The sequence below is a fragment of the Mycobacterium sp. 852013-50091_SCH5140682 genome, from assembly GCF_001665685.1.
GTDB lineage: Bacteria > Actinomycetota > Actinomycetes > Mycobacteriales > Mycobacteriaceae > Mycobacterium.
This window is the reverse complement of record NZ_LZTB01000140.1, coordinates 1-55,845: the sequence shown is the minus strand read 5'-3', so window position 1 is coordinate 55,845 and position 55,845 is coordinate 1. Positions and strand designations below refer to the sequence as shown.

60 protein-coding genes, 1 pseudogene and 1 riboswitch are annotated in these 55,845 nt (G+C 66.6%); of the genes and pseudogenes, 34 read left to right on the top strand and 27 right to left on the bottom strand.

Going from position 1 to position 55,845, the window contains the following annotated elements; all coding sequences use genetic code 11:
* Positions 1–48 precede the first annotated feature (48 nt).
* The 6 genes from A5784_RS36695 to A5784_RS36670 all read right to left on the bottom strand — a co-directional run bounded on the left by A5784_RS36695 (position 49) and on the right by A5784_RS36670 (position 6,058).
* On the bottom strand, positions 49–1,149 hold the full coding sequence (locus tag A5784_RS36695; RefSeq protein ID WP_064949764.1) for a M42 family metallopeptidase: 1,101 nt from the start codon (positions 1,147–1,149) through the stop codon (positions 49–51).
* Between the two features lie 8 nt (positions 1,150–1,157).
* Complete coding sequence (locus A5784_RS36690) at positions 1,158–2,708, bottom strand: FAD-dependent oxidoreductase (RefSeq protein WP_064949763.1); 1,551 nt, start codon at positions 2,706–2,708, stop codon at positions 1,158–1,160.
* 56 nt (positions 2,709–2,764) lie between these two features.
* A complete protein-coding gene (locus A5784_RS36685; RefSeq protein WP_064949762.1) occupies positions 2,765–3,181 on the bottom strand; it encodes an STAS domain-containing protein in 417 nt (138 codons plus the stop codon).
* Positions 3,182–3,461: 280 nt separating this feature from the next.
* Complete coding sequence (locus A5784_RS36680) at positions 3,462–4,031, bottom strand: cysteine hydrolase family protein (protein WP_082945299.1); 570 nt, start codon at positions 4,029–4,031, stop codon at positions 3,462–3,464.
* A gap of 213 nt (positions 4,032–4,244) precedes the next feature.
* Complete coding sequence (locus tag A5784_RS36675) at positions 4,245–4,583, bottom strand: hypothetical protein (protein WP_064949760.1); 339 nt, start codon at positions 4,581–4,583, stop codon at positions 4,245–4,247.
* 80 nt (positions 4,584–4,663) lie between these two features.
* The gene (locus A5784_RS36670; protein WP_232006392.1) at positions 4,664–6,058 is read right to left on the bottom strand and encodes a bifunctional lysylphosphatidylglycerol flippase/synthetase MprF; all 1,395 of its coding nucleotides are present in this window, start codon (positions 6,056–6,058) and stop codon (positions 4,664–4,666) included.
* 130 nt (positions 6,059–6,188) lie between these two features.
* Between A5784_RS36670 and A5784_RS36665 the strand changes: the two genes are divergently transcribed.
* The 3 genes from A5784_RS36665 to usfY all read left to right on the top strand — a co-directional run bounded on the left by A5784_RS36665 (position 6,189) and on the right by usfY (position 7,030).
* Positions 6,189–6,398, top strand: coding sequence for a hypothetical protein (locus A5784_RS36665; protein WP_064949759.1), 210 nt, complete (start codon positions 6,189–6,191; stop codon positions 6,396–6,398).
* A 40-nt stretch (positions 6,399–6,438) separates the two neighbouring features.
* The gene (locus A5784_RS38690) at positions 6,439–6,594 is read left to right on the top strand and encodes a DUF6131 family protein (RefSeq protein WP_156750971.1); all 156 of its coding nucleotides are present in this window, start codon (positions 6,439–6,441) and stop codon (positions 6,592–6,594) included.
* Positions 6,595–6,721: 127 nt separating this feature from the next.
* Positions 6,722–7,030, top strand: coding sequence for a protein UsfY (gene usfY, locus A5784_RS36660; protein WP_029370482.1), 309 nt, complete (start codon positions 6,722–6,724; stop codon positions 7,028–7,030).
* 67 nt (positions 7,031–7,097) lie between these two features.
* On the opposite strand, the gene A5784_RS36655 is transcribed toward usfY, so the two are convergent.
* Entirely contained in the window at positions 7,098–7,442 is a 345-nt protein-coding gene (locus A5784_RS36655) for a hypothetical protein (RefSeq protein ID WP_064949758.1), read from the bottom strand.
* Between the two features lie 50 nt (positions 7,443–7,492).
* Here A5784_RS36655 and A5784_RS36650 point away from each other — a divergent pair, with 50 nt between their 5' ends.
* The 4 genes from A5784_RS36650 to A5784_RS36635 all read left to right on the top strand — a co-directional run bounded on the left by A5784_RS36650 (position 7,493) and on the right by A5784_RS36635 (position 10,396).
* Positions 7,493–8,479, top strand: coding sequence for an LLM class F420-dependent oxidoreductase (locus A5784_RS36650; RefSeq protein ID WP_064949757.1), 987 nt, complete (start codon positions 7,493–7,495; stop codon positions 8,477–8,479).
* Positions 8,480–8,716: 237 nt separating this feature from the next.
* A complete protein-coding gene (locus A5784_RS36645; protein ID WP_064949756.1) occupies positions 8,717–9,133 on the top strand; it encodes a ChaB family protein in 417 nt (138 codons plus the stop codon).
* Positions 9,134–9,224: 91 nt separating this feature from the next.
* On the top strand, positions 9,225–9,647 hold the full coding sequence (locus A5784_RS36640) for an ATP-binding protein (protein ID WP_064949772.1): 423 nt from the start codon (positions 9,225–9,227) through the stop codon (positions 9,645–9,647).
* Positions 9,648–9,673: 26 nt separating this feature from the next.
* Complete coding sequence (locus A5784_RS36635; protein WP_232006395.1) at positions 9,674–10,396, top strand: RNA polymerase sigma factor SigF; 723 nt, start codon at positions 9,674–9,676, stop codon at positions 10,394–10,396.
* Here A5784_RS36635 and A5784_RS36630 read toward each other — a convergent pair.
* Entirely contained in the window at positions 10,367–10,696 is a 330-nt protein-coding gene (locus A5784_RS36630) for an STAS domain-containing protein (RefSeq protein WP_232006391.1), read from the bottom strand. The two genes, A5784_RS36635 and A5784_RS36630, sit on opposite strands and share 30 nt — an antisense overlap.
* Before the next feature lie 267 nt (positions 10,697–10,963).
* On the opposite strand from A5784_RS36630, the gene A5784_RS36625 reads away from it, so the two are divergent.
* Positions 10,964–11,512, top strand: coding sequence for a nucleotidyltransferase family protein (locus A5784_RS36625; RefSeq protein WP_064949754.1), 549 nt, complete (start codon positions 10,964–10,966; stop codon positions 11,510–11,512).
* Positions 11,513–11,539: 27 nt separating this feature from the next.
* Here A5784_RS36625 and A5784_RS36620 read toward each other — a convergent pair whose 3' ends face one another.
* The 7 genes from A5784_RS36620 to A5784_RS40015 all read right to left on the bottom strand — a co-directional run bounded on the left by A5784_RS36620 (position 11,540) and on the right by A5784_RS40015 (position 17,649).
* Complete coding sequence (locus tag A5784_RS36620; RefSeq protein WP_064949753.1) at positions 11,540–11,872, bottom strand: hypothetical protein; 333 nt, start codon at positions 11,870–11,872, stop codon at positions 11,540–11,542.
* 86 nt (positions 11,873–11,958) lie between these two features.
* Complete coding sequence (locus A5784_RS36615; RefSeq protein ID WP_064949752.1) at positions 11,959–13,755, bottom strand: acetyl-CoA carboxylase biotin carboxylase subunit; 1,797 nt, start codon at positions 13,753–13,755, stop codon at positions 11,959–11,961.
* A gap of 186 nt (positions 13,756–13,941) precedes the next feature.
* Positions 13,942–15,240, bottom strand: a complete 1,299-nt coding sequence (locus A5784_RS36610) for an alpha/beta hydrolase (RefSeq protein ID WP_082945295.1) — start codon at positions 15,238–15,240, stop codon at positions 13,942–13,944.
* A 169-nt stretch (positions 15,241–15,409) separates the two neighbouring features.
* Positions 15,410–15,814: a SufE family protein gene (locus A5784_RS36605; RefSeq protein ID WP_064949751.1), complete on the bottom strand. Its 405-nt coding sequence runs from the start codon at positions 15,812–15,814 to the stop codon at positions 15,410–15,412.
* 2 nt (positions 15,815–15,816) lie between these two features.
* Positions 15,817–16,716 carry a sulfurtransferase gene (locus A5784_RS36600; protein ID WP_064949770.1) on the bottom strand — a complete coding sequence of 300 codons (900 nt, stop codon included), beginning with the start codon at positions 16,714–16,716 and terminating at the stop codon, positions 15,817–15,819.
* A gap of 226 nt (positions 16,717–16,942) precedes the next feature.
* The gene (locus tag A5784_RS36595; RefSeq protein ID WP_232006390.1) at positions 16,943–17,197 is read right to left on the bottom strand and encodes a hypothetical protein; all 255 of its coding nucleotides are present in this window, start codon (positions 17,195–17,197) and stop codon (positions 16,943–16,945) included.
* 185 nt (positions 17,198–17,382) lie between these two features.
* A complete protein-coding gene (locus A5784_RS40015) occupies positions 17,383–17,649 on the bottom strand; it encodes a hypothetical protein (RefSeq protein ID WP_064949750.1) in 267 nt (88 codons plus the stop codon).
* A gap of 189 nt (positions 17,650–17,838) precedes the next feature.
* Here A5784_RS40015 and A5784_RS36585 point away from each other — a divergent pair, with 189 nt between their 5' ends.
* Positions 17,839–18,948 carry an alpha/beta fold hydrolase gene (locus A5784_RS36585; RefSeq protein WP_064949749.1) on the top strand — a complete coding sequence of 370 codons (1,110 nt, stop codon included), beginning with the start codon at positions 17,839–17,841 and terminating at the stop codon, positions 18,946–18,948.
* 122 nt (positions 18,949–19,070) lie between these two features.
* On the opposite strand, the pseudogene A5784_RS36580 reads toward A5784_RS36585, so the two are convergent.
* From A5784_RS36580 to A5784_RS36570, 3 genes and pseudogenes are all read right to left on the bottom strand, one after another.
* Positions 19,071–19,711: pseudogene (locus tag A5784_RS36580) on the bottom strand (Maf family protein).
* A 42-nt stretch (positions 19,712–19,753) separates the two neighbouring features.
* Complete coding sequence (locus tag A5784_RS36575) at positions 19,754–20,044, bottom strand: acyl-CoA carboxylase subunit epsilon (protein WP_064949748.1); 291 nt, start codon at positions 20,042–20,044, stop codon at positions 19,754–19,756.
* Positions 20,041–21,678 carry an acyl-CoA carboxylase subunit beta gene (locus A5784_RS36570; protein WP_064949747.1) on the bottom strand — a complete coding sequence of 546 codons (1,638 nt, stop codon included), beginning with the start codon at positions 21,676–21,678 and terminating at the stop codon, positions 20,041–20,043. Before A5784_RS36570 ends, A5784_RS36575 begins: the two co-directional genes overlap by 4 nt.
* Before the next feature lie 126 nt (positions 21,679–21,804).
* On the opposite strand from A5784_RS36570, the gene A5784_RS36565 reads away from it, so the two are divergent.
* The 7 genes from A5784_RS36565 (at position 21,805) to A5784_RS36535 (ending at position 29,295) form a co-directional block, all read left to right on the top strand.
* Positions 21,805–22,941, top strand: a complete 1,137-nt coding sequence (locus A5784_RS36565) for a PucR family transcriptional regulator (RefSeq protein WP_064949746.1) — start codon at positions 21,805–21,807, stop codon at positions 22,939–22,941.
* Positions 22,942–23,056: 115 nt separating this feature from the next.
* Positions 23,057–23,611 carry a nuclear transport factor 2 family protein gene (locus tag A5784_RS36560; protein WP_064949745.1) on the top strand — a complete coding sequence of 185 codons (555 nt, stop codon included), beginning with the start codon at positions 23,057–23,059 and terminating at the stop codon, positions 23,609–23,611.
* 11 nt (positions 23,612–23,622) lie between these two features.
* On the top strand, positions 23,623–25,272 hold the full coding sequence (gene casI, locus A5784_RS36555; RefSeq protein ID WP_064949769.1) for a steroid-22-oyl-CoA synthetase: 1,650 nt from the start codon (positions 23,623–23,625) through the stop codon (positions 25,270–25,272).
* Complete coding sequence (locus A5784_RS36550) at positions 25,269–26,819, top strand: FAD-binding protein (RefSeq protein ID WP_064949744.1); 1,551 nt, start codon at positions 25,269–25,271, stop codon at positions 26,817–26,819. The genes casI and A5784_RS36550 overlap by 4 nt, the downstream gene beginning before the upstream one ends.
* Entirely contained in the window at positions 26,812–27,939 is a 1,128-nt protein-coding gene (locus A5784_RS36545; RefSeq protein WP_064949743.1) for a 3-ketosteroid-9-alpha-monooxygenase, oxygenase component, read from the top strand. Before A5784_RS36550 ends, A5784_RS36545 begins: the two co-directional genes overlap by 8 nt.
* A gap of 27 nt (positions 27,940–27,966) precedes the next feature.
* Complete coding sequence (locus tag A5784_RS36540) at positions 27,967–28,767, top strand: biotin--[acetyl-CoA-carboxylase] ligase (protein ID WP_064949742.1); 801 nt, start codon at positions 27,967–27,969, stop codon at positions 28,765–28,767.
* Between the two features lie 9 nt (positions 28,768–28,776).
* Positions 28,777–29,295 (top strand): PH domain-containing protein, encoded by a 519-nt coding sequence (locus tag A5784_RS36535; protein ID WP_064949741.1) that lies wholly within the window; start codon positions 28,777–28,779, stop codon positions 29,293–29,295.
* Here A5784_RS36535 and A5784_RS36530 read toward each other — a convergent pair.
* Entirely contained in the window at positions 29,250–29,912 is a 663-nt protein-coding gene (locus A5784_RS36530; protein ID WP_064949740.1) for a GtrA family protein, read from the bottom strand. The two genes, A5784_RS36535 and A5784_RS36530, sit on opposite strands and share 46 nt — an antisense overlap.
* Positions 29,913–30,026: 114 nt before the next feature.
* Between A5784_RS36530 and A5784_RS36525 the strand changes: the two genes are divergently transcribed.
* Together A5784_RS36525 and purE are read left to right on the top strand one after the other, a co-directional pair.
* Positions 30,027–31,229 carry a 5-(carboxyamino)imidazole ribonucleotide synthase gene (locus A5784_RS36525; protein ID WP_064949739.1) on the top strand — a complete coding sequence of 401 codons (1,203 nt, stop codon included), beginning with the start codon at positions 30,027–30,029 and terminating at the stop codon, positions 31,227–31,229.
* Positions 31,219–31,737: a 5-(carboxyamino)imidazole ribonucleotide mutase gene (purE, locus tag A5784_RS36520; protein WP_064949738.1), complete on the top strand. Its 519-nt coding sequence runs from the start codon at positions 31,219–31,221 to the stop codon at positions 31,735–31,737. Before A5784_RS36525 ends, purE begins: the two co-directional genes overlap by 11 nt.
* A gap of 28 nt (positions 31,738–31,765) precedes the next feature.
* Here purE and A5784_RS36515 read toward each other — a convergent pair whose 3' ends face one another.
* The gene (locus tag A5784_RS36515) at positions 31,766–32,419 is read right to left on the bottom strand and encodes a TetR/AcrR family transcriptional regulator (RefSeq protein ID WP_064949737.1); all 654 of its coding nucleotides are present in this window, start codon (positions 32,417–32,419) and stop codon (positions 31,766–31,768) included.
* A 136-nt stretch (positions 32,420–32,555) separates the two neighbouring features.
* Here A5784_RS36515 and A5784_RS36510 point away from each other — a divergent pair, with 136 nt between their 5' ends.
* Positions 32,556–33,725 carry an acyl-CoA dehydrogenase gene (locus tag A5784_RS36510; protein ID WP_064949736.1) on the top strand — a complete coding sequence of 390 codons (1,170 nt, stop codon included), beginning with the start codon at positions 32,556–32,558 and terminating at the stop codon, positions 33,723–33,725.
* An 89-nt stretch (positions 33,726–33,814) separates the two neighbouring features.
* Here the strand turns inward: A5784_RS36510 and A5784_RS36505 are convergent, their stop codons facing one another.
* Both A5784_RS36505 and A5784_RS36500 read right to left on the bottom strand, forming a co-directional pair.
* Positions 33,815–34,522: a TIGR03089 family protein gene (locus A5784_RS36505; protein ID WP_156750970.1), complete on the bottom strand. Its 708-nt coding sequence runs from the start codon at positions 34,520–34,522 to the stop codon at positions 33,815–33,817.
* A complete protein-coding gene (locus A5784_RS36500; RefSeq protein ID WP_064949735.1) occupies positions 34,519–36,006 on the bottom strand; it encodes an LCP family protein in 1,488 nt (495 codons plus the stop codon). The genes A5784_RS36505 and A5784_RS36500 overlap by 4 nt, the downstream gene beginning before the upstream one ends.
* Before the next feature lie 66 nt (positions 36,007–36,072).
* Here A5784_RS36500 and rfbD point away from each other — a divergent pair, with 66 nt between their 5' ends.
* Genes rfbD through manB form a run of 3 tightly spaced genes read left to right on the top strand, consistent with a single transcriptional unit; the run spans position 36,073 to position 38,943 of the window.
* Positions 36,073–36,969, top strand: coding sequence for a dTDP-4-dehydrorhamnose reductase (gene rfbD, locus A5784_RS36495; protein WP_064949734.1), 897 nt, complete (start codon positions 36,073–36,075; stop codon positions 36,967–36,969).
* Positions 36,966–37,862 (top strand): glycosyltransferase family 2 protein, encoded by an 897-nt coding sequence (locus A5784_RS36490; RefSeq protein ID WP_064949733.1) that lies wholly within the window; start codon positions 36,966–36,968, stop codon positions 37,860–37,862. Before rfbD ends, A5784_RS36490 begins: the two co-directional genes overlap by 4 nt.
* Position 37,863: 1 nt before the next feature.
* Positions 37,864–38,943, top strand: a complete 1,080-nt coding sequence (gene manB, locus A5784_RS36485; RefSeq protein WP_029367820.1) for a mannose-1-phosphate guanylyltransferase — start codon at positions 37,864–37,866, stop codon at positions 38,941–38,943.
* A gap of 20 nt (positions 38,944–38,963) precedes the next feature.
* On the opposite strand, the gene A5784_RS36480 is transcribed toward manB, so the two are convergent.
* Genes A5784_RS36480 through cofD form a run of 3 tightly spaced genes read right to left on the bottom strand, consistent with a single transcriptional unit; the run spans position 38,964 to position 41,874 of the window.
* Positions 38,964–39,530, bottom strand: a complete 567-nt coding sequence (locus A5784_RS36480; RefSeq protein ID WP_064949732.1) for an NUDIX hydrolase — start codon at positions 39,528–39,530, stop codon at positions 38,964–38,966.
* Positions 39,527–40,870: a coenzyme F420-0:L-glutamate ligase gene (locus A5784_RS36475; RefSeq protein WP_064949731.1), complete on the bottom strand. Its 1,344-nt coding sequence runs from the start codon at positions 40,868–40,870 to the stop codon at positions 39,527–39,529. The genes A5784_RS36480 and A5784_RS36475 overlap by 4 nt, the downstream gene beginning before the upstream one ends.
* Positions 40,867–41,874 (bottom strand): 2-phospho-L-lactate transferase, encoded by a 1,008-nt coding sequence (gene cofD / locus A5784_RS36470; RefSeq protein WP_064949767.1) that lies wholly within the window; start codon positions 41,872–41,874, stop codon positions 40,867–40,869. Before cofD ends, A5784_RS36475 begins: the two co-directional genes overlap by 4 nt.
* A gap of 292 nt (positions 41,875–42,166) precedes the next feature.
* Here cofD and A5784_RS36465 point away from each other — a divergent pair, with 292 nt between their 5' ends.
* Positions 42,167–42,556 (top strand): WhiB family transcriptional regulator, encoded by a 390-nt coding sequence (locus A5784_RS36465; protein WP_064949766.1) that lies wholly within the window; start codon positions 42,167–42,169, stop codon positions 42,554–42,556.
* A 118-nt stretch (positions 42,557–42,674) separates the two neighbouring features.
* On the opposite strand, the gene A5784_RS36460 is transcribed toward A5784_RS36465, so the two are convergent.
* The gene (locus A5784_RS36460; protein WP_064949730.1) at positions 42,675–43,139 is read right to left on the bottom strand and encodes a metallopeptidase family protein; all 465 of its coding nucleotides are present in this window, start codon (positions 43,137–43,139) and stop codon (positions 42,675–42,677) included.
* Between the two features lie 89 nt (positions 43,140–43,228).
* Here A5784_RS36460 and A5784_RS36455 point away from each other — a divergent pair, with 89 nt between their 5' ends.
* From A5784_RS36455 to manA, 4 genes are all read left to right on the top strand, one after another.
* Positions 43,229–43,648 carry a DUF3499 domain-containing protein gene (locus A5784_RS36455; RefSeq protein ID WP_064949729.1) on the top strand — a complete coding sequence of 140 codons (420 nt, stop codon included), beginning with the start codon at positions 43,229–43,231 and terminating at the stop codon, positions 43,646–43,648.
* A 100-nt stretch (positions 43,649–43,748) separates the two neighbouring features.
* Positions 43,749–45,137 carry a phosphomannomutase/phosphoglucomutase gene (locus A5784_RS36450; protein ID WP_064949728.1) on the top strand — a complete coding sequence of 463 codons (1,389 nt, stop codon included), beginning with the start codon at positions 43,749–43,751 and terminating at the stop codon, positions 45,135–45,137.
* Entirely contained in the window at positions 45,134–46,204 is a 1,071-nt protein-coding gene (locus A5784_RS36445) for a hypothetical protein (protein ID WP_064949727.1), read from the top strand. Before A5784_RS36450 ends, A5784_RS36445 begins: the two co-directional genes overlap by 4 nt.
* A 5-nt stretch (positions 46,205–46,209) precedes the next feature.
* The gene (gene manA / locus A5784_RS36440) at positions 46,210–47,436 is read left to right on the top strand and encodes a mannose-6-phosphate isomerase, class I (protein ID WP_064949726.1); all 1,227 of its coding nucleotides are present in this window, start codon (positions 46,210–46,212) and stop codon (positions 47,434–47,436) included.
* Positions 47,437–47,451: 15 nt separating this feature from the next.
* Here the strand turns inward: manA and A5784_RS36435 are convergent, their stop codons facing one another.
* Positions 47,452–48,894: an FAD-dependent oxidoreductase gene (locus tag A5784_RS36435; RefSeq protein WP_064949725.1), complete on the bottom strand. Its 1,443-nt coding sequence runs from the start codon at positions 48,892–48,894 to the stop codon at positions 47,452–47,454.
* A 62-nt stretch (positions 48,895–48,956) separates the two neighbouring features.
* Here A5784_RS36435 and A5784_RS36430 point away from each other — a divergent pair, with 62 nt between their 5' ends.
* The 7 genes from A5784_RS36430 to A5784_RS36405 all read left to right on the top strand — a co-directional run.
* On the top strand, positions 48,957–50,429 hold the full coding sequence (locus A5784_RS36430; protein WP_064949724.1) for an amino acid permease: 1,473 nt from the start codon (positions 48,957–48,959) through the stop codon (positions 50,427–50,429).
* A 254-nt stretch (positions 50,430–50,683) separates the two neighbouring features.
* On the top strand, positions 50,684–51,832 hold the full coding sequence (locus tag A5784_RS36425) for an alkane 1-monooxygenase (RefSeq protein WP_232006394.1): 1,149 nt from the start codon (positions 50,684–50,686) through the stop codon (positions 51,830–51,832).
* The gene (locus tag A5784_RS38030) at positions 51,829–52,032 is read left to right on the top strand and encodes a rubredoxin (RefSeq protein ID WP_082945293.1); all 204 of its coding nucleotides are present in this window, start codon (positions 51,829–51,831) and stop codon (positions 52,030–52,032) included. The genes A5784_RS36425 and A5784_RS38030 overlap by 4 nt, the downstream gene beginning before the upstream one ends.
* Positions 52,029–52,214: a rubredoxin gene (locus tag A5784_RS36420; protein WP_064949723.1), complete on the top strand. Its 186-nt coding sequence runs from the start codon at positions 52,029–52,031 to the stop codon at positions 52,212–52,214. The genes A5784_RS38030 and A5784_RS36420 overlap by 4 nt, the downstream gene beginning before the upstream one ends.
* Before the next feature lie 74 nt (positions 52,215–52,288).
* Positions 52,289–52,912, top strand: coding sequence for a TetR family transcriptional regulator AlkX (gene alkX, locus A5784_RS36415; RefSeq protein ID WP_064949722.1), 624 nt, complete (start codon positions 52,289–52,291; stop codon positions 52,910–52,912).
* A 138-nt stretch (positions 52,913–53,050) separates the two neighbouring features.
* Entirely contained in the window at positions 53,051–54,508 is a 1,458-nt protein-coding gene (gene ahcY / locus A5784_RS36410) for an adenosylhomocysteinase (RefSeq protein ID WP_064949721.1), read from the top strand.
* 190 nt (positions 54,509–54,698) lie between these two features.
* Positions 54,699–54,799: riboswitch (glycine riboswitch) on the top strand.
* A 184-nt stretch (positions 54,800–54,983) separates the two neighbouring features.
* A partial coding sequence (locus tag A5784_RS36405) for an amino acid permease (protein ID WP_156750972.1) occupies positions 54,984–55,845 on the top strand: 862 nt, incomplete at its 3' end.

Here is a 55,845-nt window from a genome sequence, read left to right as displayed (position 1 = left end):
TTTGCGATCGTCGGCAGCTTCAGATGTGTATAAGAGACAGCCGGAGCCTCACGCCTGTGCAGCGGCCGGCTGCCGGAGAAACGCCGTGAGCACGTCGGCCAGTTGGGGAATCGATTGCCGTGCGATCACCTCGTATCCGTGCGTGCTCATCGTCGGCAGGCACAACAGCGCAGCCTTGGGGGTGAGCCCACCCGCCTTGGCATGCGAGGCATCTGATTCGAACGCTCCGAGCACGGCGGCCTGCGGGTTTAGGCCCAGTTGCCGCGATACGCCCATCAGCCGGTCGGCGACGGACTTGTCGTACACACAGACGGCGTCGCTGTACGCGACGATGGGACCACCCGTGACGGTGGTTCCGTACTCGGGCTCGGTGGGCCCGACCTCCACTGCGAGAGCGAGTTCCGCGGGTAGTGCCCGGTTGGCGTACGCGGCTCCCACCGCGCCGATCTCCTCGTTCGTGGTGAACACGAAATACACATCTCCGGCCGGACGCGTTGCGGCGGAATGCAATTCGCGAGCACTTCGCAGTACTGCCAGCACCGCGGCCCGGTCGTCCATGAAATAGCAACCCAGGTAGTCGCCGAATTCGACCAGGGTGCGCTTGCTGCGATCGATGCACACGCGGGTGCCTGGCCCGACGCCTGCTGTGTCGAGGTCCTGCGTACTGAGGCCGGTGAACACATACACGTCAGGCCAGTCCAGCGCCCGGTCGCCTTGATCAGGTTTGGTCTGCCAGATTCGCGTACTTTCGTGGGTCGTGTGCTCGGATCCCAGGGCAAGGACGCCGCACAGCATTTCGTGATCGCCCAGGATGGCGACGGGGCCCAGGCCGAAGTTCGCCGGGTACATCGTGCCCAGCGGGGTGAGATGCAGAGTGCCATCAGGCTCCACGCGTTTCACCAGCATCGACAGTTCGTCCAGGTGTGCCATCACCGTAGTGGCAGGTCCGGCGCCACCGCGGATCACGCCGATCAGGTTGCCTGCCGGGTCGATCCAGGTGTGGTCGGCGACGGGCGCCAGTTCGCGCAGGCAGATGTCGCGCACGGCCTCTTCCTGGCCGGCCGGGCCGTAGGCCGTCAACAGTTCCTGCAGAAGCTCGACAAGCTGCTGGTCGTCCGGGTGCGACCGGCGGGCGCCGGTAGTTGCCATGGCTCGGCTCATACCCCACTCGATCGTGAATCAATCCTGGGGCGGTCTGCGTCGGGGCGGGCCAGCCCCTGCGTCGCCGGCCCTTCGAGCAACGTGCCGTCGGGGGCGAACCGCGAGCCGTGCAGCGGGCACTCCCAGGCGCGGTCCGCGTCGTTGAACGTCACGATCCCACCAAGATGGGGGCACACCGGCGAGACCGTATGGGCGACCCCGTCGACCACACACTCCGCGCGCAACCGCCAAGGCGGACCGCTGACCTCACCGTGGCCCTCCGGGGGAGTGGCCGCGGACCGGGTCAGCGGTGTGAGCCAGCCTTTGGCGAGATTGAGGCCGACCTCCAGATTCGCCCGCAGCGCGGCCGGTGTGCCACTCACGTCGTGCGGGCTCCAACTGGCGAAGGCATCGGCCCAGTCCATGCGGCCGCCGAGCAGCCGCGCCGACAGCGCGAGCGCCGCCGCCACGCCATTGGACATGCCCCATTTGTCGAAACCTGTTGCTACCTGGATGCTCTCGAGCTTGGGTAGCAGCGGACCGACGTACGGCAGATCCCCGGCCGGCGTGTAGTCCTGCGCCGACCAGGAGTGCGTTCGTGTCGCGCCCGGATAGTGCTGTTGCACCCAGTCGCTGAGTTCGGCGATGCCTTCGGCCGGCGACTGCGCCCGGCCTACGCCGTGACCGGCGCCGCCGACGACGAGCCGGTCGCCCGCCGGAGTGGGTGCGTGGCGCACGGAACGGGTGGGGGAGTCGACCGAGATGAACATCGAGCGCGTGACATCACCCGGTACGTCGAACGCCATGCAGTACGACCGCTTCGGCGTCAGCCGTGCGAAGAACATGCCCCGGTCGAGAATCGGGGTGCCGGTGGCCAGGATGCATTGCCGCGCCGAGATCGACCACCCGTCGTCGTCAGGCACTGCCGGACAACGAACGTGTACGTGCACGGGACCCAGGCCCGTCACCGATACGGCACGCGTGCCCTGGATCAGTGATCCGCCGTGCAGCTCGAGCTCGACCACGAGGCTGTTCAGCAGCGGCATCGGATCCAGCTGAGCCTGGGCGGGCAGTTGTACGCCGCCCACGAACGGGAAGGGCACGTCGGCGCGCTGGACCCAGCGGGCCTCGTGGAGTCCCGCGGTTCGGCACGCGGCCAGCGTCGCTTTCGCCATGGCCAGCCCGCGCTGCTCTTGCGCATACGCGTGATCGTCGGCGCGCTGCACATCGAGTCCGTGATCGTTGCAGTGCCGCAACAACCAATCCCGCCCTTCGACGTTGCCCGTGACGTAGGCCGTCAAGACGTCCTTGCCGTGTTTGGCCGCGATGCGCGCCAGCTTGGTGCCCTGCAGGGCGCTGACCTTGCCGGTGGTGTTACCGGTCGTTCCGGCACCCACCCACCGGGCCTCCACCACGACGACACGCTTGCCTGCGCGGGCAAGGAGCACTGCCGTCGTGAGTCCCGTGATACCCGCGCCGACGATCACGACGTCAGCCGAGTCCACGGCATTGTCCGCGCCTGGCGGCGTGGCTGATTCGATCCGGTCGGCATTCCACAGTGAGGGCATCCAGTGCTGTTACCCGAGCACTGGCAGACCAAACGTGACGTGCAGCGCGGAGGGCTTCAGCCGGTCTCGGCCGCAACCGGGGGACGAACCGCGCGCTTTGCCTCAAGGAAGGTCGTCACGACGCGTAGCGGCCGGCCCGGGCGCACGATGTCGAGCAATCGCTGGATCGTCGGCTGTGCCAGCAGCACCCAGATGGTGCCGGAGCGTGAGCATTTGTCGTCGAAGCACTCCAGTCCGCGAAGCCCCATCGTGCCGATGAAGCTCATCGGACGCAGATCGACGATTACCGCGCGCGGTCCAGCGGCGAAGCGGGTGAGAGACGTGACGAAGATGTCGGCGTTGGCCGCGTCGACCTCGCCGGTGGCAGTCAGGATGATGCAAGCGTTTTCGTGGCGCGCCTCGATGGCGGCGCCACCGCAGTTGATGTGGTGGCGAAACGTCGGAGCCTTGGACTGTCTGTCCGCAGTAGGCACGGGGTACCCCCTCGCTGAATGCAGGCACTCAGCGAGTCGGTCGCTCAACCCGCCGAGTTTCTGGACAGGCTGTCGACTCAACCGAACCCAAGACTAGATCAGTGCAGTCTCCGCGGGTTCGAAATGGCCCAGACGCCGCCGCCGACCGTATCGGCGGAGTTTGGTCAAAAGTGTTGCCAAACAACACATTTAGCGTCCTGCGTGGCATGGGTCGGGCGGTGAGCTTTTCGTTTTCTGGATATGTCGCGGCGGGTCCGGAACCGTGGGGCACGCCGATCTGTCATCGAAAGAATTCCGCGTCGTGGTCTGAAGCCCTGAGCAGGTGCGACGACTCGACGACCCGGGCGTCCATATTGCGTCTCATCATCTCCAGCGCTGCGGTACCCAGATATTCGTCGATGTGCGCGACGGCGTCGGACGGGATGACGACGTCGAAATGCCGCAGATAACCGTCGAGCGCGCTGTAGAGGATGCACTGCTCGGTGACCTGTCCCGCAAGAATCAAGGTTTTGGTACCCAACCGTTGCAGGAGATAGTCCAGCGCCGTGGCGTAGAAGACGCTGTGCCGGACCTTCGTGAGGAACCCGCATCCGTCTGCGGGCAACAGCGGCTCGATCAATTCCGGGTAGCGTCCGCGCTGTGCCGAGCGGACGATGTCGTCCCCGCTGGCGTTGAAGTCCCCGTGGTTGTCGTTGACGTAGACGATGTCGACCGCCGGGTGTTCGCGCGCAGCGTCCCGCAATTGCCGCAGCGGCCCGAGGATTTCGGTGACATTGGCGGCGAGTCGATCGGCATCGTCATGCCGGTAGTCGTTGAACATGTCGATGATCAGCAGTGCGGTGTCACTCATCGGTGTGCGACGCCTCATATCTCACAGCGGATGCGGTAGAGCTGCCTGTCCGGGACACGCATCAGGCCGACAATCACCGCGGGACCGATAGCCAAACCTGTCCCGTCGCGATCGCCGGCCTGCGCTGCCACCACGATCATCGCGGCGGCATCCCGCTAGAGGTCGCCGTAGGTCTCAGGCGACCCGGCGGGAGTTTCCTGTGCCGCGCGTGTGTCAGCCGTGCCCGGACCCGCAGCCCATGCCCGGTACGCAACCGCTGCCGCCGGGCACTCCGCCCGGTCCGGCGTTAACGCCGCCGGAGCCGCAGATGGGGCCGTTCGGGCCAGGCACGCAGCCGCTGCCGCCCGGGCCGCCGCCGGGTCCGTCATTGGTGCCGCCGGAGCCGCACTCGCCGTTCATGCAGCCGCCGCCACCCGGATCGAGCGGGACGAACTGGACAGTCGCGATGCCGCCCGACACCTGCCCGGGGACCTCCGCTGCCGCGAACGGCGCTGCCGCCAACGCTGATGCGACGGCACCCGCGAACACCAGCGGTGCGACGCCGCGCTTCATTCTGGTTCCTAGGTTCAGTTTCATCATGTTTTCGGGGTATCCGCATCGCGCGGGCATGAAACCCCGAAATACCGATCTCATCAACTCCGGGAAGGTCGGTGGCCGAACTCCAGGCGCAGCAGGACGAACAGCGCCGGGAGTAGTTGGGTCAGTGCGATGAGCACGTACCGGCGCTCTCCCAGGGCGTCGAACTTTCGCAGATACCGGTAGAGCGACTCCAGCTTGATCAGCCGGTCGCCGGTGTGCGCCAGCAGGTATGCGGCGCGGACGGCGATACCGGTGTCCGGATCCTTGGAGAAGAGCTCGGGGAAAGGTGCGAAGGCCAGGGAAACCCGTTGAACTCCGGTATGTTTGGCCCACTCGATCATGTCGACGCTGAGGCGTTCGTCGATTCCGTTGGGCGCGCCTTTGCGGCGCCACGGCAATTCGAGGCTGAGGTCTGTTCCGCCGCCGGTGCCGGCATACCGGTGAAACGCCTGCGCCTGTCCGGAGCGGTCGCGCGCGATGATCAGCCATACGTCGGGATAGTGGCCGGACAAGGTGTCGCCCAACATCATCGCGAAGCCGCGTTCACCGGCAGCGGCCCTACCGGACGCCCGCATGACGTCCTGCAGCTCGGCGCGCGACTGGGCACCGATCGCCTGCTCGGAGACGACCTCAGTGCTGATGCCCGCGTTGTGGGTGCGCTTGACAGCCTGCCGCAGGTTGCGTTTGCCGCGGCCCGACAGGCTGAACGTGCCGACATCGACGACGACGTCGCGTCCGATTGGGATGGCCTTGAGTCCGGTGATCGCGCCGGTTTCCTGCCATAGTGCCAACCGGGATTCCGAGGCGCCCAGGACCACGATCCGCCAGCCGCGGGACCGGCACAGCGCCGCAAACCGGAAGACCACCTCCGGGTATCGATCGGGGTCGCCTATCGGATCGCCGCTGACGACCGCCAGCCCGCCAAGGGCCCGGTACGCCAAACCCGCGCTCGTGTCGGCGCTGAAGACGTAACTCTTGTTGGCCGCCATGGCAAATGGGGCCAGGGGATCGTCATGTGTCCGGTCCACCAGCCGGTGTACTTGCGGCAGCTCCTCCGGCTCGGCGCGGGATCGGCACGGCAACATCAACAGGAGACCGGCGGTGAGCACCAAGGCCGCGAACACGTCGGCTTGGCCGTGGTCGCCGGCAAGGATCGCCAGCAGCACGGCGGCTGCCGCGAGCGCGCCGTGCAGCCAGGTGACGGGGCGTCCCAGGGTCAATCCGTGCCCGACGACCGTGACGGCCACCGCCGCCGCAGCAGCCTCGACCGACGCCCCTTCCAGGCTGACGTGGGCGAGGCCGTACCAGGCGGTGAAGACGACCACCACACCTCCGGCGACCACCAACGCAGGCATGCTGCGGCAGAACTGATTTCGCCCGGAATCCACCGAGCCGGCCGCGCCGGCGACCCGCGAGTGCACCCCTCGTGCGCGATCGCTCTCGAGCATCGCCGGAGACCTCCTCGGTGGCATATGACGTGCGCAGTGAACTACTCGAGAGTTACCCCGCACGCGGCCTGCCGCAACCCACTTGATCGTGACACGTTTCGACTTAGCTCAAACGGGTATTCCGAGCGTCATGAGACTCGGTGGTTCTCTCGGACTGATTGTCCTGATCTGGTTGCTGATCGGGGTATTCGCGGCTTGGCAGCGCGATTACTTCCAGGGTGGCTCAGCGAACTGCGCCACGGCAGGCAGCGTTGCGCTGACCGCTGTGGCGGGGCCGCTCAACTATGCGGGCGTGAACCCGAAGGTTGCCCAGTGCCATCTGCCCCAACCGTCGCAATGATCCGATATCCATCCCCACACCCATTGGAAACGAGGTCACGATGATCGTCTTCGGAGCGATACTGCTCATTCTCGGATTGATATTCAACATCTACCTGCTGTGGGTGATCGGAATCATCCTGCTGGTCATAGGTGCCGTGTTCTGGTTACTGGGCTCGATCGGCCGTCCCGTCGCGGGCCGACGCGTCTGGTATTGACCTGCGCACCTTGCGTTGATTTCGCCGGGCCGACGGATTGTTCGTCGGCCCGGCGAAATCGTTCTACTGTGGATACAGCCCCGCGCAGGGGCAGCAGGGCCAGCAGTTATGGCGGGAAGGAGTAGCCATGAAGGGTCCGAAAGATCCGGTGGATCACGCCAGGACGACACGGCCGCACGCCGGTGAGTCGATGAAGGACAACGCGATCATGCCCGCGCTTGTCGTGATCGGCCTGGCGCTGGTGTTGTTCGTCGCTTGCCTGTCCGCCTTCGCGACAGGCCATTCCGATGTCGGGTTCACCGTGGGCAGCCTGTCCGCGGCCGGATTCCTCGTCGGGTCGCTCTGGCTGGCGTTCGAGCACATCAGGGTCAGGCGCATCGAGGAGCGTTGGTACGCCGAGCATCCGAGTGTGATGAGGCAACGCCCCAGCAGCTGATCGCATCGTCACAACTGCACAAGGCCACCAGCCGCAACCCGGCCGGACGGGAGATTGCGGCGCCCGATCAAGGCCGAAACGTCAGTGCGAGCACGGCGAAATCGATGGCCAGAATTGCCAACGCGACAAGGGGAACCACGATGCCGCGCCGCAGCCGCGCGGTGAAGGCCGACACCAGGATGGTCACGATGGGGACCACGAGCGCGCCGTAGAACAGAATCCCGAACCAGAATTCATTCGGCCCTTTGTGGGCGCACGTCTGGTCGGTGCAGCCGGCCAGGCTCATCACGGCCGCCATGCCGTACAAAAACACTGCGATTGCCGCGGGAATAGTCAGAATCGCAAGCACCCAGGTCGCGGACAGCCGACGCTTTTGCTCCGGGGGCTGAATGTCTGTGTGTGACTCGGTCATGCCGGCTGGGTACCCAGTTTCGCCAAGACATGCACGGGTATTCGATTGCCATGACGCGATTCGGATACACGTTGATGACTGAACAGAGCGGGCCCCGCGATCTCGTCGACTACGCGGTCGCCGCAGAGCAGGCAGGGTTCGATTTCGAGGTGTGCAGTGATCACTTCTCGCCTTGGCTGGCGGCACAGGGCCACGCGCCCAACGCTTGGCCGGTGCTGGGTGCTGTCGCCCACGCGACCGATGCGGTACACCTCTATTCCTACGTGACCTGCCCGACCATGCGGTATCACCCGGCGGTGGTCGCGCAGCAGGCCGCGACGGTGCAGATCCTCGCCGACGGACGATTCACGCTCGGTCTGGGCACCGGAGAGAATCTCAACGAACACGTCGTCGGACGGGGCTGGCCCACCATTGAACGGCGACTCGACATGCTCGCCGAAGCAATCAAAATCATCCGAGAGTTGCTCGGGGGAGACCTGATCGACTTTCGGGGTGAATACTTCGAAGTCGACTCCGCCCGCATCTGGGACATTCCGGACGAACCGGTGACCATCGGCGTCTCCATGACCGGCGGGAAGGCCGTCGACAAGCTGGCGTTGCTCGCCGACCACCTGATCGACGTCGCTCCCGACCGCGCGATCGTCGACGAGTGGCGCGACAAGCGGCACGCCACCGGCGTGTTACCCGAAGGCCGCGTCATCGGGCAGATTCCGGTGTGCTGGGACACTGACCGGGACCGCGCCGTCAAGCGCGCGCACGAGCAGTTCCGGTGGTTTGCCGGGGGCTGGTCGGTGAACGCCGACCTGCCCACTCCCGCGGGCTTCGCTGCCGCCACGCAATTCGTCAGGCCCGAAGATGTCGCGTCGGCCATCCCATGCGGCCCCGACCTCGACGCCATCATCGAATCTGTCGACGAGTACCGCAAGGCCGGTTTCACCGACATCGCGCTCGTCCAGATCGGCGGTGAGAGCCAAGAGCGCTTCTTGAACGAGGCGGCCAAACCCCTGCTGGCCGCGTTGCGCGCCGAGCTCGACTGAACAACCTCGACCAGTTCGGCGGCAGAACGGCACGGCAGAAAGGCATTGCCCCGCAACGCACTAGGCGGCATACCCCGGGCTGCCGCTCATCGCCGGAGCGGTAGCCCCGATTGCTGCAAAGTGAAGAACCGGCAGAGTCACGTTTGGACTGAGCGGTTCGCGGGCACTAGACCATAGGAATACCCGACCTGCGGCCGACATCTTGATCCGCCGATATCGCCGAAAGGAGCCGGAACATTGCCAAAGACCACCAGAGATGGCCAGGCAAAGCAAAGTGAACTACCGAGTACGTTGAAGAAATCGGATGCCAAGGCACAGAGGACGTTCGCCAAGGCGCACGACTCGGCCGCGGAATCCTACGGTGAGGGTCAGCGTGCGCATCGCGTCGCGTACTCGGCACTCAAACACAGCTATGAGAAGGTCGGGGACCACTGGGAAGCCAAGGATCACAAGGGTCCGTCCGATGCACGGGCCCGCAGCGGCGGCCCGAATGCCAAGGGTGCATCCGCCGAAGGTGTCGACGCGAATGCCAGCAAGAAGCACTTGCTCGAGGTGGCTCGTCGGCTCGACATCCGGGGCCGTTCCACCATGGACAAAAAGGACCTTGTCAAGGCAATCGAGAAAGAGAATCGCAAAGAAACACGCAAATGGTGAAATGTTGTCTCAACCCATCCGCAGGCACCGTATGGAATCGGTGAACCCGATCGCCGGGAGTATCGTGGGCACGAAAATGCCTGGAGGTTACATGGCCCAAGACAATCCACCCGGCGCAGGCGCGCGGTCCGTCGAATTGAGGGTCGCGGCCAGAGTGGAAAACCTCGCTGTCGTGAGGACATTGGTCGGCGCCGCTGCCACATTCGAGGATCTCGACTTCGACATGGTGGCCGACCTGCGACTGGCAGTGGACGAAGCCTGCACCGCGTTGATCCGGTCGGCACTGCCGGATTCGACGCTCGTCGTGGTGATCGATCCGCGTGACGACCAGGTGATCATCACGGCGTCGACCACCTGCCGGGGCGAGCACGTCGTGGAGCCCGGCAGCTTCAGCTGGCACGTCTTGACGTCATTGGCGCACGAGGTGCGGACCTTTACCAACGGCCAGGGTGCAGACACCGGTCCGGTATTCGGTATCTCGCTGACAGCAAGGCGAGCGAGCCTATTGCAGTGACCTCGGAATATGCGGACGTACTCGACATGTTCCGTGTGCTCGGCGGGTTGGACGAACAATCGCCGGCCTACGCGGAGCAACGCGAACAGATCGTCAGCCGGTGCCTGCCGCTGGCGGATCACATCGCTCGGCGCTTCGACGGGCGCGGCGAATCGCGAGAAGATCTCGTACAGGTAGCCCGAGTCGGGCTGGTCAATGCCGTCAACCGGTTCGACGTCGAAACCGGCTCGGACTTCGTGTCTTTCGCCGTCCCGACGATCATGGGCGAGGTCCGGCGACACTTCCGGGACAACAGCTGGTCGGTCAAGGTGCCGCGGCGCCTCAAGGAACTGCACCTGCGGCTCGGAACGGCGACATCCGAACTCTCGCAACGGTTGGGCCGGGCGCCGACCGCATCCGAATTGGCTGCTGAATTGGACATCGACCGCGACGAGATTGTCGAGGGACTGGTCGCGGGCAGCTCGTACAACACGCTGTCCATCGACAGTGGGGGCAGCGGAGACGAGGATGCCCCCGCCATTGTCGACACCCTCGGCGATGTCGACACGGCCCTGGAGCGCATCGAGAATCGCGAGACGCTCAGGCCGTTGCTGGCGGCGTTGCCGGAGCGGGAACGTACGGTGCTGATCCTGCGATTCTTCGAATCGCAGACTCAGACGCAGATCGCCGAGCGCGTCGGCGTATCGCAGATGCACGTCTCGCGGTTGCTCGCGAAATCGCTAGCGCGGTTGCGGGACCAGTTGCAGTGACGGGGCGGCCTTGGCGTCGAGTTCGGTGAGGGCGTCGGACACCGTCGGGTAGACCGGCAGCGTGGCCGTGCTGAGCCTCAGCAGACGATCGACCGCGGGGCAGGACGTGAGGCCCCACGCCACGCTCTTGGCGCTGCACATGCCGTCGAGGTCTTCGAGCGCTGCGAGCCCAGCGGTGCCGAAGAACTCGACCCCGGCCAGGTCGACGACCAACCTGCGGGCGTGAAACGTGTGGCGTGTCGCGTATGTCGCGAACTCCGGTGCCGAGGCGGCATCCAAATCGCCATGAACGGTGATCACGGCCGCTGATTGGGGTAACCAACGCGTGGTAAACGAAGCTGAGTGACTGCCGCCTGCTGTCATGGGTGCGGTCGGTGAGGTGACGTGCATTGTGACTCCATCAGTCGGAATACATGTATTCGTTCTGTGGCGCGTGGGACGGGGAAGGACGGGAGTTCCGCCTGTTACGTCGTAGACGCCGCAGCGGCTGTGAACTCAACCTGCTTCGAACACTACGCCCCCTGCCATGGGGCGACAACCAATCTCGGCTGAGTCCAGACTGTGCATATGCCGAAGCGTGGGTCAGTGGCCGCAGTGGTACTCGCCGCGGGTGGCGGAACTCGATTCGGGATGCCGAAAGTTCTTGCCGGACAAGGTGAATGGTTGCGCGTAGCCGTCGAGGCGCTGCGCGACGGCGGATGCGGGGACATCGTGGTGGTGCTGGGCGCCGCTGTTGTGGACGTTCCGCAGCCCGCCCGCGCTGTGGTGACCCCGAACTGGCGAGACGGCCTCGCGGCCTCGTTGCGGGCCGGGATCCTCGCCGTGGACGCCAGTCCGGTCGATGCCGTGATGCTGCATCTCGTCGACACCCCCGACGTCGGGCCCGACGTGGTACGCCGGGTCCTCGCCACGGCGCCGCGCTCCGGCCTGGCCCGCGCGGTCTACCAGGGTCGCCCGGGGCATCCGGTGCTGATCGCGCGCAGACATTGGCCGGCCCTTCTGGCGTCCCTGCACGGCGATGAGGGCGCCCGGGCCTTTCTGCGCGGTCGTGACGACGTCGAGACGGTGGAGTGCGGTGATCTGGCCACCGGCGCCGATATCGACGTCAGGCGGTGACGCGGCCCAGAGCGGGCGTGCGGGCCGTCACGTGTGCACCTCGAGGCCCAGTACGGCCTCCGCATACCGCCGCACGGTGTCCTCCGAGATCGCGGCGGCATCCTCGAAGCCGGGACGACCCCGGCTGGTCATCAACCCGGTGACGGGGTCGAGTACCACCTCGGCGAGCAGCTCGCCGGTGGTGGGCTCGCATACGGCCCACGTGTAGTGGGTGTCGTCGGCCCAGCCGTCCTCGGCGTCGTGGACGTAATCCAGGTCCGTCTCGCCCAGATCGGCGAGTGCGGGCCGGTCGTCGACGCGGTCGTCGGCACGCAGTCCGCGCAGGTACCACTGGCCGTTGTTGATCTCGACAGGTTCCACATGCCCTCCCGGAAATGGCGAATGGCCACCTATGACACAGGATTCACCAGAATCCGTGCCACAAGTGGCCACTCGGCGCGAAAGATCTACTTGATCTCGGCGATCACGGTGCCCTGGGTGATGGCAGCGCCAGCCTCGACGGCCAGGCCGGTGATCACGCCGTCCTTGTGGGCGGTGACGGGGTTCTCCATCTTCATGGCCTCAAGCACCACCACCAGATCGCCCGCGGCGACCTCCTGGCCCTCCTCTACGGCGACCTTGACCACGGTGCCCTGCATCGGCGCGGTCACCGCGTCACCCGAAGCGGCGGACGCGCCGCCCGCGCCACGCTTGCGCGGCTTGGGCTTCTTGCGGATCACGCCAGCTGGGGCACCGCCGCCACCGCCACCGAGCGCCAGGTCGCCGGGCAGCGACACCTCGAGGCGGCGTCCGCCGACCTCGACCACGACGGTCTGCCGCGGGACGGTGTCCTCTTCCTCGATCGGGTCGCCGCCGGTGAACGGCTCGACGGTGTTGTTCCACTCGGTCTCGATCCAGCGGGTGTGGACGTCGAACTTCTCGCCGTCACCGATGAAGGCCGGATCGCTGACCACCGCGCGGTGGAACGGGATGACGGTCGCGAGGCCCTCGACGTTGAACTCGGCGAGCGCGCGACGGGACCGGTCGAGTGCCTCGTCGCGGGTGGCGCCGGTGACGATCAGCTTGGCCAGCATCGAGTCGAACTGTCCGCCGATGACCGATCCGCTCTCCACACCCGAGTCCATCCGGACGCCCGGGCCTGTCGGAGCCTCGAACTTGGTGACCGGGCCGGGGGCGGGCAGGAAGCCGCGGCCCGCGTCCTCGCCGTTGATGCGGAACTCGAACGAGTGGCCGCGCGGGGTCGGGTCCTCGGTGATGTCGAGGGCTTCGCCGTTGGCGATCTTGAACTGCTGGCGCACCAGGTCGATGCCCGCGGTCTCCTCGGTGACCGGGTGTTCGACCTGCAGGCGGGTGTTGACTTCGAGGAAGCTGATCAGGCCGTCCTGGCCGACCAGGTACTCGACGGTGCCGGCACCGTAGTAGCCGGCCTCCTTGCAGATGCGCTTGGCGGACTCGTGGATCTCCTTGCGCTGGGCGTCGGTGAGGAACGGCGCCGGAGCCTCCTCGACCAGCTTCTGGAAGCGACGCTGCAGGGAGCAGTCACGCGTGCCTGCGACGACGACGTTGCCGTGCGTGTCGGCGATGACCTGGGCTTCGACGTGGCGCGGCTTGTCCAGGTAACGCTCGACGAAGCACTCACCACGGCCGAACGCGGCGACGGCCTCACGGGTCGCCGACTCGAACAGCTCGGGAATCTCCTCCAGGGTGCGGGCCACCTTCATGCCGCGGCCACCGCCGCCGAACGCGGCCTTGATCGCGACCGGGACGCCGTACTCCTTGGCGAACGCGACGACCTCGTCGGCGTCCTTGACCGGGTCCGGGGTGCCGGGCACCAGCGGCGCCTGGGCGCGGGCGGCGATGTGCCGCGCGGTGACCTTGTCGCCGAGGTCGCGGATGGACTGGGGGCTGGGCCCGATCCAGATCAGCCCGGCGTCGATGACGGCCTGCGCGAAGTCCGCGTTCTCACTCAGGAAGCCGTAGCCCGGGTGGATGGCGTTGGCGCCGGACTTCGCGGCGGCGTCCAGGATCTTCTCGAAGACCAGGTAGGACTCGGCCGAGGTCTGTCCACCGAGGGCGAACGCCTCGTCGGCGAGCCGGACGTGGGGCGCGTCGGCGTCAGGCTCGGCGTACACGGCCACGCTGGCCAGTCCGGCGTCCTTGGCGGCACGGATCACCCGTACCGCGATCTCCCCGCGATTGGCGACAAGCACCTTGGAGATCTTTGAGCTGGCGTGGTTGGCCACGGTGCCTCCTCGGCAGGTTCTCTAAGAATCGTCTTTAAGAATGTATCGCGGGAAGTTTAAGCGGCGCTCCTTATGGCTCGGTGAGCCGGTCCGGTTACCGACAAGTAAGTTCCCGCGGGGCGCAAAGACGGCCTGTCAGAACCGTAGCGCGTCGTGCAATCGGTGTGGCGACCGCCACATTTTTCATCAACCGATGAGGCCCGTACGAGTGGCCACCCACGGCAGTTCCTTGGTCAGGGCCGACCGCGCGGCGCCCCAGTCATGTCGCCCGGAGACCTCGGTGTAGTGGGTGTCCATGCCTCCGGCACGCGTCGCCTGCAGGACGATGTGAGCGGTCGTCTTGGCGTCGTCGTCGCTGGATCCGGCCACGATGGCGCCGGCCGAACCGGTGAACGTGCGGGTGCGTAGCAGATCGAGAGGGTCAACGCGGGCGAGTGCGGCGGCATCGCCGCCGAACGCCGCATCGATGGTGGTCTGCAGGTCGCCCAGGCTCGGCTCGGCGTCGCCCGAGATGTCCAGGAACGTGGGATACACCTGGGGGTAGTTGGTCGCGAGCTGCAATGCGCAGGTGCCTCCGTAGGAGAAGCCGGCGATCGCCCATGCGCTGGCATCGCTGTCGACGTTGAGGTGCGTCTTGACCCAGGCGGGCAGATCGACGCCGAGATAGGTCGCCGACTTGCCGAGTTTGGAATCCAGGCACAACGGATTGGCGAAGTGGCTGCCGGTGGCGTCGGCGACCACCACGACAGGGGCGAGACCGCGATGCCTGGAGGCGAAATCGTCCATCAATGCCGGCAGCCGTCCGGCGGTGACCCAGTCCCGAGGACCGCCGGGCTGTCCCGGGATCAGGACCAGCACCGGCAGGACCGGTCGTGGATCGGCGAAATATGCCGGCGGAAGGTAGATCTCAGCGGGACGGGTGGCGAATCCCGACGCCGGTGCTGGTATCACCGTCGAGGTCAGCTGCCCATGTGCTGGTGCTGGAACCCTTGGTTGCCAATACTTTTCGATGGGCCGCAGACTATGGTGCACCGGCGCAGGCGGCGGTATCTCGGCGAACGGCGTCTGATGGCGGTTGTCGATCCCGAGAGTGTCACGCACCGCGGGATACGCCTCGTAGAAGCGGTTGATCTGATTGGCGCAGCAGGCTGTGACCATCACCACAGCGGCGACCGCGGCGATCGACGGCGCCCAGCGGCGGTCCCGGCTGACGCCCACCACGGCGACGGCGACCGCGAGCACCGCCGTGGCGATCCACGCGTACACCGGAGGTGTCAGCTGATCCGGGAACAGCCGCAGGACACGGCGCGCGAGAAACACCAGAACGACCGTTGCCGCCGCCGAGGACAGGGCACACAGCGCCAGGACCCGAACCGGTGCGGGGCGTCGTATCCGCCACAGCAACCAGCCACCCGCACCCGCTGCGAGCACCCCCAGCACCGGCGGAATCGGTCCTGACAACAGCGACCAGTCCAGAACTTCCACCGCTGTTGTCGACTCCGTTTCCCCCTTGGCGACACATCCGCGTTGACTTATAGCCGCCGGACGGCGCGATGTTACCGCCGGAAACTGTGCACAGCCTCGCGTCGAACAAGAGAGTCGGTGTCCGGCAGGAGTCGCTGGAGACCCTGCCGTCAGCCGAGCGGGCCCGGGTTCAGCGCAGGCGGCGCTTGATCCGGGCGAGCATGGCCGACATCCCGCGCAACCGCAGGGGGCTGATCAGCGCAGCCAGTCCGAGGTCGCTGTAGAAGTCGTCGGGCACCGCCAGAATGTCCGCTGCGGACTGGCCATCGAGCCCGGTGGCGAGGATCGCCGCGAAGCCCCGGGTGGTGGGAGCCTCCGCAGGCGCGCTGAAGTACAGCCGGACGTGTTCGGGGTCGGACGCGTCGACGTCGAGGAACAACGGTGACTGGCACTCCGGCACCGGCTCCATCGAGGCTTCTTCGAGCTCGGGCGGCAGCGACGGCAGATCGTTGGCGAACTCCAGCAGTAACTGCAGCTTGTCCTGGCCGGCCACTTCCTGGAAGTCCGAAACCACCTCCGCGAGAGCGGCCGGCATGCTCACTGTGCGGACCCCGGAGCTTCACCCGCGTCGGGGCCCACCGCGACCGGCACCCGCACCGCGTTGCCCCACTCGGTCCACGAGCCGTCGTAGTTGCGGACGCCCGGCAGGCCGAGCAGATGGGTCAGGACGAACCAGGTGTGGCTGGAGCGCTCACCGATGCGGCAGTAGACCACCGTCTTGTCCTCGGGCTTGAGGAACCCGTAGAGCTCGGCGAGCTCGTCGCGGCTGCGGAACTGGCCGTTGTCCTTGGCTGCCTTGGCCCAGGGGATGGAGCGAGCCGTCGGGATGTGCCCGCCGCGCAGCGCGCCCTCCTCCGGGTAGTCCGGCATGTGGGTGCGCTCGCCGGTGTACTCCTGCGGCGAGCGGACGTCGATCAGCGGCTGCTTGCCGAGGATGTCGAGCACCTCCTGCTTGAACGCCCTGATCGGGGCGTCATTGCGCTCGACCACCGGGTAGCCCGAGGTCTGCCGGGAGGGGACGTCCAGCGTCGTGTCGCGGCCGTGGGACACCCACAGGTCGCGGCCGCCGTCGAGCAGTCGCACATCGGGATGGCCGAACAGCGTGAACACCCACAGCGCGTAGGCCGCCCACCAGTTGCTCTTGTCGCCGTAGATCACCACGGTGTCGTCGCGACTGATGCCCTTGCGGTCCATCAAGTCGGCGAACTGTTCGCCCGTGATGTAGTCGCGGACATGGGGGTCGTTGAGGTCGGTGTGCCAGTCGATCTTCACCGCGCCCGGAATGTGGCCGGTGTCGTAGAGCAGCACGTCCTCGTCGGACTCGACGATGGCGAGCCCGGGCCGACCCAGATTGCTGGCCAGCCAGTCGGCTGTGACCAGGCGTTCCGGGTGGGCGTAGTCGGTCAATGTGGGGCTGGGATCTGCAGGCAGCGGCACAACCATGAGCGTACCGCCGAACGGGAATCCGCTGCTCGGCGGTGTGCGCGACGATGAATTGCCGCACGGCATACGTCCCGCCCGAACCCGAGAGCCGCGGTGCACTGCCGATCATCGGGTACGTCGAGAGACCGCGTGCAAATGACAACGCCGTACCCCTACTCAGTGCTGCTCCGCGCCGCTAGCGCCGCCGGGATATGTTGGGCCGCAGCGTATTACGGCGTTATCAGGCGGTGTACACGAACTCGTAGGCGACGGCGTAACGGCGCATGGCCTGGCCGGTGCGGCTCTTCATCTGAGAGGACCGGGTGCGGAACAGTGACCCGCCGTCCTGGCACCAGGTGACCACCCGCAGCAGGCGTTTGCCGGGTGCGAGCTGCTTGGCGATGACGTCGGCGAATGCGGCGCGCAGCCGCTCCAGATCATAGGTCTCGATGTCGCGTGTCACGCGTACGTCCCACATCGTCTCTTCGACTGGCATGCGGCCCAGTGTCGACCCGCCGGCGCGCAGATCGCAGTCAGCGACCCGGCGTGCCGCCGCGGAAAAAGGTTGCAATTTGGTCACTGCGGGTAGGCGGTATCGGCCCGCTGCTGCCCGTTCCAGACTGCTCTGGCTGGGGTGTTGGTGAATCCTGTTGGTACGCAACGTTAATCATCTCTTCAAAGTCATAGCCAATTGGCGTCCAGGTGGCGCAACACGAAATCGACCGCTTGACTGTCCATCCCGTCCGACGCGTAGAGCACATGAGCCGGCTGTCGTTGCCGTTCGCTGGTGCCACGGGCGAACACGACCTCGACGTCGGGACATGGGGCCGCGGCGGCCGAGGGAGTTCCGACCGGCAGTCCCAGGAGGGTCGACGACGTCGCCGCCAGCACTGCGAGGGTGCGGCCAGATCTGGTCAGCCGAGTCTCGGTCATCGCGATGCCCGTCATGTCCGTCGCACCCGCCTTATGTCACTTCTGTAGTCCCGCTCGAATCGCAATACCCGCTGGTGAGGCGGTCGAAACCAACGACATGTTTCCTTTCGGATGGATGCGGGTATGGTGCCGGCGCCCGTCGGACTCGGAGTTTGACGCAGGCGCCCGCGGGTATTCAAGCCCGAAAAAGAGGAGAGATGCCCGATGAATGCGGCGACATCCGGTCGAGCAGGAGCCAGGGTTCGACTGTCCCACCACGTGATTCGGCTCGACGACGGACATCAAGTCGGTGTGTCCGTCGGAGGCAGGGGGGTACCGTTGGTTTTTCTGCACGGGCTGGGACTGAGCCGGCGGGCGTATCTCCGAATGCTCAGTCGGGTCGCCGGTCTCGGCTTCCTGGTTGTCGCCGTCGACACCCCAGGCCACGGCGATACCCACGATCTACCCTGTGACGCAGGAGAACTCAGCGACCGGGCCGATCTGGTGATCCGAACTCTCGATGCGCTCGGCATCGACCGAGCGGTGTTCGCGGGGCATTCGATGGGCGGCAGGATGACGATCCATCTCGCTGCCGGCGCGCCTGATCGGGTGATGGCGGCGATCCTGTTCGATGCCGCTGCGGGGAGTTCCTTCGACACGGCGGTATCGGCCGCGGTGCATTCGCCCCGGGAGATATGGCGCGCACTGTCCGGAGCGTTGACCGACTTGTCGCGCGACCCGTTCTGGATGCAGATCGCTTCCGCGAGTAGGTATCTGCGCCTGCTGACCGCTGTCACGATGGGCAGGTTGATGCCGTCGACGGGACTGACCGGTGCGGCGCGAGCGATCCTGCAGTCGGGGGAATGCGCCCCGCTACTGCGCATCATGCGAGATCGGCATATCCCGACGATGGTGGTCCACGGGGACGCCGATGCGATCGTGCCCTTCGAAAGTGCTTGCGACGTCGCAGATGACGCCGATGCCACGCTGTACCGGGTGCGCGACGCCTACCACTCCTGGCTCATCACCAACCCCCGGCACGGGGCCGATTCGATGCGGCGACTGCTAGACGGGGCATTGGGCGACGTCCTTCGTCAGACCGCCGACGCGTTGGGCATCGACGACTGGCGCGATGTCGCCGCGTGGGACCGGGCCCTCGTCGCGCCGGATGCATGGGTTCGAAAACTCAACGTGGACAGCAACTTACTCGGTATCGACGTGCGTGAGCGGGTCGACATGGAACTGGTGCGCCGAGCCGGACGGGCCGGTACCGCCGGGCGCCGCGTTGCGGCGATGCGCGAGATGCTGAGACCGAGCGACGCCCGTACCGCCTGAGCGGCAAGCGGCCCCGGTCACGTTTTGTGCGCGTCCTGGTCGCCGACCTCTCGGTCTTCGAGGTCGATGAAGTCCGCCTTGGCGTCGGTGGTAGCCCGAATCAGCCAAGTGAATCTCGATGATCAGACCGAAGCCGATGCCGTCCAGAGATCGCCGACCGAAACGCCGGCGTCGGCCAGCATCCGGCGCAGCACCGGCAGACTCAGGCCGATGACATTCGATGGGTCGCCCTCGATGCGGTCGACGAACCAGCCACCCAGCCCGTCGAGCGTGAAGCCACCCGCGACGCCGAGAGGTTCCCCGGTGGCCAGGTAAGCCTCCAGGTCCTCGGCCGTCGGGGTGGCGAAATGCACTGTGGTAACCGCTGTTTCGATGATGCGATGGCGCACGGAGCCGGTGCGCACCGTGACGACGGCGTGGCCGGTGTACAGCTGACCGGCCTGCCCGGACATCGCCAGCCACTGCTCACGTGCCCGCTCGCGCGTACTTGTTTGCCGCTCAACCGGCCGTTCAGGAAAAGCATGGAATCGCAGCCGATCACCACACAGTCGGTGGCGTACGCGGCGGGCAGCCGGGTCACGACATCGTCGGCCTTGGCGGCGGCCAGTTCTGCGACCACCAACCCGGGTGCAGCGTCGCCCAGTCCGGCGATGATCGCGTCCTCGTCGACACCCGAGACCACCACCTGCGGCTCGATGCCGGCTTGGCGCAGCACGCCGAGCCGGCCCGTCGACGCCGAACCCAGGACGACCCGCGTCATCAGTACCGTTCCTTCGTTGCGCAACCGCTCATCGGGCTGATTGCGTCAGCGCCGGATGTGGGTCCGCTCCAACAGCGTCACCCGCTGCCAGCTGAAGAGCGCGTAGCGCAGCTTGTCCACCGGGTGGCCCCACAGGTTGCGCTCGCGCAGGATCGGCTCGGTGCCACCGCCGCCGGCGGCACCCAGTACGGCCATCAGCGCGGCCATGTCCTCGTCGGTCGGGTTGCCGCTGAGCACCTTGATGTGTGCCTCGTGGTCGGCTTTCGCGTCGTCGGCCGGAGCTTCCACGGCCACTTCCTCCCCGCTCACAGCAGCTGAATCGTTCGCCCCGCTCACAGTGGAATGTTCCCGTGCTTCTTCGGCGGCGTCTGCACGATCTTGCGCTCCAGCAGCCGCAGGGCCGTACCGATGTAGCCGCGGGTGTGCGACGGCGGGATCACCGCGTCGACGTAACCCCGCTCGGCGGCGATGTAGGGGTTGACCAAGGTGTCCTCGTAGGTCTGCTGCAGTTCGAGGCGCAGGGCGTCGACGTCCTTGCCCTCGTTGGCGGCCTCCTTGAGCTGCCCGCGGTAGACGAAGCCCACCGCGCCGGACGCGCCCATGACGGCGATCTGCGCCGTCGGCCACGCCACGTTCACGTCACAGCCCATGTCCTTGGACCCCATCACGCAGTACGCGCCGCCGTAAGCCTTGCGGGTGATGACGGTGATCTTCGCGACGGTGGCCTCGCCGTAGGCGTACAGCAGCTTGGCGCCGCGGCGGATGATGCCGTTGTACTCCTGGTCGGTGCCGGGCAGGAAGCCGGGAACGTCGACCAGCATGACGATCGGGATGTTGAAGCAGTCGCAGGTGCGGACGAACCGCGCGGCCTTCTCGGAAGCGTTGATATCCAGGCAGCCCGCGAACTGGGTGGGCTGGTTGGCGACGATGCCGACCGGGCGGCCCTCGATGCGGCCGAACCCGATGATGATGTTCTGCGCGTAGCCGGCCTGCACCTCGAGGAACTCGTCGTCGTCGAGGATGCGCGAGATGACCTCGTGCATGTCGTACGGCTGGTTCGGGGAATCCGGGATCAGGGTGTCGAGCTCAAGGTCCTCTTCGGTGAGGTTGTCCTCGATGGCGCCCTCCGGTGCCGGAGCCGGGTAGTGCGGCGGCTCGGCGTAGTTGTTCGGGGGCAGGTAGCTCAGCAGGTCGCGGACGTAGTCGAAGGCGTCCTGCTCGCCCGAGGCGACGTAGTGCGCGGTACCCGACTTGGCTTCGTGGGTATGCGCGCCGCCCAGCTCCTCCATGGTGACGTCCTCGCCGGTGACGGTCTTGATGACGTCAGGGCCGGTGATGAACATCTGGCTGGTCTGATCGACCATGACGATGAAGTCGGTCAGCGCGGGGGAGTAGACGTGGCCACCTGCGGCGGCACCCATGATGAGCGAGATCTGCGGGATGACGCCCGAGGCCAGGATGTTGTTGCGGAAAATCTGGCTGTACAGGCCGAGGGAGACCACACCCTCCTGGATGCGGGCGCCTGCGCCGTCGTTGATGCCGATCAGTGGCCGGCCGGTCTTGATGGCCAGCTCCTGCACCTTGACGATCTTCTCGCCGTAGACCTCACCGAGGCTGCCGCCGAACACCGTCGCGTCCTGGCTGAAGATGCAGACGTCGCGGCCGTCGATGGTGCCGTAGCCGGTCACCACGCCGTCACCCAGCGGGCGGTTCTCGGCCAGGCCGAAGTTGGTGCTGCGGTGCCGCGCCAGCGCGTCCAGTTCGACGAACGAGCCCTCGTCGAGCAGCGCGTAGATGCGCTCGCGGGCTGTCAGCTTGCCCTTGGCGTGCACCTTCTCGACGGCGGCCTCGCCGACGGGATGCAGCGTCTCTTCGGTGCGCTTGCGCAGGTCGGCAAGCTTGCCTGCAGTCGTGTGGATATCCACCTTGTGCTCGGCTTGGGCTTCCGCCGGCTCGGTAACGCTCGTCATGGGTCACGATGCTATCGGTAACCCTAAGATACGTCTAAGAGAGGTGGGCGTGGCGCGCGTCACTCTGTCCGGCGCTGTGTGCTGCGGATGGTATGCCCGCAGTGCGCTGGGCATACCCTCTGGAGCATGACGACGGGGCCGGTTCTGCTGTCGGAACTGGGCACCGATCCCGCATCGGTGCTGCGTCTCGTCGCGCAGTTCGACGCCCTTGAGGAACAAGAGGCCAACGCCGACGCCGCGGTGCGGTTTGCCGCGCTGGTCGCGCAGTGCCCGGTGGGCGTGTGCTGGCCGGGCGGGACCGTCGTCCGCTACGACGCATCCGGACGGCCGGATCCCGTCGACGGCGACCGGGTGCCCGAGCCGGATGGACCCGAGGCCCTCGCTTGGCTGGAACGTGACGGCCGCGGACACCCCCTCGACGAGGTCCTGCTGGACCGGTTGCGCCGAGTGGTGCGTCGGGTCGCCGCGAGAACGAGCGGGACCCCGCATCTGGGTGACCCGGCCCTGCTCGAGGTCGTGCTGTCGGGCAAGGAACACCGCGAAGACCGCGCTCGGGCCATCCGGCTGCTGGGGCTCGATGAGACCAGGCCGACGTGTGTGCTGGCGGCGTCGGGCCATTCGCCGCCCGAGACCGTGCGCCTGATCACCGGTGAGCTGCCTGTGTCGACGGTGCGATCGGCGGTGATCGGCAATGCGACAGCCATCCTGTGCCAAGGGTCCGTCGATATGCGGGAGCTCTCCGATCGTCTCGAGCGCGTCGTCGTCGAGCGCTTCCCGGCGGTGGTGAACACGCACGCCGCAGCGGGGCCCTGGGTGGGAATCGGCTCCGTGGGAACCGTATTCAGCGCTTCGGCCTCGTGGCACGAAGCGGTGCGCGCGTTGCGATTCGCGTCGTCGACCGGATTCGGCAGGCGCGTGGTCGCTTACGAACGGCTCAGCTCGCTGGAGCTGCTGGCCGACCTCCCGATCGATCGGGTGTGGCGCAATCGAGGTGTGGCCCGGATCAACGAGATTGCGTCAACGCCTGCGGGTCAACTGGACGTGGAGACCACCGAGGCCTTCTTCGTCTACGGATCGCTGCGCCGCACCGCCGCCGAACTGCACGTGCACCACAGCACGGTCGCGGCCCGGTTGGCGAGGATTCAGGCCCGGATGGGATGGGATTTCGAAGATCCGGTGGACCGCTTCCTGGGCACGTTGGTGCTCATGGTTCGGCGGATCGCGCTGTCATCGGCCGAGCTCGCCGACGCCGATCTGCTCTAGACGCGACTGTCGGGTGGATTGCCCGAATCGGCCGACGCACGGCGGGTGACGCACGTCACCGTGTTGACCAAGATTGCGGTGCAGCCCAGTACAGCTCATCCGACAAGGAGGCCCCGTGGCCATCATCGATCCGACCCGCACCTGGGAACCTCTGGAGCAGCGTCTCGCCATCACCACCGACGAACGCCACCGGGTCGTCCTGCAGACCGTCATTGACCACATGAAGGCCGAGCGCAACGCCGACCTCGACGCGCTGATGGCGACCGTCGCCCCCAACCCCGAGTACCACTTCTGGAGTTCCGGCACCGACGATTTCGGCCCCAAGGGCTTCGATGTGGTGCGCGGCTACTACGCCGATTTCGTCGCCGGCCGCACCAATGTCCTTGAGTTCGAGGTGACCCGGCTGATCGTCGACGACAACGCCCTGGTGACCGAGGGCCTGCTCAAGCAGATCTACCCCGGCGCTGCGGCCGCGGCCATCGGCATCCCCGTCGACGACGAATCCGCCGATTACCTCGTGGTGTTCCGCCAACTGCTGGTGTGGCCCATCGACGAGAATGGCCTGGTGTTGGGCGAAGACTCCTACTGCCCGGGGGTGATCAGCGTGACCAAGCTCGCCGCCGAGGACCTGCCGCAGGCCTACGTCGACATGATGGCCGCCCCGGCCTGATGGCAGACCCGATGCGCGACACCGTAGCCGCCATGCTGCTCGACCGGGTGGGCGACGAGCGGCTCGGCCTGCGCACCCGTGAGCAGGACTGGACCTGGGACCAGGTGGTGGCCGAATCGGCCGCTCGGGGCGCGCTGGCCCAGTCGCTGCGCCGCGACGGGCCCTTCCACATCGGTGTGCTGCTGGAGAACGTGCCCGACTTCCTGTTCTGGCTGGGTGGCGCTGTGCTGGTCGGGGCCACCGTCGTCGGTATCAATCCGACCCGCGGAGCCGCCGAGCTGGAAGCCGAAATCCGGTTTGCCGATTGCCAATTGATCGTCACGGACGCCGCGGGCGCGCAACGGCTGAGCGGACTGGACCTCGGATTGGCCGCCGACCGGTTCATGGTCGTCGATACCGACGAATACCGCGACGCCGTCGCCGCGCACCACGTGGTGCCCACGGTCGCCGCAGGAGTCGATGCCACAACGCTGATGCTGCTGTTGTTCACCTCAGGCACCACGGGGGCGTCCAAGGCGGTCAAGTGCAGCCAGGGCCGGCTGGCGATGATCGCCAACGCCGCGGCCGAGAAGTTCGGCCATGTCCGCGACGACGTCGAATACTGCTGCATGCCACTGTTCCACGGCAACGCGATCATGGCGCTGTGGGCGCCTGCGCTGTCCGTGGGCGCCACGGTATGCCTCACCCGTTCGTTCTCGGCGTCGGGATTCATGCCCGATGTCCGGTACTTCGGCGCGACGTTCTTCACCTACGTCGGTAAGGCCCTGGGCTACCTGATGGCGACGGAAGAGCAGCCCGACGACGCGGACAACACCCTGCAGCGCGGCTTCGGAACCGAGGCGTCGCCCGACGACCAGGCCGAGTTCCGGCGTCGCTTCGACGCCGAACTTTTCGAGGGGTACGGATCGAGCGAGGGAGGCGGTGCGGTCGCGATTGCGCCTGACGCTCCCGCCGGAGCACTGGGCCGGCCCGCCCACCCCGGTGTCGCCATCGTCGATCCCGAAACGTTGAAGGATTGCGCGCCAGCGGTTTTCGACGAACATGGCCGAGTGCTCAATCCGGACGACGCGGTCGGCGAGATCGTCGACAAATTCGGCACCCGCACGTTCGAGGGCTACTACAAGAACGACGAAGCCAACGCCGAACGCATCCGCAACGGCTGGTACTGGACCGGCGATCTTGGATACCTCGACGAGCGGGGGTTCATCTACTTCGCAGGCAGGCGCGGTGACTGGATCCGGGTCGACGGCGAGAACATCTCGGCGCTGACCATCGAGCGGGTGTTGCGCCGGCACCCCGACGTGGTGGCTGCCGGTGTGTTCGCCGTGCCGGATCCGCGCTCGGGTGACCAGGTGATGGCGGCCGTCGAGGTGGCCGATCCGTCGACGTTCGACACCGCCGCATTCACCGCCTACCTGACCGGGCAAGCCGACCTCGGGGCCAAGGGTGTGCCGCGGTTTCTGCGGCTGTCGAAGAACCTGCCCGTCACGGGATCCAACAAGGTGCTCAAACGCGAACTGCAACAACAACGTTGGCACACCGACGAGCCCGTGTACCGGTGGGTGGGACGCGGCGCGCCGGTGTATGAAGCCATGGGCGACGATGCCAAGGACGCGCTGGACGCCGAGTTCGCGCAGTACGGGAGGCAGCGTTACCTATGACGACGTGGGACGAAGAGTGCGATGTACTGGTCGCGGGGTCCGGTGGCGGTGGACTGACCGGCGCGTACACCGCGGCCCGCGAGGGGTTCGACGTGATCCTTGTCGAGGCCACTGACAAATTCGGTGGCACCACAGCGTATTCCGGCGGCGGTGGAGTCTGGTTTCCGTGCAACCCGGTGTTGCAGCGCGAAGGTACCGACGACACCATCGAGGACGCGCTCGAGTACTACCACGCCGTCGTCGGTGATCGCACCCCACGGGACTTGCAGGATGCCTACGTGCGCGGCGGCGCCGGTCTCATCGAATACCTCGAGGCCGACGACAACCTGAAATTCGCGGCGCTGCCGTGGCCGGACTACTTCGGCAAGGCACCCAAGGCGCGCGCCGACGGGCAACGGCACATCGCGGCACGCCCGCTCAAGGTGGCCAAGGCGCCACACCTGCGGGAGCTGGTCCGCGGCCCGCTGGACGCCGACCGACTCGGTGCCGAGCAGCCCGACGACTATTTCATCGGCGGGCGCGCTCTGATCGCCCGGTTCCTGAAAGCCATCGGGCACTACCCGAACGAGTCATTGCGGCTCAACGCCACCCTGGTCGAACTGGTTCGGTCCGACGGCCGGGTGACCGGCGCCATCGTCGAGTCCGACGGCGTGCGCCGCGCCATCCGCGCCCGCCGCGGTGTGCTGCTCGCCGCGGGCGGATTCGAATGCAACGACGAATTGCGGGCCCGCTACGGGGTGCCGGGTACCGCGCGAGACACTATGGGGCCGTGGGGAAATCTCGGCCGCGCCCACGAAGCAGGCATGGCCGTGGGCGCCGACGTCGACCTGATGGACCAGGCTTGGTGGTCACCCGGGCTGACCCACCCCGACGGCCGGTCGGCGTTCGCGCTGTGGTTCACCGGCGGCATCTTCGTCGACCAGAACGGGTGTCGCTTCGTCAACGAGTCGGCGGCCTACGACCGGATCGGCCGCGCCGTGCTGCGGCGGCTCGCCGACGGCACGATGAGGCTGCCGTTCTGGATGGTCTACGACGACAAAGAAGGACTCGCGCCGCCCATCAAAGCCACCAATGTCTCGATGGTGCACCAGGATCGCTACATCGAGGCCGGGCTGTGGCACACCGCGGACACGCTCGCCGAACTCGCCGACAAGATCCGTGTCCCGGCCGAGGCGCTCATTGCCACCGTCGACCGATTCAACTCGTTTGTCGCCACCGGCGTCGACGAGGACTTCGGTCGCGGCGACGAACCGTACGATCGCGCGTTCTCCGGAGGTGCGTCGCCGTTGGTGGCCATCGATCGCGGACCATTTCACGCGGCGGCTTTCGGAGTGTCCGATCTGGGCACCAAGGGCGGCTTGCGCACCGACGCCGCCGCGCGGGTGCTCGACACCACGGGCGCTGTCATCGACGGTCTGTACGCCGCGGGCAACACGATGGCCGCACCGAGCGGCACCGCCTACCCGGGCGGGGGAAATCCGATCGGCACCAGCATGCTGTTCAGCCACCTGGCGGTCAAAGACATGCTAGGGAAGACGTATGAGTAATATCCGTGAAATCGATGCTGGCGCACCGATGACCCGGTTTGCCCGAGGCTGGCACTGCCTGGGCCTGGCCGAGAATTTCCGTGACGGGCAGCCCCACGGCATCGAGGCATTCGGAACCAAGCTCGTGGTGTACGCCGACTCGACCGGTGAACTGCACGTACTCGATTCCTACTGCCGGCACATGGGCGGTGACCTGTCGATGGGAACCGTCAAAGACGACAATCTGGCGTGCCCGTTCCATGACTGGCGGTGGGGTGGCGACGGCAAGTGCAAGCTGGTGCCGTACGCCAAACGCACGCCGCGACTGGCACGTACGCGGACCTGGCCGGTCCACGAGGTCAACGGTCAGTTGCTCGTGTGGCACGACCCCGAAGGGTCGACCCCGCCACCGGAGTTGCTTCCGCCGACCATCGAGGGCTACGACGACGGTATCTGGTCGCCATGGCAATGGAATTCGATCCTCATCGAGGGCTCGAACTGTCGCGAGATCGTGGACAACAACGTCGACATGGCGCACTTCTTCTATATCCACCATGCCTATCCGACGTTCTTCAAGAACGTCATCGAAGGCCACACCGCCAGCCAGTTCATGGAATCGAAGCCGCGGCCGGACTACGCCACCAGAGAACTCTGGGATGGCACGTATTTGCGTTCCGAGGCAACATATTTCGGCCCTGCTTACATGATCAACTGGCTGCACAACGATCTCGCGCCGCAGTTCACCGTCGAGATCGCGCTCATCAATTGCCACTACCCGGTCACCCACGACTCGTTCGTGTTGCAGTGGGGTGTCGCGGTCCAGCGGAATCCGGGACTGCCACCGGAGAAGGCCGAGAAGCTCGCGGCGACGATGAGCCGCACCTTCGGCGACGGCTTCATGGAGGACGTCGAGATCTGGAAGAACAAGACGCGCATCGAGAATCCGCTGCTCACCGAGGAGGACGGCCCGGTCTATCAGCATCGCCGTTGGTACGAGCAGTTTTACGTCGATCTCGCCGATGTCGAGCCGGACATGACGGCGCGCTTCGAGCAGGAGGTAGACACCACGCACGCCAACGACCTCTGGCAGCAGGAAGTCGCCGAGAACATGGCGGCGAAGGCGAGTACTACCGCCGGTTGATGCCGGGTTGGCCGTAAGCTGACCGCGATGAACACCAGGCCACCACTGGACGTGACGGTGCTGCGCGACGGGCTGGCCGGCCTGCCGTGGCGGCGCGTCGACGTCGTCGAGGAAACCGGATCGACCAACGCCGACCTGCTGGCCAGGGCTGCCGCAGGCGAGGACATCGCAGGCAACGTGTTGTTCGCCGAGTATCAGAGCCAAGGCCGCGGCAGGCATGGCAGGCAGTGGTCGGCGCCCGCGCGTTCGCAACTGTCGGTGTCGGTCGGCGTGGACGCCTCCGCGGTCCCCGTCGAAACGTGGGGTTGGCTCCCGCTGGCGACCGGTGTCGCCGTCGTCGACGCGGTCGCCGAGGTCACCGGCGTGCGCGTCGGCCTCAAGTGGCCCAACGACGTGCTGGTCGGTCCGGACGGCGGCAAACTGGCGGGCATCCTGTCCGAGGTGGCGTCGCCGTCTCAGGTCATCGTGGTCGGGCTCGGTCTGAACGCAACCATGACGGCCGAGGAAGCGCCCGACCCGCGGGCCACGTCGCTCACGCAACTCGGTGCCGCCACGGTCGATCGCAACCCGTTGGCCCAGGTGCTGCTGCGGCACCTGGCCGCTCGCATCGACGCATGGCGTCGCGGCGATCCCGCGCTGGCGGCCGACTATCTGAGTCGCAGCGTGACCGTCGGTACCCGGGTGCGTGCCACCATGCCCGGCGATCAGGCCGTCGTCGGTGTCGCCGAGGCGATCGACGAACTGGGCCGTCTGGTCATCGACACCGGCAGCGAGCAGGTAAAGGTGTCCGCCGGCGACATCACCCATCTCCGTCCCGACGAACCGTAGGGTGCTGCCGTGGGTTACCCGCAGAACGTGCTGGCCAAGGACGAGCAGGTGGTCCTGCACCGGCACCCGCACTGGAAGCGCCTGATCGGCGCGGTGGTGGTGCTGGTGGTCGCCAGTGCCGTCGCGGCGTTCGCCGCCGCGGTGGTCAACACCACCGACTGGCAGTCGACCGCCAAGAATGTGCTGTTCATCGTGATCGGCGCCATCTGGTTGATCGTCGTCGGCTGGCTGACGGTATGGCCGTTTCTGAACTGGTGGACCACCCACTTCGTCATCACCGACCGGCGGGTCATGTATCGCCACGGCGTGCTGACGCGCTCCGGCATCGACATCCCGCTGGCGCGGATCAACAGTGTCGAATTCCGGCACGGCCTGAGCGATCGGCTGCTGCGCACCGGAACGCTGATCATCGAATCGGCATCACAGGATCCGCTGGAGTTCCACGACATACCCCGCGTGGAGCGGGTGCACTCACTGCTGTATCACGAAGTTTTCGACACCCTGGGCTCCGAAGAGTCCCCGAGCTGACGGTTGCGCCGGCCGGGCCGACGTAACGGAGTGACAGTGCCGGTCTGGCGCTGATGCTCGGCGTGATCCTCGAACGCTTCGGCGATGCCGCCACCGGTGAAGGTGGATTCCAGCGCCAGTTCGGGGTTGTCGACGAACTCGTCGGGGAAGACCCAGCGCCGGAACGCCCAGAAGCGGAAGGCCATCTGCAGCAGGTTGCCCAGGATGTAGGCCGAAATGAAGTCGGCGATGTTCTCGACCGTCAACGAGACTTCTGGCACCCGCAATCCCAGCACGTAACTGGAGAAGTACAGCGGGAGCATCGACAACAGCACGCCGACCCCGCTGAACGCGAAGAACAGCAGCGCCTCGTGGTGGCGCTCCCGGCCGCCGCGGTTCTGGAAGCTCCATTCGCGGTTGAGGATGTAGGACGCGATCACCGCGACGATGCCCGCGATGATCTTGGCGGTCACCGGTTTGGGCTCCAACACCGTCAGCTTGAGGGTGTAGAAGATCGCCGAGTCGATGACGAACGTCGTCGCCCCGACGATCGCGAACTTGATCAGCTCGTGATGACGTTCGGCGAACGGACGGACGAATCGCGGTAGTCGTGCGATCGTCGCATCGGCAAAGGACACAACTCCGCAGTGTACGTATACAACCTGTCACTTGCCGCATCGTTGCCTGCCGCCAAGCCTTAACAGCAGGTCAATGCGGTGGCCATGGCGAACACGTGAATGCCACATGACACGATGTACACCGTGCCGAATACACCCAACAGCCCGGTCGTCGTCATGATCGGCGGTGGTCAGCTCGCCCGGATGACACACCAGGCGGCCATCGCGCTGGGCCAGACCCTGCGGGTCCTGGCCAACGGGACCGACGATCCCGCCGCCCAGGTCACCCCCGACGTCGTCATCGGGTCGCACACCGACCTCGACGCGCTGCGCCAGGCCGCCAAGGGCGCCTCGGTGCTGACCTTCGACCACGAGCATGTGCCCACCGAGCACCTGGAAAAACTGGTTGCCGAGGGGATCACCGTGGCGCCTCCGCCGGAGGCCCTGGTGCACGCACAGGACAAGTTGTTGATGCGTCGCCGTCTCGAGGCCCTCGGTGCCCCGGTCCCGCGGTACACGGAGATCACCTCGGTCGATGACGTCGAGGCGTTCGTGCGCCTGATCGACGGTCCTGTGGTGATCAAGACCATCCGGGGCGGCTACGACGGCAAGGGCGTGTCGATGGCCGACGACCTGGAGCAGGCCCGCGAGATCGTGGCGGGCTACCTGGGTGACGGTGTGCCGGTGCTGGCCGAGGAACGCGTCCAGATGCGTCGGGAGCTCGCTGCGCTCGTCGCGCGTTCGCCGTTCGGGCAAGGTGCCGCGTGGCCGGTGGTGGAGACCGTGCAGCGCAACGGCATCTGTGTGGAGGCCTACGCCCCGGCTCCCGGCTTGTCCGACGACCTGGGCGCCGAGGCGCAGGAACTGGGCCTGCGACTGGCCAACGAACTCGGTGTCGTCGGCGTGCTGGCCGTCGAGTTGTTCGAGACGGTCGACGGCAAGCTCCTGGTCAACGAGCTGGCGATGCGACCGCACAACTCCGGGCACTGGACCATGGACGGAGCTGTCACCAGCCAGTTCGAGCAGCATCTGCGGGCGGTACTGGACTATCCGCTGGGCGACACCTCGGCCATCGCGCCCTTCACGGTGATGGCCAACGTGCTCGGCGCGCCCGAGACGCCTGCCATGTCGATGGATGAGCGCATGCATCACCTGTTCGCCCGGATGCCCGAGGCCAAGGTGCATCTGTACGGCAAGGGGGAGCGGCCGGGCCGCAAGATCGGCCACGTCAACATGCTCGGTTCCGATGTGACCGAACTGCGGGAGCGCGCGGTCCGCGCAGCGCACTGGCTCTCGCACGCGGAATGGACCGATGGATGGGATTCACATGCCGAGTGAGGCGAATCAGCCCCGCGTCGGGCTCATCATGGGCAGCGACAGCGACTGGTCGGTGATGTCCGACGCGGCGACCGCGCTGGCCGAATTCGAGGTGCCGTTCGAGGTCGGAGTCGTCTCGGCGCATCGCACGCCTGGGCGGATGCTCGACTACGCCAAGGGTGCGGCCGACCGCGGCATCGAGGTCATCATCGCCGGGGCCGGCGGGGCAGCTCATCTGCCCGGCATGGTGGCCTCGGCCACCCCGCTGCCTGTGATCGGTGTTCCGGTGCCGCTGGCCCGGCTCGACGGCATGGATTCGTTGTTGTCCATCGTCCAGATGCCCGCCGGTGTTCCCGTCGCCACGGTCTCGATCGGGGGCGCCCGCAACGCGGGGCTGCTGGCCGTGCGCATCCTCGGCGCTGCCGACACGGCGCTGCGGGCCCGCATGTCGGCGTTCCAGGCCGATCTGGAGGCCATGGTGCTGGCCAAAGACGCCGCACTGCGAGATCGCCTGCTGGGCGACAGCTGACCGAGGCGCGGGGTAGCCCCCGCGCCGGTCAATCGCCGATCAACCCGCGAATGCGGGACGTCAGAGACTCGATCGGCTCATCGGTGGACATCACCACAACTGCGGTGCGACCGTCGCCGCCCCGATAGATAGGCCAGGTCGCGGCCAGTGCCTCGGCCAGGTCGGACCGCGGGTTGGGCACGTCGCCACGCAGCCATCGGCGCAGCACATGGTTGTGTGCAGCGACGACGGCGTTGGCGAACAGTTCGGCGCGCAGGTCCGCCGTCCAGTCCCCGGTCTGCGCGGTCCGCAGGTGTTTGGTGAACAACCGCGCATACCGCGACACCACGGCCGTCTCGAAATCGCGCAGGGTGGGCACCGACCGGGTGAGCCGATACCTCGTTCGGGCCCGGTCGCCCTCGGCGAGATAGTGCTCGAACACCGAGGTTGCCACCGCGATGACTTCGGCGGGGAGCGCCTCGGCAGGCACTGTCGACAATCTCTCGTCTGCGCGGCGCAGCAATGCTTCGTGATCGGGAAAGATCAACGCCTCTTTCGATCCGAACTGACGAAACGCGGTGGTGCGTCCCACCTGCGCCCGTGCCGCGATGTCATCGACGCTGGCGGCTTCGTATCCACGTTCTTCGAACAGCTCGAATGCCGCGCTCACCAGGCGCTCTCGGGTGCTGGGCAGGCTGGGCATGGGCGCACCTCTTCCAGGTACTGAGTTCCGATGCTATGGTACTGAGTACCAAACGTAGCAGGGCGATGTACTCGATGAGTAGTCCGGGCAACGATGGAATCAAGCGAGCCAAGAGCTGAAAACGAAGGAGAAGATCATGGCTGCATGGGGCGGTAATCCGTCGTTTGATCTGTTTCAGCTGCCGGAGGAGCACCAGGAGCTTCGCGCGGCGATCAGGGCGCTGGCGGAGAAGGAGATCGCCCCGCACGCTGCCGACGTCGACGAGAATGCCCGGTTCCCACAGGAGGCGTTGGACGCGCTGAACGCCTCGGGGTTCAACGCGGTGCACGTCCCCGAGGAGTACGGCGGGCAGGGTGCCGATTCGGTGGCGGCATGCATCGTCATCGAGGAAGTTGCCCGGGTGGATTGTTCGGCGTCGCTGATCCCGGCGGTCAACAAGCTGGGCACCATGGGATTGATCCTGCGCGGCAGCGAGGACCTCAAGAAGCAGGTGCTGCCGTCGTTGGCCGACGGTTCGGCGATGGCGTCGTACGCCCTGTCCGAGCGGGAGGCCGGTTCGGACGCCGGGTCGATGCGGACCCGCGCCAAGGCCGACGGTGATGACTGGATCCTCAACGGCACCAAGTGCTGGATCACCAACGGCGGCAAGTCGACCTGGTACACCGTGATGGCGGTGACCGATCCGGACAAAGGCGCCAACGGCATTTCCGCGTTCATCGTGCACAAGGACGATGAGGGCTTCAGCGTGGGCCCGAAGGAACGCAAGCTCGGCATCAAGGGCTCGCCGACGACCGAGCTGTATTTCGAGAACTGCCGGATTCCGGGTGATCGCATCATCGGCGAGCCGGGCACGGGGTTCAAGACGGCGTTGGCGACGCTGGATCACACCCGCCCGACCATCGGCGCCCAAGCGGTGGGGATCGCGCAGGGAGCGCTGGACGCGGCGATCGCATATACCAAGGACCGCAAGCAGTTCGGGCAGTCGATCAGCGAATTTCAGGCCGTCCAGTTCATGTTGGCCGATATGGCCATGAAGCTCGAGGCCGCCCGGTTGATGGTGTACCACGCTGCCGCGCGTGCCGAACGCGGTGAGACCAACCTGGGCTTCATCTCGGCGGCGTCGAAGTGCTTTGCCTCCGACGTAGCCATGGAGGTGACCACCGATGCGGTGCAGCTGTTCGGCGGCGCGGGCTACACCGTGGACTTCCCGGTCGAGCGAATGATGCGGGACGCCAAGATCACTCAGATCTACGAAGGCACCAACCAGGTCCAGCGCGTGGTCATGAGCCGCGCCCTGCTCAAGTAGTTCACGCGTCACTTTCTGCGCGCGAGCAGTCACAAAGGTCCGGGACACGCCGCGGTTCCGGGCCTTTGGTGTCTGCTCGCCAAGCCAATTCAGCCCCGGGTGACCTTCTCCATCGCACGGCGACGCTCCAGCGCCGCCGGATCGGGATTGGCAACCTGCACCAGCGACGCGCCGGCCACGAACACCGACAGCAGATGCTCCACGAGAGCGTCGGCCGTGTCCCAGGTTGCGGTGTCGAGCACCCGGTCCCGACTGGTGAAACCGTGTGCGGCTGCGGCATTTCGGGCGGCGTCGAGAACTTCGGCGACGGACCGGCCTGCCAGCGCCGGACCGGGGTGACGCTCCGGCACGATCTGATCGCCGTGCACCCGCACAGCGGTCGCGTAGTCGGTCACGCCGATCGGCAGATCCGCAGCGGGCTTGCCGAACGGGTCCAGTGAGAGCACCGCCACCTCACCGCCGCTCACGGTGTCGTCGGCTTCGTCGAGCCGGTCGCGGGTGCACAGCGCGATGTCGGCGGGATCGTCGTTGAGCACCACTTCACTGCCGATCCACCACGCGCCGAACAGCACCGCGGCCGTCTGCCAATGCGCGGGCAACAGCACCGCGACCCTGGTCCCCGGGCCCGCGCCCAGCTCATCGCGTAACAGGTTGGCGGTCTTGGCCGCCCAGTTGGCCAGCGTCACAGCGGACAACTCGATGCGCTCACCGGTGGCATCGTCGTAGTACGTGATCCGGGGCCCCGCAGGATCGGAGGCCAGGAGGGGATCGAGGACGGCGGCGCTGAGGGTGCTCAATTCACACACGCCGGATCGTCCGAGCCTGCGGTGAGGATGGGCGAGGGCGGCGGCGGTGCCTCCCCGGTGTCGGTGCTGGCGGCGGAAGTCGAACCGGTGGTGGCCGATTCGGCGTCGAGGGTGGCATCGTGACCGTCGAGACCGGAGCCCGGTCCGGTGTAGTCCGCGGTCAGCACCACGCGCACAGTACCCGGCGGGACCGAGGCGTCCTCGGTGACCGGGAGTCCGCCGAGGTCCTTCGAAACCGCTTGCGCACCAAGGTCATCGGTCTTGGCTGCCTGCACCTGGCTGCCCGAAACCGTACCGCCCTGGTGATTGCCGGTATCGCCGGGCGTGAAGCCCTTGGTCGTCAGCACATGTGACACCGCGGCGGCCAGCCCGTTGATGTCGCTCGCGTTGACCACCTGCACGGTGGTCTTGTCCGGCGAATACGCGACCTGTTCGGTCTTGCCCTCACTTTGGTCCTGCAGCAGGCCCGACACCCAATCGTGCACCTGGGTCGGGTCGACCCGAACCACGCTCTGCATGCCGTCGTCGCTCCAGCCGTCCTCCTGCAGCACGGGGATGGTCGCGAACGCCACGTTGCCCGCCGCCAGCTTCTGCAGCTGATCGATGAAATCCATGACATCCCACCCGCTGGACATCACCACTGAGCGCTGCACGGCTTCGCGCAGCTTGCCCAGCGTGGACGGGCTGGACAGGGTCTTGCCCGAGATCACGTCGTGGGCCAGCGCGGCCATCACCGCCTGCTGACGGGTGACGCGGTCCAGGTCGCCGCGCGGCAGGTCGTGGCGTTGCCGCACGAAGCTCAACGCTTGCGGGCCGTTGAGCTTCTGCCAGCCGGCCGGGAAATCGGCACCCGAAAGTGGTTCGTCGACGGCGTTTTTCAAGCACACGTTCACGCCGCCGAGCGCGTCGGTGATCAAGGCGAACCCCAGCAGCCCGATTTCGGCGTAGTGATCGACGGTGACACCGGTCAGGTTGGCGACCGTCTTGATCAGCTCTTCGCGTCCGGCCTCGACGGCCTGCGGCTCGGCGACGGCGGGATCTTCGCCCTGGACCTCGACGAGCTGTTTCATCTTGTCGAGCTTGACGTCGCCGAACACGCCGTTGATCTTCATCTTTCCCCAGCCCGGCGCCTCGACGTAGGAGTCGCGGGGGATGGAGATCGCGGTGGCGGACTTCCCGTTGTTCGGGATGCGGACCAGGATGATCGTGTCGGTATTGGTCGAGACATCGTCGCCTGCGCGCAACGTCTCCAGTTCCTGTTCGGACAGCGGGTTGCCATGCGCGTCGGTGCGGCTGTCCATCCCGACCAGCAGGATGTCGATCGCACCATCGTCGCCGCCTCCGCCGAGCGCGGCGGAACTGATGTGGTTGATGCCCGATTCGAACGAACGGATCTGGCTCCAGGCCACTCCCGTCCCGAGGACCACGGCGGAGGCTGTGGTCACAGCGAGCGCGCGGATGAGGCGGTTAGGCACCTGCCCAGGCTACTTGCGGGGTACGCGTGAGCCGGGTAACGCTGACCGGCGTGCCAGACTCGGCGTATGTCGCAGCGCATTGTCGTCACCGGGGCCGGTGGCATGCTTGGCCGTGTTTTGACTGATCAGGCCCGTCGCGCCGGGCGCGAGGTGCTGGCCTTGACGTCGTCGGAATGTGACATCACCGATCGGGAATCGGTGCGTCGGCACGTCGCGACCGGCGACGTGGTGATCAACTGCGCGGCATACACCCAGGTCGATGCCGCCGAAACCGACGAGGCGCGGGCCTACGAGGTCAACGCGGTGGGTGCGGGCAATATCGCGCAGGTGTGCGCGCAGACCGGCGCCGACCTGATCCATGTCTCCACCGACTACGTGTTCGACGGAGTGTTCGACGGGGATCGGCGCCCCTACGAGATCGATGACGAGACCAAACCGATCAATGCCTACGGCCGCACCAAACTGGCAGGTGAGCAGGCCGTGCACGCGGCCAAACCGGATGCGCACGTGGTCCGCACCGCGTGGGTCTACAAGGGCGGCGAGGGCACCGACTTCGTCGCCACCATGCGGCGGCTGGCCGCGGGGGACAAGGCGATCGACGTCGTGGACGATCAGATCGGCTCGCCGACATACGTCGACGACCTGGCCGCGGCGTTGCTGGAGGTCGCAGGCGGCGGGGTCGGCGGACCCGTGCTTCACGCCGTCAACTCCGGGGTGGCAAGCCGTTTCGAGCTCGCGCAAGCCACGTTCGCCGCAGTGGGTGCCGATCCCGAGCGGGTGCGCCCCGTGGGCAGTGACCGGCATCCGCGACCGGCCACCCGCCCCAATTACACGGTGCTCTCCCAGCAGCGTTCGGTGGCGGCCGGCCTGACCGGGCTGCGGGACTGGCGCGATGCGCTGATCGCGGCCGTCGCGGACACCGGCGGGAACGGCGCCGCCGGACAGCTACCCTCTACGCCGTGACACAGGAAGCCCTGCGCCCACTTGTCGTGGTGACGGTGACGTACTCGCCGGGGCCGCACCTGGAGCGGTTCTTGGCGTCGCTCTCGCTGGCCACCGACCGTCCCGTGACCGTCGTGATGGCCGACAACGGGTCCGTCGACGGCGCACCCGAAGAGGCCGAGCAGCGGTATCCGAACGTGCGGCTGCTGCGTATCGGCGCCAACCTCGGCTACGGCAGCGCGGTGAACCGCGGGGTGGCGGCCTACCACAACGACGACTTCGATCCCGAGTTCTTCGTGGTGGCCAACCCGGACGTGCAGTGGGGTCCCGGCTCGATCGACGTACTGCTGGAGGCCGCGGCGCGCTGGCCCAAGGCCGGCGCGCTGGGCCCGCTGATCCGCGATCCCGACGGTTCGGTGTATCCGTCGGCGCGCCAGCAGCCCAGCTTGGTCCGCGGTGGCATGCACGCCGTCGTCGGGCCGTTCTGGAAGTCCAACCCGTGGACGGCGACCTACCGGCAGGATCACGAGCAGCCCAGCGAACGCCCCGTCGGATGGTTGTCGGGCTCGTGCCTGTTGCTGCGCCACGCTGCTTTCGATCAGATCAACGGCTTCGACGAGCGCTACTTCATGTATATGGAGGACGTCGACCTGGGAGATCGGCTCGGCCGGCAGGGTTGGCAGAACATATACGTACCCGCCGCCGAGGTGTTGCACTACAAGGGCCACTCGACCGGGCGTGACCCCGCCCGCAATTTGGCCGCCCATCACCGCAGTACCTACACTTTTCTGGCCGATAGGTACCCAGCGTCCTGGCAGGCTCCGTTACGGTGGACGATCCGGGGCGCGCTCGCGGTGCGTGCGGGCCTGGTGGTCGGCAGTTCTCGGCGTAAACAGGCGAAAGGGCGGCGTTGAGGTGACCAATCCTGCGGAGGTCGATGCCGTCATACTGGTCGGCGGGCAAGGCACCCGGCTGCGTCCGCTGACGCTCTCGGCGCCGAAACCCATGCTGCCGACCGCGGGACTGCCCTTTCTGACGCATCTGCTCTCGCGCATCGCCGCGGCCGGGGTCACCCACGTGGTGATGGGCACCTCGTACAAGGCCGAGGTGTTCGAGTCCGAGTTCGGCGACGGCTCCAAGCTGGGACTCCAGATCGACTACGTCACCGAAACCGATGCGCTGGGCACCGGAGGTGCCATCGCCAACGTCGCCGGGCACCTGCGCCACGACACCGCGCTGGTGTTCAACGGTGACGTGCTCTCAGGCGCCGACCTGGGCGCGCTGTTGGAGTCACACGACAACCACCAGGCCGATGTGACGCTGCATCTGGTCCGCGTCGGGGATCCCCGTGCCTTCGGCTGCGTGCCGACCGACCCCGACGGCGTCGTGACCGCGTTCCTGGAGAAGACGCAGGATCCGCCGACCGATCAGATCAACGCCGGCTGCTACGTGTTCAAGCGCGACGTGATCGACCGCATCCCGAAGGGCCGGGCCCTTTCGGTGGAACGCGAGGTGTTCCCCGGTCTGCTTGCCGACGGGCATCGCGTGTGCGGATACGTCGACGCCTCCTACTGGCGAGACATGGGCACGCCCGAAGATTTCGTTCGCGGCTCGGCGGACCTGGTTCGCGGGATCGCCCCGTCGCCGGCGCTGCACGGCCAGCGCGGCGAGTCCCTGGTGCACGACGGTGCCGGGGTGGCGCCGGGCGCGCTGTTGATCGGCGGCACCGTGGTGGGCCGCGGGGCCGAGATCGGTGCCGGCGCCCGCCTCGACGGCGCAGTGATCTTCGACGGCGTGCGGGTCGAAGCCGGCGCGGTGATCGAACGCTCGATCATCGGCTTCGGCGCCCGCATCGGGCCGCGGGCCCTGATCCGTGACGGCGTCATCGGAGACGGGGCCGACATCGGTGCCCGCTGCGAACTGCTGCGCGGGGCCCGCGTGTGGCCCGGGGTGTCGATTCCCGACGGCGGCCTGCGCTTCTCGACCGACGTCTGAGGCGTTGACGGTCGCCGAAACTACGCTTTGTGGCGCGAATCGGCCGAAATCGCACCAGAAACCGTAGTTTCGGCGAGTTGACGCAAGCCGAAGTCGGTGCCCCCCGGCAACCCGGCCAACGGCCACCACTGCAGATCCAAAGACTCGTCGCTGCAGGCGATCTCGGCGTCGGCCGGGGCCCGCACCACGAATTGCAGATCGAGGTGGCGGGTCGGGACTCCCAGCGAGCACGTCACCGGATGCACATGCACCGCAGCCAGCTCCGGGTCGATGGTGAGCCCGACGATGCCCGATTCCTCGGTGGCCTCGCGCAATGCGGCCGAGCGGATATCGGGATCGGTGTCCTCGCAATGCCCGCCGAGTTGCAGCCACCGGCCGAAGCGCGGATGCAGGGTGAGCAGAGTCTGGGTGCCGGTGTGGTCGAGCACCAGGGCCGACGCGGTGATATGGCCTGGGACACAGGCCCGTTCGCAGGCGTCGGGTCGGGCCGCCAAAAACGCCAGCACGGCGTGGCGCAGCGTGTCCTGCGCGGGATCGGTTGTCTGCCAAGCCGTGAGAATGTCCACAGCGGACGAGTGCAAACTCATCGCGTTATGAGCAGATCGTCGGCAGACACCGGATCACGCGGCGGCTGCGGCTCTTCGGGATAGCCGATCGCGATGGCGCCCAACGGCTCCCAGTCGGCCGGCAGATCCAGTTCGGCCCGCACCAGATCCGCGGCGAAGATCGTGGAACCGATCCAGCAGCTGCCGACCTCGCGTACGGCGAGCCCGACGAGCAGCGCCTGTACGGCAGCGCCGACCGCCACCGTGAACATGGTGTGCTCTGCCGCGGTGCGGGCGGCGTCGGGGTAACTGTGGGCACCGTCGGGAACCATGAACGGGATGACCAGTTCCGGTGCAGCGTAGAGGATGTCGCCACGGGCCACGCGGCGTTCGACCGATTCGGCGGACCTGCCGTCGCCGGTCAGGTCGGCGCGCCACTGGTCTTTCATGCGATCGAGCAGACGCACGCGCGTGCCGTGGTCGCGGACCCAGACGAACCGGACCGGACGAGTGTGGTGCGGTGCCGGTGCGGTCAGCGCCTCTCCGACAGCGGCTTCGATGAGTTCAGCGGGCACGGGTTCGGCCGAGAATCGGCGGACTGATCGCCGCAGCAGTTGGGCCTGCTTGCGTCCCAAGTCAATTGACTCGGCAGTGCCCAACCAGAACAGGTCGTCTTCGCCGGAGCGCAGCAGGGTGCGCGCGGTGGATCCGTCGTCGGCGAGGTCCAGTCCGCGTACCACAGCCACGGGGATCGCGGTCAGCTTGCCCTTCACCAGATCGGCGGCCGCCGCGATTTCGTCGGCCACGGCGACCTCGGTGACGACGAGTTCATTGCCGTGCCGGTCCATCGCCCCCGCGTAGCCGTGCAGCACGGTCAATCCCGATGCGCCGATGGCGAAATCGGTCTGGCCGTTGCGCCAGGCGCGGCCCATCGTGTCGGTGATCACGACTGCGACGGTGACGCCGAGTCGGTCACGCAGCGCGTCGCGCAGCGCCGCGGCGCTGCCGTCCGGGTCGACGGGGAGCAGGGCCAGTTCGGTGGATCCGACATTGGAACCGTCGACCCCGGCGGCGGCCTGGATCAGTCCGATGGCGTTCTCGGTGATCAGCGTCCGTCCCTTACGGGCCAGCACGCGGACCGCTTCGCTGTCGATCAGCTTGCGCCGCAGCGTATCCCGCTCATCGGGATCGGCAGGCGCGTCGACGATGCGGCCCTCGCACTTGGACACCACCTTGCTGGTGACCACCAGCACGTCGCCGTCACGCAGCCAGGGCGCCGCGGTGGCGATCGCACCCGCCAGGTCGTCGCCGGGCCGGAACTCGGGCAGGCCCGGCACCGGCAGGATCTCCACCCGGTCGGCAGAGCCGTGCTCGGTGGTCACAGTCGAACCCCCGCGAGATCAAGGCCGGCACGCACCATTTCGGCGGTGGTCGCGGGATCGGTCATCAACAGTGGCACTGCGCGCACGGCGACGCCATCGATGTCGGCGTGGTCGCCGGCGTCCACCAGCCAGCCGTCCAGCAGCCCGGTGGCCGACCGCGCCCCGAAATGCCGACCGACGGCTTCGGAGGTGGAGTCCACGCCGATGATCGACAGGCACTCATCTGCCATGCCACGCAACGGTTTTCCCGCCACGATGGGAGAGTAGCCGATGACCGGCGCTGCCGTGGAACGAAGTGCACCGCGGATACCGCCGATCTGCAGGATCGACCCGATGCTCACGACCGGGTTCGACGGTGCCAGCAACACCACGTCCGCCTCGGCGATGGCCTCGGCGACACCCGGTGCCGCGGTAGCTTGTTCGGCGCCGACGTAGGCGAAGCTGTGCGAGGGCACCTGAGCGCGGTAGCGCACCCACCATTCCTGGAAGTGGATAGCGCGCCGCTCGCCCTCGTGCTCGCCGGGCCCCGGGTCGGTGATCACCACGTGCGTCTCGCAGCGGTCGTCGCTGGCGGGCAGCAGCCGCGCGCCCGGTGCCCAACGCTTGCACAGCGCCTCTGTGACCTGCGACAACGGGTAGCCGGCCCGCAGCATCTGGCTGCGGACCAAGTGGGTGGCGAGGTCGCGGTCGCCCAGGCCGAACCAATCGGGCTGTACGCCATAAGCGGCGAGTTCCTCCTTGGCGTGCCAGGTTTCGTTACGATGCCCCCAGCCGCGCTCGGGGTCGATACCGCCTCCGAGTGTGTACATACACGTGTCGAGGTCGGGACAGATCCGCACGCCGAACATCCACGCGTCGTCGCCCACATTGACGATCGCGGTGAGTTCATGGTCCTGTTTCTGGTTGCCAGAGTCGTCGGCAAAGGCGCCGAGTCGCAACAGATTCTGGACGCCCAGCAAAAACCGAGCGCCGCCGACGCCGCCGACCAAAACGGTGATCTTCACAACGGTCGACATTAGGCGCAGAGGGGTCTCGCAAGGAAACGACGTCGTCACGACCAGGACACGCCGATGTTGCGACGCGCCGAATTGATATCACGGGATGGTATGAATTCCTGCCGATCCGCTTGACCCTGGCAGCTAACACGTGTGTAATCACAGCAGTGTCATTTCCCGGTTAGCGACTGATTCCGGTGTTGCAACCCGAGATTCGATCAAATGTTCGAATGAAATGGCCTATATCACAATAGTGGGGCTCCACTGTGGATCTACGAGACCGAGTGAGGAGGCGGGGGAGATGTCTTATGAGAGCGGCGATTTCGATCGTGTTGTCCGGTTTGACAACCGGCTGCTCGGCTCGGTAGACAACGCACCGCACATCAACACCGGGCCGACACCGATGGGGGCAACCGGACGTCCTCAACTGAGTTTGGTTCCCGATCAAATTGATGTTGATCCGGCAACTGAAGATGACCAATGGCAGGAACGTGCATTGTGCGCGCAGACTGATCCAGAGGCATTCTTCCCGGAAAAGGGCGGGTCTACCCGTGAGGCCAAACGCATCTGCCAGGGCTGCGAAGTCAAGGATGCGTGCCTCGATTATGCGCTGGCGCATGACGAACGCTTCGGGATCTGGGGCGGGCTGTCGGAGCGCGAGCGTCGTCGGCTCAAGCGCGGCATTATCTGAAGCTCTGCGCGAAGCGCTTCAGAAAGCACTCTGAGCCGCTTTGCGAAGCGCTCGTGGCGTTCTGAGGCGCTTCGCGTGAGTGTCCGGCGCGGGTTTCTGCTCCTCGCGCCGACGGCACTCAGTCGTCGTCGATCGTCGGATCGATGACCGACGGTTCTACCCCCAGATAGGTGGCCACCTGAGCCACCAGGATTTCATGCAACAGCTCCGCGAGGTCGTCGGCACTCTTGGCCCGACGCTCGATCGGCTTGCGAAACAACACAATTCGGGCCCGGGTGGTATTTCCCCGGACATCTACCCCCGCCGGTATCAACCGGGCCAACGCAATCGGACCATCCGCGATGACCTCCGGCGGCCACTGCACCGTCTCGGGATCCCGCGGTGACATCCGGGGAATTTCATCGACAGCGACGTCGAGCGCACTGACCCGGGAAGCCCACCGCCGCTCGATCGGCTCGTAGGCCTCAAGCACCGCCATGTCGAACCGTTCGGCGCGGCTGCGCCAGCCGGGAACGGATCGGGGAAGCAACGGACCGCGGACGTCGCGACCGCGACGCGATCGCCAAAGGTTCCGCTGAGCCACGCAGGAGATCGTAACGGTTCGAGATCGGCCGCTCGGCGGCTGCGCGTGTCCGAACGCGTCCAGCGACCGTGCAAGATAATCTCTGGTGCGTGAATGTTCCCCGTCGCTGCTGCCGGCCCGGGTGCCCGCACTATGCCGTGGCGACGCTGACCTTCGTCTACTCCGACTCGACAGCCGTCGTCGGACCGCTCGCCACCGTTTCCGAACCGCATTCCTGGGACCTGTGCGTCGGGCATGCCAGCCGGATCACCGCACCGCGCGGCTGGGAGTTGGTCCGCCATGCGGGGCCGTTGCCCACGCACCCGGATGAAGACGATTTGGTGGCGCTCGCTGACGCGGTACGAGAGGGGCACGACGGCGCCGCGATGCGCGGTGGAGTGACGGCAGGTTTCTCCGATCCCGCCCCCGGCGTCACCGGCGGGGCCGTGATGGCACCGGCGGTGCGTAGGCCCGAACAGAACGGGCGACGCCGGGGTCATCTACGGGTGTTGCCTGACCTCGACGATTAGACAACTGTTAAGGCTGCGTGGTGGGCTCAAGCTAGTGCCCGTGTGGTCGTCTTACGGCGGTTAGGCTGGCGCCAACGATCCCGTTTGCAAGGAGTTCCTAATGTCTCGGCCAGCTGCTGCTGTTCAGCGTGTCATCAAGGCGTATGACGTACGTGGTTTGGTCGGCTCGGAGCTCGACGAGCACCTCGTCGCCGAGGTGGGTGGGGCCTTCGCCCGGCTGGTTCGCGGCGAGGGTGCGTCCCAGGTCGTCATCGGACACGACATGCGGGCGAGCTCACCCGAGCTGGTCGCGGCGTTTGCCGAGGGGGTGCGCGGGCAGGGCCTCGACGTGGTCCGGATCGGGCTGGCCTCCACCGATCAGCTCTACTTCGCCTCCGGTCTCCTGGACTGCCCGGGCGCGATGTTCACCGCAAGCCACAATCCGGCCGCCTACAACGGCATCAAACTGTGCCGGGCCGGGGCCAAGCCCGTCGGCAAGGACACCGGGCTGACCACCATCTCCGACGAGGTGATCGCCGGGGTGTCCGCGTTCGACGGCACGGCAGGCACCATCACCGATCGCGACGTGCTCGCCGAGTACGGGGAGTTCCTGCGGTCGCTCGTGGACCTGAGTGGGCTGCGGCCGCTGCGCATCGCGGTCGACGCGGGCAACGGCATGGCCGGGCACACCACCCCGGCGGTACTCGGCCCGATCGCCGGAGCCACCGTGCTGCCGCTCTTCTTCGAGCTCGACGGCACCTTCCCCAACCACGAGGCCAACCCGCTGGACCCGGCGAACCTGGTCGACCTGCAGGCCCATGTCCTGGCGACCGGGGCCGACATCGGCCTGGCCTTCGACGGCGACGCCGACCGGTGTTTCGTCGTCGACGAGCTCGGCCGTCCGGTCTCGCCGTCGGCGGTGACCGCACTGGTCGCGGGGCGCGAGCTCGGCCGCGAGATCGGCGCGACCATCATCCACAACCTGATCACCTCGCGGGCCGTTCCGGAATTGGTCGTAGAACGCGGCGGCACACCCGTGCGCTCGCGGGTCGGACATTCCTACATCAAGGCCCTGATGGCCGACACGGGTGCGATCTTCGGCGGCGAGCATTCGGCGCACTACTACTTCCGCGACTTCTGGGGCGCCGATTCGGGCATGCTCGCGGCCATGCACGTACTGGCTGCGCTGGGCGAGCAGGACCGCCCGCTCTCGGAGCTGATGGCCGACTACCAGCGCTACGAATCCTCCGGTGAGATCAACTTCACCGTCAGCGATGCCGCCAAGTGCGTCGACGCGGTGCTGGAGAACTACGGCGCAGCCATTCAGAGCATCGATCACCTCGACGGCGTCACCGTGGATCTCGGGGAGGGCAGCTGGTTCAACTTGCGTACGTCCAACACCGAGCCCCTGCTGCGGCTCAACGTGGAGGCCCGCACCAAAGAGGACGTCGACGCGATCGTGAAGACCGTGGCCGACCGGATCAGCACGGTGAGTGAGGCGGCGAGGTGAACGCCGTCGACTCGACGGTCGACCTCGACGACGGCGACGGTCTGCTCGCAGCCGACCGCAACGGTCTGCTGCGGGCGGCGGCAATGGCCGGCGCGCAGGTGCGTGCCACCGCCGCGGCGCTGGCCGAAGGCGTGCTGGAACCGCTGAGATCAGACCTGCCGCCGCGCACGGTGGTCTGGGTGGCCGGTCGCGGGGTGGCGCACAGCGCGGGCACGATGCTGGCCGCCGCGCTCGGTGGATCCGTGGCCGCCCCGATCGTCATCGCCTCCGAGGCGCCGCCGTGGATCGGCGCGCTGGATGTGGTGATCGTGGCCGGCGATGATCCGGGGGACCCGGCGCTGGTGAATGCCGCGGCCACCGCGGTGCACCGCGGCGCGAGGGTTTTGGTGGTGGCACCGCAGGAGGGGCCGCTGCGCGACGTGACGGCGGGTCGCGCCGTGGCGCTGCCTGCGCGCCTGTGGGTGCCCGACGACTTCGGGCTCACCCGCTATCTGGCCGCCGGGCTTGCGGCGCTGCATGTGGTGGATCCCGGTACGCGGGTGGATCTCTCGGCGTTGGCCGACGAGCTGGACGCCGAGGCCCTGCGCAACAGCACGGCGCGGGAACTGTTCACCAACCCCGCCAAGACGCTCGCCGAGCGGATGTCCGGCGCCGACGTGGTGCTGGCAGGAGCCACTGCGGCGACGCTGGCGCTGGCCCGCCACGGTGCGGATGTCATGTTGCGACTGGCCGGCGAGGTGACGGCCGCGGCGGGCCTGGGTGATGTGCTGGCCGCCGTTGCCAACCGCGCGTCCGACCGCAGGGGGGCCGAGCGGTCACTGTTCCACGATGAGCAGATCGACGGGCCGTTGCCCAGCCGGCTGCGGACCTTTGTTCTGACCACGGACACCGAACGGCCCGCGGTGTCCGCGCGCATCGCCGGGTTCGACGACATCACGGCGCTCGGTGCCGAAGACGTGCCCGACGCGGGCCCGGCCATCCCGGTCGGGCGCGCGGAACAACAATTGGCGATCCTCGCCGTGCGGTTGGAGATGACGGCCGTCTACCTGAAACTGGTTCGAGGTTAAAGCGAGTGCATCTGCTACGGGGAGCGGTGCGGACCTATGCCTGGGGTTCGCGGACCGCCATTGCCGATTTCACCGGAAGACCCAGCCCCACAACTCATCCGGAGGCTGAACTGTGGTTCGGCGCGCATCCGGGTGATCCCGCGTGGCTGCAGACCGAACACGGTGAGGAGTCCTTGCTGCAAGCCGTCGCCGAGGACCCCGAGGGTCAACTCGGCGCCGCGACCATCGGCCGCTTCGGCGACACCCTGCCGTTCCTGGTCAAGGTGTTGGCCGCCGGGGAACCGCTGTCCCTGCAAGCACATCCGAGCGCACAGCAGGCCCGCGAGGGCTACGACCGCGAGGACCGCCTGGAGATACCCATCTCGGCGCCGACCCGCAATTACCGCGACCGCAGCCACAAACCCGAACTGCTCGTCGCGCTCGAACAATTCGACGCGCTGGCAGGATTTCGCCCTGTGGCGCAGACGGTAGAACTGATGCGGGCATTGGCGGTCTCCGACCTCGACCCGTACATCAACCTGCTATCCGACCAGTCCGATGCCGACGGACTGCGGGCGTTGTTCACCACTTGGATCACGGCCCCGCAGCCCGATCTCGATGTTCTGGTGCCCGCGGTGTTGGACGGCGCGATCAACTACATCCGTTCGGGGCAAAAGACTTTCGCCGCCGAGGCCAAGACGGTGCTGGAGCTCGGTGAGCGCTACCCGGGCGACGCGGGCGTGCTGGCGGCGTTGCTGCTTAACCGGATCAGCTTGCAGGCGGGCGACGGCATGTACATCGCCGCAGGCAGTCTGCACGCTTATCTGCACGGCATCGGCGTCGAGGTGATGGCCAACTCCGACAACGTGTTGCGCGGTGGCCTGACACCCAAACACGTCGACGTTCCCGAACTGCTGCGGGTGTTGAATTTCACGCCGACCCCGCAGGAGGAGTTGCGTCCCAAAATCATCAGGGACGGGCGGGAACGGATCTACAAGACGCCGGCATCGGAGTTCGCCGTCTCGGTCTTGGAAGTCGACGGCGATCAGCTCGGCCACGAGATCGACGCGCCATGCCGTCACGATGGTCCGCAGGTGCTGCTGTGCACCGAGGGGGCTGCGGTGGTGCACGCCAAGAGCGGCACGCTGACGTTGGAACGCGGTTCGGCGGCCTGGGTGCCCGCCGACGACGGGCCGATCCGGCTGACCGCCCAGCGGCCGACCCACCTGTTCCGGGTCACGGTCGGGTTGTAGCACCCGACCGGCTCGTCACTCGGCCGGAGCGCTCAGCGTGGGCTCGGTACGTTCGACGGCCTGGCGCACAGCCGCGTCATCGGCGGCCGGGGCGCCACCGGTGCGCGCCCGGTGCCGCTCAGCCCGCATCAGCCGCAGGTTGTTGCGGATGGCGCGCCCGATGAGCCGCGGGGTCGGCAGCAGCCACAGGCTGTCGAGCAGGCTTGTGCGCCGCAAGAACCATTCGGCCAGTACCGGGTCGGTTTCCGCGGCACCGACGAACTGTTTGAACAAGCCGAAGACCGGTCCGTACCAGAAGGGCCGGGAACCTTGGGCGCCGTGCTCCTCGACATCGGCGACGGCGTTCATCAGCCACACCGGGAAGGTGGTTTTCGCGGTGGCCCGGGCCAGCCGGCCGGGTAGATCCTGCGTTCCGTCGGCGAGAACGACACGCAGGTTGCTCGCCTGCAGTGCGGACATCGTCACGCCCTGCCCGAACGTCGGGTTGAGGCTGGCGACGGCGTCGCCGAAGGGGATGATCCCGCTCGGCAAGTCGGACAGCTTGTCGTAGCGGCGCCACTTGGCGGTGGGGTAGCGGTGGAAGTTCATCCCGCCGACCTGTTCACCTTCGCGCAGTGCGGCACTGATATGCGACGGCAGCACCGTGTCGGCCAGCTTGCAGATGCCTGCGAAGTCCCGCGGCGGCTCGGCCTTGCCGACACCGAACGCCGTCACGATCCAGATGCCGTCCTCATGGAACAGCATGCCCATGCCCCGCGGCCGGTCGAGTGCGGCGCCGACCACCACCATCTTCTCGGTGATCAAGCCCTCGGGGATGTGCACCCGCTGCGATGCGTACGTGACCCCGACCTGGACCGCGTCCTCCCTCGGCCTGCCGTAACCCCACTGTTCGAACCAGACCGGCAGGCGGCTACCGCGGCCGGAGGCGTCGACCACCAGGTCGGCCGCCACGGTTTGGCCGTCGTCGAGCACGACGCCCGTCACGGCCCGCGCCGTGGCGTCGAACTGCGGATTGGAGACCACTCGCCGTTGCACGTCGACCGACGGGAGGGCGAGCACACGCTTGCGGATCTGCCATTCGAGGTGCCCACGGCTCGGCAGGTATGCGGTGAACTTGCCTTCCAGATCCTGCCGGCCGGTGCCCAGCACATAACCAGCCGCGGAGAAGTGGATCGACTCGGGCTGGTTGCGCACCACGGGGATGCCTGCGGCGGCCATGTCGGCGAGCAGCCCGGGAAACACCGATTCCAGTTCCTGCGCCCCGCGGGCCATCAGGAGATGGACGTGCTGACCCTGCGGTATGGCACTGCGATTGACCGGTTCGTCCGGCAGCTCGTCACGTTCGTAAATCGTGACGCGATCAAAGTGATCGGATAGCACCCGGGCAGCGCACAGGCCTGCAATGCTGCCACCGATGACAACTGCATGGCGGGAACGGGACTGAAGGTTACGACGCATCGGTGTCGACAGTAATGGATTCAATCCCCGGATCGGGTCAAGTATGAGAGGTGGCGTCAATTATGAGCTCACGGTGGCGGACGAAGTCCGTCGAACAGTCGATTGCTGACACCGACGAGCCGTCGACGCGATTACGCAAAGACCTGACCTGGTGGGATCTGACCGTTTTCGGCGTGTCGGTGGTGATCGGGGCGGGCATCTTCACCATCACCGCGTCGACCGCCGGCAGCCTCACCGGTCCCGCGATTTCGATTTCGTTCGTCATCGCCGCAATCGCATGTGGCTTGGCTGCATTGTGTTACGCCGAGTTCGCCTCGACTCTCCCGGTCGCCGGCAGCGCGTACACCTTTTCCTATGCCACCTTCGGTGAATTCATCGCCTGGATCATCGGTTGGGATCTCATCCTGGAGTTCGCGGTGGCGGCGGCCGTGGTAGCCAAAGGGTGGTCCAGTTACCTCGGAACGGTGTTCGGATTCGGTGGGGGCACGCTCAGCATCGGCGGATTCGAGGTGGACTGGGGTGCGCTGCTGATCGTCGCGGTGGTGACGCTGCTGCTGGCGCGCGGCACCAAACTGTCAGCGGAAGTGAGCCTGGTGATCACCGTCATCAAGGTCGCGGTGGTGTTGCTGGTGGTCGTCGTCGGCGCGTTCTACATCAAGCCGCAGAATTATTCGCCCTTCATCCCGCCCGCTGAGGCCGGTACCGGCGGCAGCGGTGCCGACCAGTCGCTGTTCTCATTGATCAGCGGCGCCACCGGCAGTCACTTCGGCTGGTACGGCGTGCTGGCGGGGGCCTCCATCGTGTTCTTCGCGTTCATCGGCTTCGACATCGTCGCGACCACCGCGGAGGAGACGAAGAACCCGCAGCGGGATGTGCCGCGCGGCATTCTCGGTTCGCTGGCCATCGTGACGGTGCTCTACGTCGCCGTGGCCGTCGTGCTCTCGGGCATGGTGTCCTACCGGGAGTTGCGCAGTTCCGACGGTCATTCGGCCAACCTGGCGACGGCATTCGCGGCCAACGGCGTGCACTGGGCCGCCAAGGTCATCTCGATCGGCGCGCTGGCCGGTCTCACCACGGTGGTGATCGTGCTGATGCTCGGGCAGACCCGCGTGCTGTTCGCGATGTCGCGCGACGGCCTCATGCCGCGCCGGTTGGCCAGGACTAGTCCGCAGGGCACGCCGGTGCGCATCACGGTGATCGTCGGCGTGCTGGTCGCCATCGCCGCGTCGGTCTTCCCGATGGGCAAGCTCGAGGAGATGGTGAACATCGGCACGCTGTTCGCCTTCGTGCTGGTCTCGGCCGGGGTGATCGTGTTGCGGCGGACCCGTCCGGACCTGCCGCGGGGTTTCCGGACGCCGTTGGTGCCGCTGCTGCCCATCGCCGCGATCGCCGCGTGCGGATGGCTGATGCTCAACCTGACCGGGCTGACCTGGATCCGGTTCCTGATCTGGATGGCGATCGGGCTCGTGGTGTACGCCCTGTACGGCCGCAGGCACTCGGTGCTGGGACAGCGGGAGTCCGCCGCCACGGGATAGTCCGGCGCCGGGATCCACCGAAAAGCGATATCGCATGCGATATCGCTTTTCTTTTGGCCTGTAGGCCGCGCCACTGGTTTACAAACAAGCATCAAATGTCTAGACAGACGACATATGACCATATATAGTCAAGTCATTGCAGTGATCGCTCTCACACAAGGAGGTATGACGTGGCGATAGACAGCTCAGCCCTTTCCCGTGGCGCGGACGTCGCGGACGTGCAATGGCGAGACAAGAAGCGGTACCTGTGGTTGATGGGCCTGATCGCCCCGACCGCGCTGTTCGTGATGCTGCCCATCGTGTGGGCGCTCAACCAGGCGGGCTGGCACACGGCGGCGCAGGTGCCGCTGTGGATCGGCCCGATCCTGCTGTACGTGCTGCTGCCGGTGCTGGACCTGCGATTCGGTCCCGACGGTCAGAACCCGCCCGATGAGGTGATGGAGCGGCTGGAGAACGACAAGTACTACCGCTACTGCACCTACGTCTACATCCCGTTCCAGTACGCGAGCGTGATCCTGGGTGCGTATCTGTTCACCGCGTCGAACCTGAGCTGGCTCGGCTTCGAAGGTGGCCTGGGTTGGCTGGGCAAGATCGGTGTTGCGTTGTCGGTCGGGGTGCTCGGAGGGGTGGGCATCAACACCGCACACGAGATGGGGCACAAGCGCGACTCGCTGGAGCGCTGGCTGTCGAAGATCACCCTGGCGCAGACGTTCTACGGCCACTTCTACATCGAGCACAACCGCGGTCACCACGTGCGGGTCGCCACTCCGGAAGACCCGGCCTCGGCCCGGTTCGGGGAGACGTTCTGGGAGTTCTTGCCGCGCAGCGTGTTCGGCAGCCTGCGGTCGTCGTGGGAACTGGAGGCCCAGCGGCTGCGCCGGATGGGCAAGTCACCGTGGCACTGGTCCAACGACGTCCTCAACGCGTGGGCGATGTCGCTGGTGTTCTTCGGAATCCTGATCGCGGTGTTCGGTCCGGCGCTCATCCCGTTCGTCATCGTCCAGGCCATCTACGGGTTCAGCCTGCTGGAGTCGGTGAACTACCTGGAGCACTACGGTCTGCTGCGGCAGAAGATGCCCAGCGGCCGCTACGAGCGCTGCGCGCCGGTGCACAGCTGGAACTCCGACCACATCGTGACCAACCTGTTCCTGTACCACCTGCAGCGGCACAGCGACCACCACGCCAACCCGACCCGGCGGTACCAGACCCTGCGCAGCATCGACGGCGCGCCGAACCTGCCCAGTGGCTACGCGACCCTGATCGGGCTGACCTACTTGCCGCCGCTGTGGCGCAGGTTGATGGATCACCGCGTGCTGGAGCACTACGACGGCGACATCACGCGGGTGAACATCCAGCCGCGGTTGCGGGAGAAGGTGCTGGCCCGCTATGGACTCCCACAGTGAGCGCCTATCAATGCCCTGGGTGCGGCTACGTCTACGACGAGGCCAAGGGCGCGCCGCGCGAAGGATTCCCGGCAGGCACGCCGTGGGACCAAGTACCCGATGAGTGGTGCTGCCCGGACTGTGCCGTGCGAGAAAAAGTCGACTTCGAGGAAGCCGGGGCGAGCGAAGCGACGGGGAATAGCAGAGAGGTATCGAAATGAGTGAGCCGTACAAGCTGTTCGTCTGCGTGCAGTGCGGATTCGAGTACGACGAGGAGAAGGGCTGGCCCGAGGACGGCATCGCCCCGGGGACCCGCTGGGACGACATCCCGGACGACTGGAGCTGCCCGGACTGCGGCGCCGCCAAGTCCGACTTCGAGATGATGGAGATCGCCCGGCCGTGACCGCAGCGCGGATCAGCACGACGGGAAGTGCCGGAAGCCCGATTGCGACGCCGCGAGCGATTAGAGTCGCGCGTGTGAGTCGACCGAGTGACAAGCAGCGCATCCCCTACGCCGAGGCGTCCAGGGTGCTGCTGCGTGACTCGATCCTCGACGGCATGCGTGAGCTGCTGCTGACCCGGGACTGGTCGGCGATCACCCTGTCGCACGTGGCCACCGCGGCCGGCATCAGCCGTCAGACCATCTACAACGAGTTCGGTTCGCGGCAGGGGCTGGCCGAGGGGTACGCGATGCGGCTCGCCGACAGGTTGGTGGACGCGGTTGACGAGGCCATCAACCACAACGTCGGCGAGGTGCATGCGGCGTTCCTGGAGGGCTTCCGGGCGTTTTTCGCCGAGTCGGCCGCCGATCCGCTGGTGATCTCGCTGCTGACCGGGGCGTCCAAACCGGACCTGCTGCAGATCATCACCACCGGCAGCGGGCCCATCATCAGCCGGTGCTCGGACCGGCTGACGGGGACGTTCCAGAACAGCTGGATGAAGGCGAGCGACCGGGACGCGGGGGTGCTGGCGCGCGCGATCGTACGACTGGCGATGAGTTACGTGTCGATGCCCCCCGAGGCTGATCATGATGTGGCCGGTGACCTGGCCCGACTCATGACGCCATTCGCTGAGCGCTACGGTGTGATAGATACCCCTTAGCTGTCAGAGCGCCGCCGCAGTAAAACCGCATGAGCGCCTGTCCCGCGAGCCCGCAGGCTAGAGGTATCTGCATGTGGCGTCGCGCTGTGCGCGAACCCCGTGCGCTGGCAAGCAATCACGACTGAAAGAGGGCTCTACATGACCGAGTTGAAGGCGGACAGCCTCAACGGCATCGATTTCAAGGTCGCTGACCTGTCGTTGGCCGACTTCGGCCGCAAAGAGATTCGCCTGGCCGAGCATGAGATGCCGGGCCTCATGTCGCTGCGCCGCGAGTACGCCGACGTGGCGCCGCTGCGCGGCGCGCGCATCTCCGGCTCACTGCACATGACCGTCCAGACCGCGGTGCTGATCGAAACGCTCGTCGCGCTCGGCGCTGAGGTTCGGTGGGCGTCGTGCAACATCTTCTCCACCCAGGATCACGCCGCCGCGGCGGTCGTCGTCGGCCCGCACGGCACCGAAGAGGCACCCAAGGGTGTGCCGGTCTTCGCGTGGAAGGGCGAGTCGCTCGAGGAGTACTGGTGGGCCGCCGAGCAGATGCTCACCTGGGAAGGCGAACCCGCCAACATGATTCTCGACGACGGTGGTGACGCCACCATGATGGTGCTGCGCGGCGCGCAGTACGAGAAGGCCGGTGTGGTGCCCCCCGCCGAGGACGACGATCCTGCGGAGTGGAAAGTCTTCCTGTCGGTGCTGCGCAAGACGTTCGAGACCGACAAGACAAAGTGGAGCAAGATCGCCGAGTCGGTCAAGGGTGTCACCGAAGAGACCACCACCGGTGTGCTTCGGCTGTACCAGTTCGAGGCTGCCGGCGAGTTGCCGTTCCCGGCGATCAACGTCAACGACTCGGTCACCAAGAGCAAGTTCGACAACAAGTACGGCACGCGGCACTCGCTCATCGACGGCATCAACCGCGGCACCGACGTGCTCATCGGTGGCAAGAAGGTGCTGATCTGCGGCTACGGCGACGTGGGTAAGGGTTGCGCGGAATCGCTTGCGGGCCAGGGCGCCCGGGTGTCGGTCACCGAGATCGACCCCATCAACGCGCTGCAGGCGCTGATGGACGGCTTCGACGTCGTCACGGTGGAAGACGGGATCGGTAGCGCCGACATCGTCGTCACCGCCACCGGCAACAAGGACATCATCACCCTCGACCACATGAAGGCGATGAAGGACCAGGCCATCCTCGGCAACATCGGCCACTTCGACAACGAGATCGACATGGCCGCCCTGGAGCGCTCAGATGCCAAGCGGCTCAACATCAAACCGCAGGTCGATCAGTGGACGTTCGACAACGGCAAGTCGATCATCATCCTTTCGGAAGGTCGTCTGCTGAACCTGGGCAACGCGACGGGCCACCCGTCGTTCGTGATGAGCAACAGCTTCTCCAACCAGGTGATCGCTCAGATCGAGCTGTGGACCAAGAACGACGAGTACGACAACGCCGTGTACCGCTTGGCCAAGCATCTCGACGAGAAGGTGGCCCGCATCCACGTCGAGGCACTCGGTGGCACGCTGACCAAGCTCACCAAGGAGCAGGCCGAGTACATCAACGTCGACGTCGAAGGCCCGTACAAGCCGGAGCACTACCGCTACTGAGATAGCCCGGAGTCGATACGAAATCGCCCAAACCCGTGCGGGTTTGGGCGATTTTGTCGGTGGCGTCGAGGGTCCGGTACCACCCGACAACCCTCTGGCGCCGCCCCCGATTGCGCAACCCGGGTGCGGGCCGATAGAGTGACGCGCGGCACACTTCGAGGTTGAAGTGGCTCACAACTCAAGACGCCGTTGAGGCGCGGCGGGAGAGTCCCACCCCCATCCAGTGGGCGGGCGCCGCAGGAGCAAATCCTCCCCGGGAATCTCTCAGGCAAACGATACCGCCGCGACTAGGCACCTCTGGAAAGCAGTCAACCGCTACCGGTTTGGCTCACCGAAGGGGCAAGCGCACCGTCGCACGATTCAGTCGGCGGTGCGTGAAAACTCTCAGGTCCAATGGACAGAGTCGGGGAGGCGCCATAGTCCGCGCTCTCCATCGCGCCTGATCCGTGAGGATGTTGTGACCCAATCCAATGATCTGACTGTTCCAGTAGCGCAACCAACTCTCTCGTCCGGTGAGCCGCAGCTCTCGCGCCAGCTCTCCAACCGCCATATCCAACTCATCGCGATCGGCGGCGCGATCGGCACCGGGTTGTTCATGGGCTCGGGCAAGACCATCAGCCTGGCGGGCCCGTCGGTGATCTTCGTGTACATGATCATCGGCTTCATGCTGTTCTTCGTGATGAGGGCGATGGGCGAGCTGTTGCTGTCCAACCTGCATTACAAGTCGTTCGCGGATTTCGCCGCGGACCTGCTGGGCCCGTGGGCCGGCTTCTTCACCGGCTGGACGTACTGGTTCTGCTGGATCGTCACCGGGGTCGCCGACGTGGTCGCGATCTCCGGGTACGTGCAGTACTGGTGGCGTGACCTGCCGCTGTGGATCCCGGCGTTGGCCGCGGTGGTGCTCCTGATCGGACTGAACCTGCCGACCGTAAAAGCCTTCGGGGAAACCGAATTCTGGTTCGCCCTGATCAAGATCGTCGCGATCGGCGCGTTGATCGTGGTGGGTATCGTGATGGTGCTCAACCACTTTCAGGCTCCCGGCGGGGCGCACGCCAGCTTCGCCAACCTGTGGAACGACGGCGGGTTCTTCCCCACGGGCCCAATGGGATTCGTGGCCGGCTTCCAGATCGCCACGTTCGCGTTCGTCGGCATCGAACTCGTCGGCACCACCGCGGCCGAGGCCAAGAACCCCGAAAAGAACCTGCCCAAGGCCATCAACTCGATCCCGGTCCGCGTGATGCTGTTCTACGTCGCCGCGCTGACCGTCATCATCTCGGTCACCCCATGGCGCGAGATCAGCGCCGACCGCAGCCCGTTCGTCGCCATGTTCAGCCTCG

What these genes read in the sequence shown, in the direction of transcription:
- purE (WP_064949738.1), top strand. Translation starts at nt 31,219, where the DNA reads ATGCCGAGTGAGGCGAATCAGCCCCGCGTCGGGCTCATCATGGGCAGC.
- A5784_RS36425 (WP_232006394.1), top strand. Translation starts at nt 50,684, where the DNA reads ATGGGCCTGATCGCCCCGACCGCGCTGTTCGTGATGCTGCCCATCGTG.
- A5784_RS36650 (WP_064949757.1), top strand. Translation starts at nt 7,493, where the DNA reads ATGACGCGATTCGGATACACGTTGATGACTGAACAGAGCGGGCCCCGC.
- A5784_RS36680 (WP_082945299.1), bottom strand. Translation starts at nt 4,031, where the DNA reads ATGAGTGACACCGCACTGCTGATCATCGACATGTTCAACGACTACCGG.
- A5784_RS36635 (WP_232006395.1), top strand. Translation starts at nt 9,674, where the DNA reads ATGTTCCGTGTGCTCGGCGGGTTGGACGAACAATCGCCGGCCTACGCG.
- A5784_RS36435 (WP_064949725.1), bottom strand. Translation starts at nt 48,894, where the DNA reads ATGCGTCGTAACCTTCAGTCCCGTTCCCGCCATGCAGTTGTCATCGGT.
- A5784_RS36545 (WP_064949743.1), top strand. Translation starts at nt 26,812, where the DNA reads ATGAGTAATATCCGTGAAATCGATGCTGGCGCACCGATGACCCGGTTT.
- A5784_RS36525 (WP_064949739.1), top strand. Translation starts at nt 30,027, where the DNA reads ATGTACACCGTGCCGAATACACCCAACAGCCCGGTCGTCGTCATGATC.
- A5784_RS36595 (WP_232006390.1), bottom strand. Translation starts at nt 17,197, where the DNA reads ATGCCAGTCGAAGAGACGATGTGGGACGTACGCGTGACACGCGACATC.
- A5784_RS36540 (WP_064949742.1), top strand. Translation starts at nt 27,967, where the DNA reads ATGAACACCAGGCCACCACTGGACGTGACGGTGCTGCGCGACGGGCTG.
- A5784_RS38690 (WP_156750971.1), top strand. Translation starts at nt 6,439, where the DNA reads ATGATCGTCTTCGGAGCGATACTGCTCATTCTCGGATTGATATTCAAC.
- A5784_RS36640 (WP_064949772.1), top strand. Translation starts at nt 9,225, where the DNA reads ATGGCCCAAGACAATCCACCCGGCGCAGGCGCGCGGTCCGTCGAATTG.
- A5784_RS36605 (WP_064949751.1), bottom strand. Translation starts at nt 15,814, where the DNA reads ATGCCGGCCGCTCTCGCGGAGGTGGTTTCGGACTTCCAGGAAGTGGCC.
- A5784_RS36430 (WP_064949724.1), top strand. Translation starts at nt 48,957, where the DNA reads ATGAGCTCACGGTGGCGGACGAAGTCCGTCGAACAGTCGATTGCTGAC.
- casI (WP_064949769.1), top strand. Translation starts at nt 23,623, where the DNA reads ATGCGCGACACCGTAGCCGCCATGCTGCTCGACCGGGTGGGCGACGAG.
- A5784_RS36570 (WP_064949747.1), bottom strand. Translation starts at nt 21,678, where the DNA reads ATGACGAGCGTTACCGAGCCGGCGGAAGCCCAAGCCGAGCACAAGGTG.
- A5784_RS36510 (WP_064949736.1), top strand. Translation starts at nt 32,556, where the DNA reads ATGGCTGCATGGGGCGGTAATCCGTCGTTTGATCTGTTTCAGCTGCCG.
- rfbD (WP_064949734.1), top strand. Translation starts at nt 36,073, where the DNA reads ATGTCGCAGCGCATTGTCGTCACCGGGGCCGGTGGCATGCTTGGCCGT.
- A5784_RS36670 (WP_232006392.1), bottom strand. Translation starts at nt 6,058, where the DNA reads ATGCTCGAGAGCGATCGCGCACGAGGGGTGCACTCGCGGGTCGCCGGC.
- A5784_RS36675 (WP_064949760.1), bottom strand. Translation starts at nt 4,583, where the DNA reads ATGAAGCGCGGCGTCGCACCGCTGGTGTTCGCGGGTGCCGTCGCATCA.
- A5784_RS36690 (WP_064949763.1), bottom strand. Translation starts at nt 2,708, where the DNA reads ATGCCCTCACTGTGGAATGCCGACCGGATCGAATCAGCCACGCCGCCA.
- A5784_RS36550 (WP_064949744.1), top strand. Translation starts at nt 25,269, where the DNA reads ATGACGACGTGGGACGAAGAGTGCGATGTACTGGTCGCGGGGTCCGGT.
- A5784_RS36585 (WP_064949749.1), top strand. Translation starts at nt 17,839, where the DNA reads ATGAATGCGGCGACATCCGGTCGAGCAGGAGCCAGGGTTCGACTGTCC.
- A5784_RS36420 (WP_064949723.1), top strand. Translation starts at nt 52,029, where the DNA reads ATGAGTGAGCCGTACAAGCTGTTCGTCTGCGTGCAGTGCGGATTCGAG.
- A5784_RS36665 (WP_064949759.1), top strand. Translation starts at nt 6,189, where the DNA reads ATGAGACTCGGTGGTTCTCTCGGACTGATTGTCCTGATCTGGTTGCTG.
- A5784_RS36450 (WP_064949728.1), top strand. Translation starts at nt 43,749, where the DNA reads ATGTCTCGGCCAGCTGCTGCTGTTCAGCGTGTCATCAAGGCGTATGAC.
- A5784_RS36625 (WP_064949754.1), top strand. Translation starts at nt 10,964, where the DNA reads ATGCCGAAGCGTGGGTCAGTGGCCGCAGTGGTACTCGCCGCGGGTGGC.
- A5784_RS36480 (WP_064949732.1), bottom strand. Translation starts at nt 39,530, where the DNA reads ATGAGTTTGCACTCGTCCGCTGTGGACATTCTCACGGCTTGGCAGACA.
- A5784_RS36515 (WP_064949737.1), bottom strand. Translation starts at nt 32,419, where the DNA reads ATGCCCAGCCTGCCCAGCACCCGAGAGCGCCTGGTGAGCGCGGCATTC.
- ahcY (WP_064949721.1), top strand. Translation starts at nt 53,051, where the DNA reads ATGACCGAGTTGAAGGCGGACAGCCTCAACGGCATCGATTTCAAGGTC.
- A5784_RS40015 (WP_064949750.1), bottom strand. Translation starts at nt 17,649, where the DNA reads ATGACGGGCATCGCGATGACCGAGACTCGGCTGACCAGATCTGGCCGC.
- A5784_RS36655 (WP_064949758.1), bottom strand. Translation starts at nt 7,442, where the DNA reads ATGACCGAGTCACACACAGACATTCAGCCCCCGGAGCAAAAGCGTCGG.
- A5784_RS36565 (WP_064949746.1), top strand. Translation starts at nt 21,805, where the DNA reads ATGACGACGGGGCCGGTTCTGCTGTCGGAACTGGGCACCGATCCCGCA.
- A5784_RS36465 (WP_064949766.1), top strand. Translation starts at nt 42,167, where the DNA reads ATGTCTTATGAGAGCGGCGATTTCGATCGTGTTGTCCGGTTTGACAAC.
- usfY (WP_029370482.1), top strand. Translation starts at nt 6,722, where the DNA reads ATGAAGGGTCCGAAAGATCCGGTGGATCACGCCAGGACGACACGGCCG.
- A5784_RS36695 (WP_064949764.1), bottom strand. Translation starts at nt 1,149, where the DNA reads ATGGCAACTACCGGCGCCCGCCGGTCGCACCCGGACGACCAGCAGCTT.